Below are 54,776 nucleotides of genomic sequence, written 5' to 3' on the forward strand. Positions count from 1 at the left end.
CACCCGCATCGCGTTCGGCTTCCACTCACCCCAACCCCTCATCGCGCTCGCGATGCTCAGCCGCGGCCCCTACAGACCAGCCCTCCCAAGCCGAGCATGACCCACACATCAGTCAGGAGAGCCGGTTGACCGGTGATCGCGACGACAACGTGAGGAGGGGCTCAGCCGGGTCCGGTCACCCCCGTGTGTCACCGGACCCGGCTCGAAGCCCCTCCCCGTGGGACCCTCGCGCTGCGCGGACCCACGCCGCGCAGCTCCCTCCGCGCGGTGGCGGGACCATCGTGCGCGCCCGTACGGGGCGGCGCATCCGCCCTCGGGCCCTGGAAGCACCGACCAAAGTAGGAGATCCGGCTCGCTACGCTGAGCGCCGTGGAGCCGCGCCCCGTCGTCCCCGACACCCGCCCCGAGCTGACCTGGGCGTCCCACGCGTGGCGCTACGCACTGTGCCTGCTGTTCTCCGCGGCGGTCTGGCAGACAGTGGCCGCCATCGAGTGGCGCGAGGAACGGCCCCTCTTCGCCGCCGAGGTCACGCTGGGGGTCGCGGCCTTCGTGCTGGTCCACTTCCGCCGTCGCGCCCCCGTACGCGTCGCGCTGGTGATCGCCGCGATGAGCGCCTTCTCGGGCCTCGCCGCCGGACCCGCCACCCTCGCCGCCGTCTCCGTCGCGACCCGGCGCCGGTCGGGTGAGGTCGTCCTGGTCGGCACCACGAACTTCGTCGCCGCCCAGACCTGGACGACGATCGCGCCGATCCCGGGCAACGACCCGTTGGTGACGACGCTGGTCAACCTCACCGTCAACGCCGGGATGATGGGGTGGGGCCTCTACATCGGCTCCCGCCGCGAGCTGCTGTGGAGCCTTCGCTCCCGCGCCGAGCGCGCCGAGCTCGAGCAGGAGCTGCGGCTCGCGCAGGCACGCTCCACCGAGCGCACCCGCATCGCCCGCGAGATGCACGACGTGCTCGCGCACCGGATCACCCAGGTGTCCATGCACGCCGGCGCGCTCGCGTTCCGCGACGACCTCGCCGGGGATCGGCTGCGTGAGGGCCTGGGCCAGATCCAGCGGCAGGCCAACGACGCGCTCCACGAGCTGCGCGACGTGCTGGGCGTCCTGCGGGAGGACGACCCGGGGACGTCCACCGCGCGCCCGCAGCCGACGTACGACGACATCGGGGCACTCGTCGCGGAGGAGGTGTCCCTGGGGATGCACATCGACTGGTCCGACGACGTGGACGCCCCCACGCCCGTGCCGCCGGCCACCGGCCGGGCGCTCTACCGCATCGTCCAGGAGGGCATCACCAACGTCCGCAAGCACGCCCCCGGCTCCGGGGTCGAGATCCGGTCCTCCGGCGACCCCGGTCGCGGGATCACCCTGGTCGTGTCGAACCCAGTCGCCCGGGCCACGGGCGAGACACCGGGCGCCGGCCTCGGACTGGTGGGGCTGCGCGAGCGCGCCGAGCTCCGCGGCGGGCGGCTGCGCCAGCGCAGGGAGGGCTCGCGGTTCGTGCTGGAGGCTTGGCTACCGTGGTCGGCGTGATCCGCGTGCTGCTCGTCGACGACGACCCGCTGGTCCGCTCGGCGCTGTCGCTGATGCTCGGCGGACAGTCCGACATCGAGGTGGTGGGCGAGGCGCCCGACGGCGAGGCCGGCCTGGCCCTGGTCGCCGAGACCGCTCCCGACGTCGTCCTGATGGACATCCGGATGCCGGTGATGGACGGCCTCGAGGCCACCCGCCTGCTCCACGCTCGCCCGTCCCCGCCGGCCGTCGTCGTGCTCACCACGTTCGACGCCGACGACCACGTGCTGCGCGCGGTCGCCTCGGGTGCCGACGGCTTCCTGCTCAAGGACACCCCGCCCGCCGACATCGTCGGCGCCATCCGCACCGTGGCCGCCGGCGACGCGATGCTGTCGCCCTCGGCGACCCGCAGCCTGGTCTCCCGCCTGCGCGGCACGCCCGCGGACGACCGCGCGGCCTCCGCGGCGGACCGGCTGGCCGTGCTCACCGAGCGTGAGCGCGAGGTCGCGGTGTGCGTCGGGCGCGGGCTCAGCAACTCCGAGATCGCCGCGGAGCTCTACCTCTCGGTGCCGACGGTGAAGTCGCACGTGTCACGGCTGCTGACCAAGCTCCGCAGCACCAATCGCGTGCAGGTCGCGATGGTCGTCCACGACGCCGGCCTCGTCTGACCGGACACTCGTCTCAGACCGTGTGGCTCGCCCCGGCGCGCGCGAGCTCGACCGGGCCGGACCACTCGGCGCGCGCCTCGGCCTCGGCGTCCGCGGGGTCGTGCCACGGCGGGACGTGGGTGAGCACGAGCCGCTCCACGCCCGCCGCCGACGCCGTACGCCCGCAGTCGGCGCCGGTCATGTGCAGGTCGGGCGGGTTGTCGTCGCCGCTGCGGAAGGACGCCTCCGCCAGCAGCAGGTGGGCGCCCGCGGCGAGCTCGTCGAGCGCGGCGCACGGCCCGGTGTCACCGGAGTAGACGAGGGTGCGACCCCCGGCGGTGACCTTCAGGGCGTACGCCGCGACCGGGTGCACCACCTCGCGCGCCTCGACGCGGAACGGGCCCAGCTCCACCGACGACCCGGCAGGGGCGAGCTCGAGGAACCGGAACTCCTCACTCATCCCCGGCTCGAGCGGGAGGTCGTAGGCACGGGCCATCCGCGCGGCCGTGCCCGACGGACCCCAGACCGGGATCTGGGGCTGGGCGCCGCTGGGGTGGTACTTGCGCATCACGTAGTAGCCGCAGAGGTCGAGGCAGTGGTCGGCGTGGAGGTGGCTGAGGAAGACCGCGTCGATCGTCAGCGGGTCGACGTAGCGGTGCAGCTGGCCGAGCGCACCGTTGCCCAGGTCGAGCAGGATCCGCCACGTGCGGCCGTCCTGCTCCTCCTCCAGGAGGTAGCAGCTGGCGGGCGAGTCGGGCCCCGGGTAGGAGCCCGAGCACCCGACGACCGTGAGCCTCACCTGACGCCCCCTGCGAACTGGGAGGCGCTCAGCAGCTCGGCGCCGAGGAAGCGGCGGCCGACGGTCGCGAAGTCCTCCGGGCTTCCGGTGGTGGAGAACGTGTACTCGGCCTGCCCGTCCGCGCGCATCAGCCCGGTGCGGGCGAGCATCTTGTAGACGTCCTTGGCGCACTCCTCCGCCGAGCTCACCAGCGTGACCTCGTCGCCCATGACGTAGGAGATGACACCGGTCAGCAGCGGGTAGTGGGTGCAGCCGAGGATCAGCGTGTCGACCCCCGCCGCCACCAGGGGGTCGAGGTACTCGTGGGCGGCGGCGAGCAGCTCGTCGCCCCCGGTCACGCCCTGCTCGACGAAGTCGACGAAGCGCGGGCAGGCCTGGATGTGCAGGTCGAGGTGCGGGGCCGCGGCGAAGGCGTCGTCGTAGGCCATCGAGCTCGCGGTGGCGCGGGTGCAGATCACGCCGACCTTGCTGTTGCGGGTCGCGGCGGCGGCCCTGCGAGCGGCCGGGAGGATCACCTCGACGACGGGAACGTCGTAGCGCTCGCGCGCGTCGCGGAGCATCGCGGCGCTGGCGGAGTTGCAGGCGATGACCAGCGCCTTCACGCCCTGGGCGTAGAGGTGGTCGAGGCACTCCAGGGCGTACTCGCGGACCTCCCCGATCGGCTTCTGGCCGTACGGCTGGCGCGCCGTGTCGCCGAGGTAGACGACCGACTCGTGGGGCAGCTGGTCGATCACCGAGCGCGCGACCGTCAGGCCACCGAAACCGGAGTCGAAGATGCCGATGGGCGCATCGGCGGTGATCCGCGAGGTCGGGGTCGGCACAGGCAGCAGGCTAGGCGCTCGGCTCACCGCCGGTCACGCCATCGCGGGCGTCGTCCCGGTCACACGTCGTGCGCCGGGTTAAGGTCGTGCGGTGACCCTCCGCTCCGTGCTCGCCTCCGTCCTCGCGTGCGCCGCCGTGGGCCTGTGCCTGACCTCGGCGCCCGCCCAGCTCGTCGCCAGCAGCACCACCCCCGACACCCGGCGCGTGTCCGCGGACGACTCGATCGAGTCGGTGCTCGCGATCACCATCGACGGCCTCAACCCCGAGGCCCTGCGCATCCTCGGGCCGAAGGGCACCCCGCACCTGCACGCGTTCATGGCGTCGGGCGCCTCCACCCTCAACGCCCGCACCGAGAACGAGCTCACCATCACCCTGCCCAACCACACCGGCATGGTGACGGGCCGCCGGGTGACCGCGGCCGAGGGTGGCCACGGTGTGACCTGGAACGACGACCGGCGCCGCCCGAGGACCGTCCAGGCAGCGGCGGGCGAGCGGGTCGAGTCCGTGTTCACCGCCGTCAGCGCCGCCGGAGGCTCCACGGCCCTCTTCGCGAGCAAGACCAAGTTCTCCCTCTGGAAGCGCAGCTGGCCGCTGGCGATCGACAAGACGCGCATCCAGCTCGACAACGCCGTCATGGCGCGGTCCGTGCGTCGCGACCTCCGCGACCACGACCGCGCGTTCCGGTTCGCGCACTTCTCCCTGCCCGACAACGTGGGCCACGCCAAGGGCTTCATGTCCAAGCCCTACCTGCGGTCGGTCAAGCAGGTCGACGCGCTGCTCGGCGGCATCGTCGCCGCCGTCGACGCCGACCCCGTGCTCGACGCGAGCACGGCCATCATCGTCACCAGCGACCACGGCGGGCTCGGGACGAGCCACTCCGACGCGCGACGGTTCGCCAACTACCGCATCGCCTTCATGGTGGCGGGACCGGGCGTGGCCGTCGGGGCTGACCTCTACGCCCTCAACGCCGACAACCGTCGTGACCCCGGCACCCGACGCACCTCGTACGCCGACTCGTACCAGCCGATCCGCAACGGGGAGGTCGCGAACCTGGCGCTCGACCTGCTCGACCTCGGCGCCGTACCCGGAAGTGAGCACAACCTTTCGCTCGGTCTCGACGTCTCACCCGCGCAGTGATGTGATCAGCTGAACCCGAGCCGCCCGGTCCTCGGGCCGAGGAGGCACCCATGCCCGTCCTGAGACACCTCTCCGTGGTGACCGCGCTCGCCGTGGCCGCCTCGACCCTCCTGCTCGCGCCCGCGTCCGGTCGAGAGACCACCGCGCCGCAGGCTCCCGACCGGAGCCCGGCGTCCGTGGGCTGGCCGCCAGCGGCGCCCACCCAGCTCGTCATCGACACGCAGGGCGTGGATGTGGGCCGCGAGGACTACGTCCCCGGCACCGTGACCCTCGACGGGGTCACCCGCGTGACCGAGGTCCGCGGCCGGGGCAACTCCACGTGGGGTTGGCCCAAGAAGCCCTACAAGCTCAAGCTGGAGGAGGACGCCGCGCTCGTCGGCACCCGCCCCTTCGACGAGTGGGTGCTGCTCGCCGGCTACGGCGACCGCAGCGGCCTGCGTACGGCGGCAGCCTTCGCCGTGGCCGCGCAGACCCGGCTCTCGTGGACACCCCGCTTCCGCTTCGTCGAGGTCGTGCTCAACGGCCAGCCGCAGGGCCTGTACATGCTCACCGAGCAGGTCGAGGAGGGCGAGGGCCGCGTGAACCTGCCCGACGACGGCTACCTCCTCGAGATGAACAAGCGCTACCTGCGCGACGGCGAGCCGGGGTTCCGCACGAGCCGCGGCACGGCCGTGGCCTTCAAGGACCCCGACGAGATCACCAAGCGCCAGCGTCGCCAGGTCCGGGGGGCCGTCAGGCGCTTCGAGAAGGTCCTCTACGGGCCGTCGTTCGCGCACCCGACCCGCGGCTACGCCAAGTACATCAACGTCCGCAAGGTCATCGACTGGTACCTCGTGGAGGAGCTCTTCTCCAACCAGGACTCCAACTTCCAGTCGAGCGTGAACTTCAGCTGGGTGCCGGGCAAGAAGTTCGTCTTCGGTCCCGTCTGGGACTTCGACCTGAGCGCCGGCACCCGCTGGCGCGCGTACGGTCCCTCCGACGTGTGGTACACCCGGCTCGGCGGGCACTGGGTCTCCCGGATGCTCGAGGACCCCGCCTTCTCGGCACGGGTGAAGAGCCGGTGGGCCAAGCTCCGCCCCGGTGTCCGTGAGGTCGTCTCCCAGCTCCCCGCAGCCGCCGCCACGCTTGCTCCGGCCGCGCAGGCCGACTGGAACCAGTGGCACGCCGCGGGCGACCTCGAGTGGACCCGTCACGCCGACACCCTCGACGGCGAGGTCGACTTCCTCAGCGGCTGGCTCACGGCGCGGATCGCGTGGCTCAGCAAGAACGAGGTCCGCCTCGGCGGCACCCGCCAGTCCACGCGTGAGCGCGAGCGCACGGTCTGGGTGCCGGTGCAGCTGCAGTCGCCGGCCACGTCCTCGGTCGACGTCAGGTGGGGCCTGGTGGCCGGCAGCGCGACTCCCGGCGAGGACTACGTCGCCGAGCAGGGCACGGTGACCTTCGCCCCCGGGCAGAAGGAGCGCTACATCCCGGTGCGGATCCTCGATGACACCCGCACGGAGCGCCGAGAGACGCTGCGCGTGGCGCTGACCGGCGCCTCCGGGGAGCTCGTCGTCGGCTCGCCGGCCCTGGCCACGGTGGCGATCCGCGGCAACCGCAGATGAGCGCAGCGGTCTGAGGCTCACCGCCGCCTGACGGCCGCGGCCTCGCCGGGCAGGGGCCAGGGGTTGAACCGGCAGCCGCCGGTGCCCTTGGACTGCTGCATCATCACCGGCGCCCTGCCGCCCCCTCGGCGGCACGACGCGTGCCCGAGGCCGAGCCAGTGGCCGGTCTCGTGGTTGACCACCAGGTGGCGGTAGTCGCGCCGCGATCGTCCAGCCGCGTTCCACGCCGGCGACGCACGCGTCCAGCGCAGCTGGTTGATCACCACGTAGCGGCCCACCCGGCACGACCACTGCACCGAGCAGCTGGACGAGAAGGACGGGAGTGTCCCGGCAGCCGCCAGCACCAGCGTGAAGTTCCCGCCCCGGCGTACGCGACGGAACCGCACTCCCCCGGCGCGCCAGCCGCGGGGGTCGTCGAAGGTCTCCTGCGCGTGCCGCCGGAACACCTCCATCGAGGCTGTGATGCGGCCCCGGGTGGTGACCGAGTAGGTGACGCGGCGGCGCGCGGGGACGGCGTACGCCTCGGCCCGCTGCCCGTTCGCGTGCCACCGGTCCTGGCGTCCCTCGGCCTCGAAGGCCGACGCGGGCGAGCCGGGCACGGCGATCACGGCCAAGACGAGCGCGACCGCCACGAGGGCGCGAGCTGGCCGGATCATGTCGCGAGCCTACGCTGCACCGTCCGCCGCAGCGTCGCGTTGCTGCGTGCCTGTGGCCCCGCCATCGTGGGGACTGGCGGGGTGCGGGGCGGGGTCATCGTCGGCGGGGTCGCGGGATGCCGGCTGGAGGATCGCTGGTCGAGGAGGGCGCTCTGGAGCCCGTCACGAGACCCAGGTCGTCGAGGTCGTCCGGGTCGAGCTCGGTGGTGCCGGTGTGGTCGCGTCGGAAGCGGTGGCCGTGCGGACTTCGCCACTCGAAGACCCCGGGCACGACCATGGCGTAGCGCCAGGGCGAGTGGGTCTTGAGCCGGTGGTGGAACCGGCACAGGACCGCGAGGTTGCTCGTGGTCGTGGGGCCGGGCTGGGGCCTGCCCTCCGCCTCGGCGTGCTCGTCCCACGGCACGACATGATCGATGTCGCAGCCGCGGGCGGGGCGGCCGCAGCGCGGGAACACGCACGTGCGATCCCGCAAGATGACCTGCTCGCGGATCCGGTCCGGGACCTTCCGGGTCTGGCCGGTCAACGGGGTGTTGAGGTCGATGACCGGCTTGACAGTCACCTGGGTGCGGGTGTCGCCGCACCAGGACCGGATCTGCTCGAGGAGCACGAGCCGCTGGCCGTTCTCCATCCGCCCGGTGGGTCCGAAGACGGTGATGTCGCCGGACAGGCTGGCGTCGAAGTGGGCGTGGATGACCACCTGCCGTGCGGGCGGGAGGTCCGCATCGGTGGTTGAGGTGCGAGCGGAGCGAGCCTCGAAACCATCACCACTTGTCAGGAGGTCCAGCGCGGTCTGGGTGCGGGCAAGGTCGCCGAGGGCCTTCGCCCGTCGCGCGTCGAGCGACTCGGTCGACCCGAGCGCGGCCTGCGCGGCGGCGCCGTGGGCCACCGCGCGGTCGAAGTCGAGAGCGTCCGCCACATCTACCTCGGCCTCGATGCGCATGGTGCCGGCGAAGTGGACGTCGTCGTCGTGCACGGTCACGTGGCGTGGGTTCACGTGGAGGTAGCCGTCCTCGGGATCCTTGGTCGGGTCGGCAACGGCGAGGTCGTAGCGCTTGATGGTCTCGGCGACGAGCCGGTCGAGCTGCGCGGGCCCGATCCTGCCGGCGACGGCGGCGACCTGGGCGTCGACGAACCCCGCCGCCTCACGGGTCAGGGCAGGGCTGGTGTGGATGGTGGTCTCGGCGACCGACCGGGCACGCCACGCGGGGACGGCACCTGCGTGGACCTGGTTCCACAACCGCGGGAGGCGGTGGCGCAGCTCGAGGGCGTGCCCGATCAGCTTCTTCGCCGCCGTCGAGCTGATCCCGAGGACGGTGCCGAGCTCGGCGACGCAGAACTCCGCCACCAACGGGGCACCTTCACCAGCGATGGGTTCCTCGTGCTCACACCCCGGGACGGTGAATGCCGCCGCGGAGTGGATGGACTCGGGCGGGTGCAGGTCGGCCCACCGGGCAGCGAGGACCAGCTGCTCGGCGGCTGCCTGGTTCTCGACCTCGCGAGCCGAGCGGATCGAGGTGAGCAGGTCGGCGGCGGTGAGGTCGTCTGCCTCACCGATTCCAGGTCCTGCCGCTGCTTCGAGCATGCGTTCGACCCTACGCGAGACCACCGACACTGACCATGGGTGTGGACGGTAGGTGGCCCACGACTTTCGAAGGGGTCGCGTGACGTCACTCCGTCCCTCCTCGACCAGCGGGGAGTGCCTCCTCGACCAGCGGGTCGGCGGCCGCTACGCCCAGAGCTGCCCGTCGAGCGCGTCCTCGGCCTCGTCGACGGTGCCCTCGTACGCCCCGGTGGAGAGGTACTTCCACCCGCCGTCGCACACGATGAACGCGATGTCGGCCGACTCCCCCGCCTTGACGGCCTTGGCCGCCTGGCCGAGGGCTGCGTGCAGGATCGCGCCGGTGGAGATGCCGGCGAAGATGCCCTCGAGCTCGAGCAGCTCGCGCACCCGGCGTACGGCGTCGCGCGGGCCGACGCTGAAGCGCGAGTCGATGAGCGAGGCGTCGTAGAGCTCGGGGACGAAGCCCTCGTCGAGGTTGCGCAGGCCGTACACGAGCTCGCCGTAGCGCGGCTCGGCGGCGACGATGCGTACGTCGGGCTTGGCCTCGCGGAAGAAGCGGGACACACCCATCAACGTGCCGGTGGTGCCGAGCCCGGCGACGAAGTGGGTGATCGAGGGGAGGTCGGCGAGGAGCTCGGGGCCGGTGCCCTCCTGGTGCGCGAGCGCGTTGGCCTCGTTGCCGTACTGGTAGAGCATCACCCAGTCGGGGTGCTCGGCCGCGATCTTCTTCGCCACGCGAACGGCCTCGTTCGAGCCACCGGCCGCGGGCGAGGAGACGATCTCGGCCCCCCACATCCGGAGCAGCTGGCGGCGCTCCTCGGAGGTGTTCTCGGGCATGACGCAGACGATGCGGTAGCCCTTGAGCTTGGCCGCCATCGCCAGGGAGATGCCGGTGTTGCCGCTGGTCGGCTCGAGGATCGTGCAGCCGGGACGGAGCGTCCCGTCGGCCTCGGCCTGCTCGATCATCCGCAGCGCCGGCCGGTCCTTGATGGACCCGGTGGGGTTGCGGTCCTCGAGCTTGGCCCAGAGCCGTACGTCCGCGCCGTTGGGCTGGAGGCCCGGCGAGAGCCGCGGCAGCCCGACGAGTGGGGTGCCGCCGACCGAGGCGAGCAGGCTGTCGAAACGGGTCATCCGGTCAGCGGGCCCCGCCGGCGACGGCGGGCAGGACGACGACCTGGTCGCCGTCGGACAGCTCGGCGTCGAGGCCGCCCATGAAGCGCACGTCCTCGTCGTTGATGTAGACGTTGACGAAGCGGCGCAGGTCCACCGAGCCGGCCTTCTCCTCGACGAGGCGCTCCTTGATGCCGGGGTGGCTGCCCTCGAGGTCGTCGATGAGCGCGGACAGCGTGCCGCCCGAGCCCTCGACGGACTTCGCGCCGTCGGTGTAGGTGCGCAGGATGGTGGGGATCCGGACCTCGATGGCCATCAGGGGGTGCTCCGTTTCTGGGACTGCACTGTCTCGGTCTGCTGGGGCGTGATCGTGACCTCTTCCTCGGTCACGACTCCGTCGATGATTCTGTAGGACCTGAACTCCACCGGGCCCTCACTATTCCCGTGCTCGCGTGTGCTGACGAGCACGTAGTGCGCGTTGGGCTCGCTCGCGAGCCCGATGTCGGTGCGGCTGGGGTAGGCCTCGGTGGCCGTGTGGGAGTGGTAGACGACCACCGGCTCCTCGTCGCGGGCGTCCATGTCCTTGTAGAGCGCGAGCAGCTCGGTGGAGTCGAACTCGTAGAACGTCGGGCTGCCCGCGGCGTTGACCATCGGGATGAACCGCTCCGGTCGGTCGCTGCCCTCGGGGCCCGCGACCACGCCGCACGCCTCGTCGGGGTGGTCGCGCCGGGCGTGCGCCACGATGGCGTCGTAGATCTCCTGGTCGATGGTCAGCACGCGGTCAAGGGTAGGCGCCCGGCGATGCGGGCCGCGCACGTCTCACCACATAGTCTTGACGTCGAGAGACTTGACGGGGGAAGAGATGTCGTTGCCACGCGCGTACGCGCCACTCACGCGCCGGGGCATCCCGCTCGAGCGCGACCTGCGGGTCCTGGCGCTGGGTTCCTTCGCCAACCGGTTCGGGGCGGGCGCGGTCATGACGACCAGCGCGCTCTACTTCACCCGGCAGGTCGGCTTCTCGGCGGCCGAGGTCGCGCTCGCGCTGTCGGTGGCCGCCGTGGTCGGGATCCTGGTCCAGGTGCCGGCCGGGCAGCTCGGCGACAGCCACGGTCCGCGTCGCGTGCTGACCCTCTTCATGGTCGGGGCCGCGATGACCAGCGCGTTGCCCGCCCTCGCCCGTACGCCCTGGCAGCTCGCGGCCCTCCTCGCGCTGCTCACCCTCTTCGAGCGCTCGGCCGGCTCCGTGCAGCAGGGCGTCATCGCCCAGCTCGCGACCGGTGGGCGCGGCGTGCAGTTCAAGGCCTACCTCCGCGCGGTGACCAACACCGCGATCGGCCTGGGCTCGGTCTTCGGCGGCGCCGCGCTCGTCGTGGACGAGACGTGGGCCTACGTCTCCGTCTTCGTCCTCAACGCCGTCTTCACCGGCTTCGCCGCCTGGAACTCCACCCGCCTGCCCGACCTGCCCGCCTACGTACGCCTCGAGGGCGAGCCGCGGCTCGCGGTGCTGCGCGACTGGCCCTACGTCGCGGTCGTGGCCCTCACCGGCATGTTCTCCCTGCACTTCTTCGTGATGGAGCTGGGCCTGGCCCTCTACATCTCCGAGCGCACCGAGGCCCCGCCCGTGATGGTCGCGATCCTCCTGATCGTCAACACCGCCGCAGTGGCGCTCTTCCAGGTGCGGCTCTCGCGCCGCGCCGACTCGGTCGAGGCGGGCGCCCGCGCCCTGGTCCGCGGCGCGGTGTGGATCGCCGCCGGCTTCGCGATCGTGGCGTTCGCGGAGCGCGGGGACGCGACCTTCGCGATCGTCGTGCTCGTCGTCGGCTCGCTCGTCCACGTCGTGGGCGAGATGATCGGCTCCGGCGGCCAGTGGGGCCTGCAGATGGGGCTCGCGCCGCACGAGCGGCAGGGCCAGTACCAGGGCTTCGCCGGCCTCGGCTTCAGCGTCATCGCCGTCATCGGCCCGCCCATCGTGACGCTGCTGTGCGTGGAGATGGGCGAGACCGGGTGGCTGGTGCTCGCCGCGCTCATGCTGGCCGTCGCGCTGGCGTCGGTGCCGGTCTCGCGGTGGGCGCTCGCCTCGCGCGAGCGCTATGGAGTGCTCACGCACTCGGGTTGACCGCGCGCGTCACGCCCAGATCGCGGCCGGGATCCCGTCGGAGAACACCTCGGGCTCGACCGGCAGCGACTCCGACACTCCCAGCGCATGGCGTACGGCAGTCCAGGCCACCGCGCAGGCGTCGAGCAGGTCGTCCTCGCCGAACCCTGCCCCGCGGAACCACGGCGGCGCGATGACGCCGTGCGCGGCGAGCGCCTCGCGCCGCGCCCGTACGCCGTCGGGGTCCTTCTTGCGGGCGAGCACCGGGGCCCCAGCCATCCGGGCGAAGCTCACCTCGGGGTGCGCCTCGATCACGTGGGCGCCGGGACCCGAGCGGACCCACGCGTCGACCTGCAGCACCTTCTCGCGCAGGGCGTAGGCCTGCGCGCTGACGCTCGTGCGGCCGTCGGTGGCGGCCAGGTTTGCCTCGCGGGCCTCGGCGTAGGTCGCGGCCTCGAGCGCCGCGCGTACGGGGGTCGAGAAGACCGACGACGACTTGCCGACCAGCTCGCGGCGGGCCTCGGCGTCCGCCCGCCGGCCACCGCTGTCGGGGAGCCCGATCGGGATGTCGACGGCCACCACGGGCACGTCGTGCTGCTCGCGCACCAGGTCGAGCAGCGCGGCGATGTCGGCGGCGACGAAGACCGTGGCACGCAGGGTGGTGTCGAGGACGACGCCGACCCAGCCGGCCGGGCAGGCGTCCACTCCGAGCACCGGCGCCGGCGGACGGAGGACCGCGGGCGGCTCGGTCCCGTCCTGTCCGGCCGGCGCGGCGAACCGGGCCTCGCGCTCGTCGCTCAGCGCCGCGTCGATGCGCGCCACCATCACCTCCGACATCGGGGGCAGGCCGGTCACCGGCCACCAGCGGACCTCGCTGGACTCGTCGTCGGCGACGTGCGCCTCCCCCTCCAGCCACGTGCAGGCGAAGGTGAGGTCGAGGTAGGCCGCGCGGTCGCCGTTGGCGTGCACGAGCTCGGGGTGGGCGCCGGTCGAGGCGAGACGGTCGACCCGGACGCGTACGCCCGTCTCCTCGGTCACCTCGCGGGCCGCGGCCAGCGCGGGCTCCTCGCCGGGGTCGACGATGCCGGTGACCGGGGTCCAGCGGCCGTTGTCCGAGCGGCGCACCAGCAGCACCTCCTCGCCCCGGCGTACGACCGCGGTGACGGCGGGCAGCCAGAGCGGGTGGTCGCTGCCGATCTTCTCCCGGATCGCGACGACGAAGTCAGGGACCGGGCTCATCCGGCCGTCAGCGCCTCGACCACGGTCTCCTGGAGGTAGCCGACCCACTCGTAGATGTCGTGGGCCTGCGCCCGCGGGTCGTCGTCGGGCAGCGAGTGCCAGTAGTGCTCGTCGCCGGCCTCGACGCCGAGGCGCGTGGCCAGCGCGAGACGGATGTCGGTGAAGGCGCGCATCCACGTCTCGGCCTCGTCGTGGGTGAGCTCCACGTCGATCATCAGCCCGTCCTCGGTCAGCTCGGGCGGCAGCCCGGCGTCCTCGAGGGCGTCGATGATCGAGCCGGCGGCGGCGGCCTTGCCGTCGCGCAGCCCGCCCTCGGTGAACCGACGGAAGTCCGAGGCGGCCTCCTCGTCGTCGGGGTAGGCCGTGGGGAACAGCCGCGCGAGCACCGGGTCCTCGGGGATCGTGGTGGCGCCGGAGAACTCGGCCATCATCGCCTCGAAGGGGTCGGCGGCCGGCGCCGCGGGCTCCGCACGCTCGTTGCGCAGCAGCTCGACCATCTGCGAGGCCAGCGAGCGCAGCAGGTCGGCCTCGAAGCCGGTGAAGGTGGCGATCACGCGGCCGGTCCTGCGGTGTCGTTCGAACCCGGTCACCTCAGGACGCCTTCTCCATCGTCGCCCACAGGCCGTACTCGTGCATCGCCTGGACGTCGCGCTCCATCTCCTCGCGCGTGCCGGTCGAGACGACGGACCTGCCCTCGGTGTGCACCTCGAGCATGAGCTTCTCCGCCTTCGCCTTGTCGTAGCCGAAGTACTTCTGGAACACGTAGGAGACGTAGGACATGAGGTTCACCGGGTCGTCCCACACGAGGGTCACCCACGGCTTGGCCAGGAAGGTGATCTCGTCGGGAGTCTGGGTCGGCTCGACCTCTACGGGACTGGCGGCTGACACGTCTCCCATCGTGGCACAGTGTGGGGCGTGACCACCCCACCGCGTGCGTCGACGGCCCTGCTGACCGACCACTACGAACTGACCATGGTGCAGGCCGCGCGGCAGTCGGGCACCGCCGACCGCAGGGCGGTCTTCGAGCTCTTCCCGCGGCGGCTCCCGGCAGGGCGCCGCTACGGCGTCGTGGCGGGTGTCGACCGGGCGCTCGACGCGATCGAGGAGTTCCGCTTCGACGCGGGGACGCTCACCGCCCTCGAGGGCGTCGTCGACCCCGACATGCTCGACTGGCTCGCCTCCTACCGCTTCTCCGGCGACGTCTGGGGGTACGCCGAGGGCGAGGCCTACTTCCCCCACTCGCCGCTGCTCGTGGTGGAGGGCACCTTCGCCGAGGCGGTGCTGCTGGAGACGGTGCTGCTCTCGATCTACAACCACGACTCCGCCATCGCGTCGGCCGCCTCGCGGATGACGCTCGCCGCCGACGGGCGGCCGTGCATCGAGATGGGCGCACGGCGCACCCACGAGGAGGCGGCGGTCGCTGCCGCCCGGGCGGCGTACGTCGCGGGCTTCGAGGCCACGAGCAACCTCGCGGCGCGGGCGCGCCACGGCGTGCCGTCCACCGGCACCTCCGCCCACTCGTTCACGCTGCTGCACGACACCGAGGCGGATGCCTTCCGTGCGCAGGTCCAGGCCCTCGGCGTCGGCACGACGCTCCTGGTCGACACCTACGACGTCAACGAGGCCGTCGCGCTCGCGGTCGAGGTCGCCGGGACCGGCCTCGGCGCGGTCCGCCTCGACTCCGGCGACCTCGGCCTCGTGGCGCGCGAGGTGCGCGCGCAGCTCGACGCCCTCGGCGCGACGGGCACCCGGATCGTGGTGACGAGCGACCTCGACGAGCACGCGATCGCCGCCCTGGCGGTCGCGCCCGTGGACGCCTACGGCGTCGGCACGCAGCTCGTCACCGGCTCGGGCCACCCCACCTGCGGCTTCGTCTACAAGCTGGTCGCGCGCGAGGGCGACGACGGCGAGATGGTCTCGGTGGCCAAGAAGTCGACCGACAAGCACTCCATCGGCGGACGCAAGTACGCCCTGCGCCGCCGCGGGCCCTCCGGGGTCGCGCGGGCCGAGGTGGTCGGGATCGGCGAGGCGCCGGCGGACGACGGCGACGACCGCCCCCTCCTCGTCAGGCTGGTCGAGGGCGGCGAGGTCGTCGGGCGCGCGACGCTGGACGAGGCACGCGCCCGCCACCGCGCCTCGGTCGCCGAGCTCCCCCGCGCCGTCACGATGATGTCCGCGGGCGAGGCGGTGATCCCGACGATCTTCGAGGACTAGTCTCGGCACATGTCCCGCGCCCTGATCGTCGTCGACGTCCAGAACGACTTCTGTGAGGGCGGTTCGCTGCCCGTCGCGGGCGGCGCCCGCGTGGCCGCCGACATCAACGACCTGCTGCACCGCTGGCACGCGCGTGCGGACGACGCGCCGGCGTACGACGTCGTGGTCGCGACCAAGGACCACCACGTCGACCCGGGGCACCACTGGTCGGCCAAGCCGGACTTCGCCGAGTCGTGGCCGGTGCACTGCAAGGTCGGCACCGAGGGCGCCGCCTTCCACCCCAACCTGGACCCGCAGCCCTTCGACGAGGTGTTCTACAAGGGCGAGCACGCGGCCGCCTTCTCCGGCTTCGAGGGACGCACGTCGGCCGGCGAGCCGCTCGCCGACTGGCTGCGCGCCAAGGGCGTCGACGAGGTCGACGTGTGCGGCATCGCCACCGACCACTGCGTGCGCGCGACGGCTCTGGACAGCGCCGCGGAGGGGTTCAGCACCCGCGTGCTCACCGCCATGTGCGCGGGCGTCGCCGACGACACCACGGCGACCGCGATCACGGAGATGGCCGGCGCCGGCGTCGAGATCGCGTGAGACCTGCAGGACCCGGGCTCAGCACCACTTCTCGGTGACGGTGCGCAGCACCTTGATGGTGCGCGCGGTGCCCTGGCCCAGCGCCGTGACCTCCTTGGACGAGAGCAGCCGCGACGTGTGGATGTCGCCGTCGAGCAGCACGTAGGCCGCGCGGCCCTCGACCACCACGGTCTCCCCGGGGTGCTCCAGCGCCTGCGCGGCCTCCACCGCGGCCGAGGCCGGCGCCGAGGAGTAGAGGGTGACGTAGTGCTGGCCGGACGGGTCGTGCTCGGCGTGGAGCTCCTCGCCGCGCGCGGTCAGCGCGGCGAGGTCGGCCGCGGTGAAGACCACGGTCGGCACGTCGAAGCCGGCAGCCGCGGCGTACGCCTCCTCCAGCGCGGCCTGCACCCGGGGAACCGACCGGGCGGGGTGCGTCAGCCGGACGTTCCCGGTGTTGATGTAGGTCTCGACGCCGGTGCCGCCCGCGGCCTCGGTGGCCGTCCGGATCGCGTCCTTGGGGAACTTGCGCCGGGCGCCGAGGTTGATGGCGCGCAGGAAGGCGACGTAGGTGGGCACGGGTCGATCATGCCCTGCACGGTGCGGCCGGGCGGGTCAGACCCGCTTGCACTGGCTGGGCGGCGTCACGGCGGGGTCGAAGACGTACTTCGGCGGCACGATGCTGGCGCCGTCCTGCGACTCCTTCATCGTCATCGCCCACCACCCGGCCTTGCGGGTCTCGATGGCGGCGAGCTCCTCGGCGGGCAGCTCGTTCCACATGTTGACGACGTCGACACCGACCTCGATGAGGTGTCCGTGGGGCTCGACCACAGCCTTGGCCTCGACGCCGTCGAGGGCCGCGGGGACCGCGGGGAAGAGCCCGCGCGGCATGCCCGTGATGACGGCCTTGGCCGGGACGCCGACGGCGACACCGTCCCCGGAGAGCCGGATGGCGCGTGCCGCTGCCACCGGCCAGGTCGGGTCGAGGTCCGTGGGCAACGCCCAGCTGCGGGCCGGGTCGTCGGTGATGTCAGCCCAGCAGTCAGCTGCGTTGGGGCCCCAGACGTCACTGTTGAAGTAGGTGCGGCCTGCCACCACGAGGTAGTCGACCTGCTGCTTGTCGCCGTCGATCGCGGAGTCCATGGACAGCTCGCTGTAGCCCGTCGACGGGCTGTAGCGGCCGTCGAGGTCGAAGATGCGCTTGCCGCCGTTGTCGGGGTTCTTGGTGAGCAGCTGGCCGTGCCACTCGACGATGCCCATCTTGTCGACCTGGGCGACCATGGCGTCGAGCTGCTCGCCCTCGAGGAGGACGTCGGAGGCCTCGGAGGTGGACGCGGCCTCGCCGGACCCGCCGCACGCCGCGAGCGTCAGTGCCAGGGCTGCGCCGAGCACCGCGGCCCACGATGGATTGCGACGTGCCACTGGGTCTCCCCCGGTCCGGTCCCGCACGGGCTGGGTGCCCGATCACGTCCGCGAGCCTAGGACCGGGTGCTGGGCCTGTCAGGAGAACGGGAGATCTCGCACGCTCGCCGCTCAGCCCGCCATCCAGGCGCGCGCCGCCCCGACGACGGCGTCGGTGAGGTCGTCGACGAGCGAGGAGCCGAGGCGCCAGTGCTGCCAGAAGAGGGGCACCTCGGGGCGGCGGCCGGGCACCAGCTCGACCAGGTCGCCGCGCTCGAGCTCGTCGAGCACGTCCGACTCCGGCAGCAGGCCCCACCCCATGCCCACCCGCACCGCCCGGTCGAACTCCCGCACCGACGGCACGTACGTCACGGGCGGGGCGAGGTGGCGTCGCGTGACGCGACGGACGAAGTCGTGCTGGAGCGAGTCGCTGCGGTCGAAGGCGACGATCGGCGCCTCGGCGAAGGCGGCCGACCCGACCCCGTCGGCGAAGTGGGCCGCATGGAAGGCGCGGGTCGCGACCGCGGCGTACTTGAGCCGGCCCAGGCGCACGACGCGGCAGCCGGGCACCGGCTTCGGCTCGCCGGTGATCGCGGCCACGACCTCGCCGCGACGCAGCCGCTCGGCGGTGCGCGTGTGGTCCTCGCGCACCACCTCGAAGACCACCCGGTGCCGGGACTGCACCTCGGCCAGGGCGTCGACGAACCAGCCGTAGAGCGCGTCCGCGTTGACCGCGATCGGGAGCGAGGCGTACGACGTCCCGCCCCCCTCGTCCTCCTCGACCAGCTCCGCGACCGCCTCGCGCTCCAGCAGCTCGGTCTGGGTGGCCAGCCGTACGAGGACCAGGCCTGCCTCCGTGGGCTCCAGCGGCTTCACCCGGTGAAGCAGGACGCGACCGATCCGGGTCTCCAGCGCCTTGACCCGCTGGCTCACCGCCGACGGGGTCACGTGGAGCTCGCGTGCCGCCGCCTCGAAGGTGCCGAGCCGTACGGCGACGGCCAGTGTGCGCAGCGCCACAGGGTCCAGCTGGGTGATGTCTTTCATACTTAGACATCCTAATGATTCCTAAAAATAGTTCGCTGGCTTGAAGACTGCCCGACGCCTAGCGTTGTCAGCATGTTCCAGGTCGTCCTCACCGGTCTGCTCACCGGTCTTGCCCTCATCGTCGCCGTCGGCGCCCAGAACGCCTTCCTCCTCCGGCAGGCGATCCGCGGCGAGCACGTCCTGCCGATCGTGCTGACGTGCCTGCTGTCCGACGTCGTCGCCATCACCGCCGGCGTGGCCGGGCTCGGCGTCGTGCTGGAGCGGTGGCCCGCGGTCCTGCCGGTGGCGCAGGTGCTCGGCGGCGTCTACCTCATCGGATTCGGCGTGCACGCCGCGATGCGCGCGTGGCGACCGTCGGCGCTCGAGGCCGGCGAGGGCACCTCGCTCACGGTCGGGCGCGCGGTTCTGCTGACGCTCGCGCTCACCTGGCTCAACCCGCACTTCTACCTCGACGCGGTCCTCATGCTCGGCACCGTGGCCAACAGCTTCGGCCAGGACCGCTGGTGGTTCCTCGTGGGCACCCTGCTGGCGAGCGTGCTGTGGTTCTTCGGCCTCGGCTACGGCGCCCGCCTGCTGCGCGGCCTCTTCGCCCGACCCAACGCCTGGCGGGTCCTCGACTCGACGATCGCCGTGCTGATGGGCGGTCTCGGCGTGGGGCTCATCGCCCACTGAGCGACCGGCGACCGCCGTCCCGCGCGCCATCGACCACGGCACCGCGCCGGCGTACTAGCGTCGGGGTCGTGCCGTGCGACTACTGCGGGGAAGAGTTCGACCCCATCTCGACCAGGTGGCTGTGCCCCCACTGCCACATGAAGGCCAACTGCTGCGACGGTGCGCCGCTCTAGCCCTGCCCGGCCAGTGCGCCGCCCTGCTCGGCCAGCGCCTCGCGCAGCCGGGCGATGGCGATCGGACCGACGCCGTGCATCGCGGCCAGGTCGGCTTCGGTGCGCGTGGCGACCTGCTCGAGGGTCGTGAGACCTGCCTCGCGCAGGGCACGCGTCGCGGGTGCCCCGATCCCCCGCGGCAGCGGCCTCCCCTCCTGCCGAGGTGCGCGAACCCGCGGCTCCGGCAGCCCGGCGTCGACGACCGCCTCGCCGCGCGGTGACAGCAGGTAGCCGATCGCCAGCGACTCGGTCAGCCCGAGCTCCTTGAGCTTGCGCACGTCCTTCTTGAAGTCGGCCGTCTCCCGCCCCACCCGGGCGGCGAGGTCGGGGGCTCGTACGGTGGGGTGGAGGTCGATCAGGTCGAGGGTCTCGCGGGTCCAGGGTCCGTGCGCCGAGGCGGCGTCGAGCCTGTCCAGCCGCGCCTGGATGGCGACGAGCTCGTCGGCGTCCGGGACGGCTGCCCGCAGCGCCTCACGGGGGTCCGGCCCGGCGTACGCCAGCCCGATCCGCCACGCCGGGTCGTCCGGGCGCGCGGCGAGCGCCTCCTTGAGCGCGGTCAGCGACGGCGCCCCGGCCCGGCGCGCGTCCTCGGCCCGCAGCCCGCTCACGCTGACCTGCTCGACCGAGGTCACCTCGACGAGCCCGACCGCCGTGCGCATCCGCGTGCCGACGACGACGCGCGGGCGCGCCCAGCGGCGGAACGCGAGGTCGACCGTCCCGGCCTTGATCGCCGCGAGCTCGGCAGGGCGGATCATCATGCGCCTCAGCCTAGGGCCGCTCGTGAGCGGTGCAGGAGACAGCTTTCCGGGCGTCAGAACCTGCGCCACTCACCGCTCGAACCCCGGCCATGGATCGAGCGGTGAGCAGGACATGTTCCCGGGCTCGAAAACCTGCCTCACTCACCGCTCGAAGCGGGCGCAGGAGACCTCAGAGGTTGCCGCGCGCGTCCTGCTCGCGCTCGATGGCCTCGAAGAGCGCCTTGAAGTTGCCCTTGCCGAAGCCGAGGGAGCCGTGGCGCTCGATGAGCTCGAAGAAGACCGTCGGGCGGTCGCCGAGCGGCTTGGTGAAGATCTGGAGCAGGTAGCCGTCCTCGTCGCGGTCGACGAGGATGCCGCGCTTCTGCAGCTCCTCGATCGGCACGCGGACCTCGCCGATGCGGGCGCGGAGCTCGGGGTCCTCGTAGTAGGAGTCCGGGGTGTTGAGGAACTCCACGCCGTTGGCGCGCAGCGCGTCGACGGTGGCGAGGATGTCGCCGGTCGCCAGGGCCAGGTGCTGGGCGCCCGGACCGTTGTAGAACTCGAGGTACTCGTCGATCTGCGACTTCTTCTTGGCGATCGCGGGCTCGTTGAGCGGGAACTTCACGCGGTGGTTGCCGTTGGCGACGACCTTCGACATGAGCGCGGAGTAGTCGGTGGCGATGTCGTCACCGATGAACTCGGCCATGTTCACGAAGCCCATGACCCGGTTGTAGAAGCCGACCCACTCGTCCATCCTGCCGAGCTCGACGTTGCCGACGATGTGGTCGAGCGCCTGGAACAGGCGCTTGGGCTGGTCGGCCTTCTTCTCCCAGCGCGGCTCGGCGGCCACGTAGCCGGGCAGGTACGGGCCGGCGTACGTCACGCCGTCGACGGTGCGCTGCACCAGCGTGTGGCGGGTCTCGCCGTACGTCGCGATGGCCGCGATGCGGACCGCGCCGTGCCCGTCGGTCAGCGTCTCCGGCTCGCGGACGACGGTCGCGCCGGCCTTGCGCGCCTGCGCGATGCACTGGTCGACGTCGGGGACCTCGAGGGCGATGTCGACGACGCCGTCGCCGTGGCGGGCGTGGTGGGCGATCAGGTCGCTCTCGGGCGAGACGGCGCCGCTGAGCACGAACTTGATCGAGCCGGACTTGAGCACGAAGGACTTGTGGTCGCGGTTGCCGTTCTCCGGGCCGGAGTAGGCGACGAGCTCCATGCCCCAGGCGGAGGCGTAGTAGTGCGCGGCCTGGGTGGCGTTGCCAACCACGAAGCAGATCGCGTCCCAGCCGGTCACGGGGAACGGGTCGGACTCGGCGTCGTACTCGACGAGGCCGACGAGCTGGCGCAGCTGCTCCAGCGAGAGGTCGGCCTTCATCTCGTCCACGGTCAGGGCGCCACCGGTCGAGGCGATGTCAGTCGTCATGGGTCGAACCCTGCCGACTCCCGGCAACGTGTGCAACAGTACGGTGAAACGTTGGACAACCTGCACAGCGAAGAGACGCCGATGGACGAGATCGACAGCAAGGTGATCGACATCTTCGCCAGCGAGCCCAAGCTGGGCGTGCTCGAGGCGAGCCGCCGCCTCGGCATCGCGCGCGGCACGGTGCAGGCACGGCTCGACAAGCTCGCCGCGGCCGGCGTCATCACCGGGTGGGGGCCCGACCTCTCGCCGGAGGCGATCGGCTATCCCGTGACGGCGTTCCTGACCCTCGAGATCCGCCAGGGGGCCGGCCACGACGCGGTCGCCGCGCACCTGTCGGGGATCCCGGAGGTGCTCGAGGCCTACACGATCACCGGCGCCGGCGACATGTGGGCGCGGGTCGTGGCCCGCTCCAACGCCGACCTGCAGCGGGTGATCGACCAGGTGCTCACCGAGCCCGGGATCGACCGCTCCACCACGGTGATCGCCCTCGCGACCCAGATCCCCTACCGCGTGGTGCCGCTGGCCCGTGCGTCCGTGGATCCGACGCCGAGGTGAGCCTCAGGAGCCGTACGCCCCGGCCGGGTCCTCGAGGAAGGCGAGGTCGTCGGGCTGGTCGATGCGATAGCTGCCGCTCGCGTTGCAGTTGTAGTTGAGGCCGAACGACGTCACCGCGACGATGACGTTCTTCTCAGCGATCCGGGACGTGGTGATGTCGAACGTCGGGCCGCCCGAATCTCCGAAGCAGGTGCCTCCGGTCGTCCCGCTGCCGCGGTGGGAGAACATCACCGCGATGTCGCGGTAGCCGTAGGCACCCTTGAAGCTCACCAGCCGCCGGTCGGCCTTGCGCCGGGTGTCGCCGCCGAGGCCGAACTTGGGCCCGCTGTCCTCCAGGCCGTAGCCGACCGACTCGAACAGGCCCCGCTGGCGCTCCTTCCCGGCGTACCGGTCGAGGTAGTCCTCCTCGGGCAGGCTGCCGTACTCGGGCAGCACCACCGGCTCGCTGAGCTCGAGGACGCCGAGGTCGTGCAGGAGGAAGGCCGCGTCGACGTACTCGGGGTGGGTGAAGGTCGAGGCGGTCTCGTGCCAGGTCGGGCTCGCGTCGAGGGCGGCCGACCAGTCGTCGTAGCGCTCCTCGTTGCGGTCCGGGACGTAGGTCGAGCTCGGGTCGAGGATCGAGAAGTCGGGCTCCTCCTCGACGGAGAACCACACGTCGGTGCCGCCGAGCAGGGGATCGGCGGGCGCGACACCCTCCACGCCCACGGCGTACGTGCAGTGGCCGGCCGTGACGACCGTGTCGGCGTCGATCAGGGTGCCGGTGCAGGTGAACCAGGCACCCGGGTCGTCGAAGCGCGAGTCGGCGGCGGCCGGGACGTGGAACAGCAGCTGGCCGACGAAGGGGTGCTCACCGTCGTCCGGTGCGCCGCCGATGATCGCCTGGGCGGGCAGCGCGGGCGCGAGCAGCGCGACCGTCGCGAGGGAGGTGACCGCGACGCGGCCGAGGGAGATCGACATGGGGGCTCCTTCGGGGAGGAATGGGTGCCCCCAGTGAGCGCGCCCGCTCGGGCGGGTGTCATCCCCCAGATCGGCGACGTCCCCGGCTCAGCCCCCGGCCGGGAAGATCATGCACGTCGAGGTCGCGTGCGCGACCAGCCTGCCCTCGCCGTCGCTGAGCTGTGCCTGTGCCAAGGCCGTACGCCGACCGCGCTGGATCACGGTGCCCTCGCAGGCGAGGAGGCCGGAGTCGACGGTGACGGGACGGAGGAACTTCACCGTCAGGTCGACCGAGGTGTACATCTCCCCGGCCGCGAGGGTCGTGTGCACGGCGCACGCGGCGGCGGTGTCGAGCAGCGTGGAGATGACGCCGCCGTGCACGCTGCCGAGCGGGTTGTAGTGGAACTCTGCGGCCGGCATCTCGACGACCACCCGACCGGGCTCGGGACGCAGGTCGGTGAAGCCGAGGGTCTGCTTGATCGGTGGCGGCGGGAGCTCCCCGGTCCGCATCGCCAGCAGCGCTCGCGTGGTCCACCGACAACTGCACCGTGGGTCGCGCCATGGCGGTCCTCGGGAGCGATGGACCTTCGTGGTGCTGCGCGAGGTGTTCAACGGCGTCCGCCGCTTCGAGGACATGCGCCGCCACTCGGGCATCCCGCGACAGGTGCTCACCGACCGGCTCGCCCTGCTCGTCGACGCCGGCATCCTGCGCCGCGAGCCCTACCGCGAGCCCGGCCAGCGCGAGCGGCACGAGTACCGGCCGACCGACAAGGGGTTCGACCTCTATCCGGTGCTCGTCGCGGTCCGGACGTGGGGCGACCGCTATCTTGCGGACCCCGAGGGCTCGCCGGTCGAGTTCGAGCACGTGGGCTGCGGCGCGGAGGTCGGGGTGGTGCTGCGCTGCGCGAACGGGCACGACGTGACCGGACGACGCGACGTCTCGACGCGCCCCGGCCCCGGGGTCAAGCCGTTCGCCTAGGTCACCTTCACCCATGGTGCCGCGCACCACAGGGCGCCCCCGGCCACCAGCTCGGGGACGCCGGGACGGTGGTCGGGGCCGCGCCTCTGACCGGGAGCCACCGCCAGCTCCAGCTCGCGGTCGTCGCCGGAGATCAGCAGCCGGAAGGGCGGGATCCCCGCCTCCCGGTAGCCGTCGTCCCACAGGTGCAGCTCGTCGCCGTGCACCTCGAAGTCGCCGCTGTGCCAGGACTCGCCGGTGGGACCGGTCACGTTGAACATCCCCTCGAGGAACTGCACCGAGAAGTCGGTCCCCACGTGGTCCTCCGCTGCCGCGGCGACGGCGTCCGCCCGACGTACGCCGCGGTCGGTCAGGTAGCGCAGGAAGTCCTGCCGGCTGACCTGCGCCTCCCACGTCCCGTCGAGGAAGGTCGTGGCAGCGGCAGCCGTCTCCTCGCCCACGGTCGCCACGCTGGACGACGGATCACCTGAGGGCGGTTCGTCGCCGTCCCCGGCGCACCCGGTGCTGGCGAGCACCACGACGACCGTCACGGCCAGCATCCAGGTCCTCATCAGGTCTCCTCTCACGGGAAGTCGACGTCCTCGTCGACACAGGTCGGCAGCAGCGGCGCCCGGTCGAGGGGGCCCGCCAGCCAGTCGTTGCGCACGGATCGCGCGCACTGGTCCCCGAGGACGTTGTGGCCGCGCCCGCGGGCCACCACGAGGTGGGCGCCGCTGACCCATCGCCGCACCTGCGCCGACGCCTCGGCCGCCGTGGCGTACGGGTCGAGCTCACCGTGCAGCACCAGGGTCGGGACGCCGACGACCGCGTCGTCGTCCGCGGCCTGCTCGCCGATCCCCCACCGTGCGCACACCGCGACGTACGGCTCCCGTCCCGCCGCCGTGGGGCACACGCCCGACAGCACGGCGCCGAGGACGACCTGCTCCCGGGTCACGCACTTGGGCAGCACCCCGACGCACAGCGGAGGCGCCAGCCGCAGCGCGGTCGCGAACCGGTCGAGGACGGGACCGCGACGGCCTGCGGCCGCTTCGCCCAGGAGGTCCGGGAGCTGGGCCGGGCCGGACGAGACCGGCGCGACCAGCCAGCGCACCGCACGGTCGAGGAGCTCGCGGTCCAGCGGCACCCCCTCGAGGTCCACCGGGCGGGTCGCGGCGCGGCGCCGCGCCTCACGCCACCGCGCGAGCACGTCGCCGTGGCGGCGCGCGCACCGGACGTCGGCCGCGCACGCCGACGCCACCCGGCGCAGCAGCGCCGAGCGACGGGCGCGCCAGCCGTCGTGGACGTGGACGGCGGAGTCGAGGACCAGGGCCTCCACCCGGTCGGGGTGCTCGCGCGCCACCTCGACCGCCGTGGCGCCGGTGGTGCCGTGGCCCATCAGCACCCAGCGCTCGCTGCCGACGGCGTCCATGACGGCCAGCAGGACCGCGGCCGAGTGCTGCGGCGTCATCAGGCCGGGGTCCACCCCCTCGGCGGCCAGCCGGTCACGACAGGTCCCGATCGCCTCGACGAGTGCCGAGGAGCCGGCGGCCGCGTCACCCAGCGACTCGGCGTCGGAGCAGTCCAGCGACGGCACCGAGTGGCCGGTGCCGGGCAGGTCGACGATGACCGTGCGTCGGCCGGTGCGCTGCGCGATCGGGGCGAGGCCCGCGTAGTCGGGAGCCATGCCGAGGTCCGTCCCGGTCTCGAGGATCGGTGACCGGTCGGAGGGTGCGGGCGGCTCGACGACGACGACGAAGACCTGCTGGGTGCTGTCGCCGAGAGGCGCCGAGACCCATCCGCAGGTGTGCTCCGGCACGACCTCGACCTCCACGTCGGCCGGACAGGTCTGCGGCGTCCACGTGGAGCCTGACCGGTCCGCGCGGTCGTCGGAGCGCTGACCGACGAGACGGACGGCGGCCAGTGCACCGAGACCGGCCAGGGCGACGACGAGCACGACGGCGACGGCGCACGGCCTCACGGGCTCTGCTCCGTCCACGTGCCGGCGAGGAGCTCCACGCGCGGGGCGCAGGCGTCGTCCACCGCCGTCAGTCGCAGGCCGTCCGCGGACCGGGACCACGCGTAGGTGCCCGGCGGCAGCTCGTTGCAGGCGCCGTTGACGAAGGCGTCCACCCGGACCTGGGCGCCGGAGGTGGCGTACGCCGCCCCGTCGGTCCCGGCCACCAGCGCCCGCGGCGGCGAGAGGGTCAGCACCCCACCGTCCGCGAACCCGATCGTCCACGGGCCGTCCCACGCCGGGTCCCCGGCGCCGTCGAGGGTACGGGTCCAGGTCCCGCGCAGCTCGCCGCCCGGGCTGGGCGCGGGTTCGGGCTCCTCGTCGGTGAGCAGCGCGCGGAGCAGCTGGGGGCCGAGCACGAGCAGGGCCACGACGACTGCGGCGGCGAGCGCGAGGTGCCACGGCCGACGCGGAGCGGGCCGACGCGGTGCGGGCCGCCCCCTGGTGACCTCCTCCAGCGCGGCGGCGGTGAGCTGCTCGTCGGGCATCGGCAGGGCTTGAAGGCCACGGCGCACGCGGGCGTCGAGCAGGGCGTCCTCGTTCATCGCGCCACCTCCTCCTCGTTCAGCAGCCCGGCCAGCCGGCGGCGGGCCCGGTGCAGCGCGACCTTGGCGGCGTGGGGCGAGATCCCCAGCACGCTCGCGACCTCGTCGAGCGGCCGGTCCTCCAGGTGGTAGAGGCCCACCAGCGCCCGGTCGCGGGCGGGGAGGCGGCGTACGGCGCGCAGCACGGCGTCCGCCTCCTCCGCTCCCGCGGCACCGGTCTCGGCTGCGGTTCCCCAGGCAGGTGCCCGGCTCTCCCGCTCCCGCCGCCGCTGCTCGCGGCGCCGCCACGAGAAGGCCTGGTTGAGCGCGACCCGCCGCACCCACGCCTCGGGTGACTCGTAGTGGACGACCCGGTCCCAGTGCCGGTGGAGCCGCACGAAGGCCTCTTGGGCCACGTCCTCCGCGGAGGCGGGGTCCCCGAGCACGACCCGGAGCAGGCGCACGACCTGGGGGTACTCGGCCGTGAAGAACCAGGCGAAGGACTCCGCACCGTCGTCCTCCGCGTCGGGTCTCCTCCGCAGCACGTCCATCGTGGCTCCGACGCTCCAGCAGGCACTCAGCGTACGCCCGGCTCAGGGCTGCCAGGTGCCGTGCGTGTAGATCCGCTCGGTGTGCGCGAGGACCACCCGGTCCCCGCCGTCGGCCGGCACCGCCCACAGGCTGCGCTGGCGTGGCCACCCCTGGAACGGCTGCAGGGCCGTCAGCACGATCCACTCCCCGTCCGGGGTGTAGCGCGGCTGGGTGGCACTCGTCCCGTCGAAGGACGCGACCGTGCGCAGGTCGGAGCCGTCCGGACGCATCCGCACCAGGTCGGCCTTGCCGCCGCTGCCGTAGCCGGTGGAGAACACGATCCACTCCCCGTCGGGCGACCAGTCGGGAGTCCCGGCCGACAGGCTCCAGTCGGTCAGCCGCCGCTCCCCCGTCCCGTCGCGCCGGATCGTGAAGACCGCGGCCTCGAAGCCGTCCGCCGTGGGCCGCTCACGGTGGTAGGTCAGCCGCTCTCCGTCCGGGGACCACCGCGGGAAGTAGGGGCGGTCGCAGTCGGCGTCCGCCGTGAGCCGGGTCAGCGCGTCGGTCGCGAGGTCCCCGATCCACAGCGCGCAGTCGACCGGCACCCAGTCCTCGGTGAACGGTGCCCGGTAGCGGACGAAGGCCATGCTGCGCCCGTCCGGCGAGTACGCCGGCTCGTCGTCGCCGAGGCACGGGAACGTGCAGTCGAAGACCTGCGTCGCGACCCCGGTGGCGAGGTCGTACTCGTAGAGCGGCTCGCCGTCCGCCCCGCCGCGCGTGGTCACCGCCAGCCGGCGGCCGTCGGGCGACCAGTCCGGCAGGATCGCGACAGCCCCGAGGCCGGTGAGGATCTCGTGGTCACCCGTGCCGTCGGGATGCACCAGCCAGGTCCCCTCCCGTCCGTCGCGGAAGGTCTGGTAGGCCACCCAGTCGGTCTCCCCGCGGAACGGGTGCAGCCGCCGCTGGTCGTGCGCGGTCGCCGGGGCCGCCGTGGCCACCAGGGCGAGCGCCGCCGCGCCTGCCGCGAGCGACCTGCGTCGTGCTCTCGTGCGTGATCCGGTCGTCATGGGTCCTCCTCCGTCTCGGCATCGACGTGACAGAACACCCACGTCGCGGCCGGACGGTTACACCGGACTCAGCGCAGCCGCTCCCCCACCTCGCGGGCGGCGGCGATCACCTGCGGCGCGACGACCGCCTCGTCGATCACACCGTCGAGGGTCACGATGCCCACGCTCGCGCGCAGCCCCTCGACCCCGCGCACGGGGGCAGCCAGGCCGCGGGCGCCGGTCTGTAGCTCGCCGCTCGTGACCGCGTACGCCTGCTCGTCGGCCTCGAGCAGCCCGATGGCCTTGCCCGCTGCCCCCTGGGTGAGCGGGTGGCGGGCGCCCACGCGGTAGGACACGTGGAAGTCGGTCCACGTCGGCTCGACCACCGCCAGCGCGAGGGCCTCGTCGCCGTCGGCGACGGTCAGGTGGGCGGTCGAGCCGAGCGACTCGGCGAGCCGGCGCAGCACCGGTGTGGCGAGGTCGCGCAGGAGCGGCTGCACCCCGCTGGCGAGGTGGAGCACGCCGAGCCCGACGAAGAGCCGCGAGCGTGCGTCCCGCCGGACGAGTCCGTGCTGCTCGAGGGTGCTGACGAGCCGGTGGACGACCGTGCGGTTGACGTCGAGCCGGTGGGAGAGCTCGGTGACGGTGAGGCCCTCCGGGCTCTCGGCCAGCACCCGCAGGACACGCAGGCCGCGGTCCAGGGTCTGCGAGGTCTCGGCGGGCACGACCTCAATATGACAGGAAGCTCACGAGGTCTGCCGCACCGCCCACTCACGGATCCGGTTGATCCGCTCGTGGAGCTGCTCGGCGTTGGCCACCGCGGCCGGCGGGCCGCCGCACTCCTTGCGCAGCGCGTTGTGGGTGATGCCGTGCGCCTGGCCCGTGCGGTGGTGCCACGCGGCGACGAGGCCGTTGAGCTCGCGCCGGAGCACGCCGAGCTGCTGGTGGGTGCTGAGCTCCTGCACCGAGTCGACGACCCGGTCCTCCACGCCCGCGGCCTTCTGCTTGCGGGCGCGCTCGCTCTGCCGCGAGTGCAGCAGCTCACGCACCTGGTCGGGCTCGAGGAGGCCGGGGATGCCGAGGAAGTCCATCTCCTCCTCCGAGCCCGACACCACCTCGCCGGAGTGGCCGAACTGGGCGCCCTCGTAGAGCACGTGGTCGAAGGACGCGGTGGAGCCCAGCGCCTCCCACGACATCTCGAGCTCGTCGGAGGCGCCCTCGGCGCTGTTGGCCTCGGCGAGCAGGCCCTCCTCGGCGGCGAAGATGTCGTCCTCGTCCTGCACGCGCCGCCCGAGCACGTGGTCGCGCTGGGCCTCCATGTCGGAGGCGAACTCCAGCAGGTGCGGCACCGACGGCAGGAACACCGACGCGGTCTCTCCGCGTGACCGAGCACGGACGAAGCGCCCCACCGCCTGGGCGAAGAACAGCGGCGTCGAGACCGTCGTCGCCCACACCCCCACTGCCAGCCGCGGCACGTCGACGCCCTCGGAGACCATCCGCACGGCGACCATCCAGCGGTCCTCGGAGGCGGTGAACTTCTCGATCTTCTTCGAGGAGCCCTTCTCGTCCGACAGCACCACGGTGGGCGACTCGCCGGTGATCTTCTTCAGCAGGGCGGCGTAGGCACGCGCGCTGTCCTGGTCGCCGGCGATCACCAGGCCGCCGGCGTCGGGGACGTGACGGCGTACCTCTGACAGGCGCTTGTCCGCCGCCTCCAGCACCGCCGGGATCCACGACCCGCGCGGGTCCAGGGCCGTACGCAGCGCCTGGGCGTGCATGTCCTTGGTGAGCGGCTCTCCCAGCCGGGCGACGACCTCGTCACCGGCGCGGGTGCGCCACTGCATCTCCCCGGAGTAGGCCATGAACAGCACCGGGCGCACGACGTGGTCGGCGAGGGCGTGGGCGTAGCCGTAGGTGTAGTCGGCGGCCGAGACCGGGATGCCGTCCTCGCCGGGCGCATAGCTGACGAAGGGGATCGGGTTGATGTCGGAGCGGAAGGGCGTGCCGGTGAGCGCGAGCCGGCGAGTGGCGGGGTCGAAGGCCTCCCGCACACCCTCGCCCCACGACAGCGCGTCGCCCGCGTGGTGGATCTCGTCGAGGATCACGAGGGTCTTGGTCCGCTCGGTGCGGATGCGCATCGCGAGCGGGTTCACCGCGACGCCGGCGTAGGTCACCGCGATGCCGACGTAGTCGTCGGAGGTCCGGCCCTTGCCGGCGGAGTAGGTCGGGTCGATCGGGATGCCGGCGCGCGCGGCGGCCTCGGCCCACTGGGTCTTGAGGTGCTCGGTGGGGGCGACGACGGTGATCCGGTCGACGACGCGGCGGCTCAGCAGGTCGGCCGCGACGGTCAGGGCGAAGGTCGTCTTGCCGGCACCCGGCGTCGCGACCGCGAGGAAGTCCTGCGGCTGGGCGGCGCGGTACTTGTCGACCGCGGCCTGCTGCCAGGCACGGAGGGAGGGCGCAGTGCCCCACGCGGCCCGGTCGGGCCATGCGGGAGGCAGCGGCGCGTCGGGGCGCCCCGTCACGCCTCGGGACCCGAGCCGTCCGAACCGGACCCGCCGCCGGGCTTGTCGCCGGGCTTCATCGAGTCCCAGATCTCCTTGCACTCCGGGCACACGGGGAACTTCTCCGGAGCACGCGAGGGCACCCACACCTTGCCGCACAGCGCGATCACGGGAGTGCCCATGACCATCGCCTCGGTCAGCTTGTCCTTGGGGACGTAGTGGGAGAACCGCTCGTGGTCACCCTCGTCGGTCGGGACGGTCTGACGCTCTTCGATCGTCTGGCTGCCCGGCGAGAATCCGATGGTGCTCATGATGGACAAGCCTAACGCGGGAGTCAGTTGAGGTCGGGATCGACGGGCCGGTTCACGTGCCAGGCGAGCATCCCGGGCTGGCGTCGCATCACGTCGCGCCGCAGGCAGCCGGGGTCGTCCCGGAACGCGTCGCCCACCTCGCCGGTGACGACGTACCAGCTGCCCTCCTCGACCTCGCCGTCGAGCTGGCCGACACCCCAGCCGGCGTAGCCGGCGAAGACCCGCATCGCGGCGAGGGTGCCGTCGACGAGCTCGGTCGGGGTGTCGAGGTCGACCATGCCGAGCAGGCCCGCGACCGGGCGCCACCCGACCGGCGGGTCCTGCGGGTCGCGCAGGGACGCGAGCGCGAGCGCACCGTCGGTGCCGACCGGTCCCCCGCGGAACAGGACCTCCGGCTCGGCCACCACGTCGCGCCACGGCTCGAGCACGTCGGCGACCAGCACCTGGGAGGGCCGGTTGAGCACCACGCCGAGGGCTCCCTCGTCGCTGACGTCGAGCAGCAGCACCACCGTGTCGACGAAGTTGGGGTCCTGCAGGGCCGGCGTCGCCACCAGCAGCATCCCCGATGCCAGCTGCATGCTCACCACTATGACAGGCCGGCCCCGCTCGCGGGTCAGGCCGCGAGGACCGCCTTCAGCCGCTGCACCAGCGACGGCGCCTCGACCTGGCGCGGCGCGACCCCGGGGACGTACGACGCACGCGCAGCACGGGCGATCTCGCGCCCCACCCGCTGGGCGGCCTCGCCGGGCGCGCTGGCACGACCGGCCATGAGCGCGAGCAGCTCGTGCTCCTTGGCGGTGGCGATGGCAGTGGCCCGCGCCATCTCGGCACTGGCGGGGTGGTCGACGTGGTGGTCGATGATCGCGCGGATGCCGGGCATGTCCTCGGCGGCGCGGAGCCAGGCGATGGTCACGGCGTTGCCGAGGTCGAGGGGCTCGCCGGCGAGCTCGCGCTCGATGTGGCCGGCCAGGCGGGTGTGCCAGCGCAGCTGCAACGACCCGAGGAGGGTCAGCTCGTCACCGAAGGTCTCGGCGACGCCGTCCACGTCCATGGGCAGCTGGCCGTCGAGTCGGGAGTCGGCGGTGCGGGTCACCTCGCGCAGCACGTCTGCGCGTCGGGGGTGGGACGTCCGGTTCATGGGGGTCTCCTTGGTTACATACCGACGGTACGTACCGCCAGTATGCCCAGGCTCGCTCGGCGCGTTCAAACGCCGCGGCCGTGAGTCGGCTCACCTAGGCTGCGTGCCATGAGGTCACGCCGGCAGCGCTTCTCCGACTCGACCAAGCAGGCGCTCGTCGACGAGGCTGAACGGCTCTTCACCGAGCACGGCTACTCCGGCACGTCCCTCGACGCGATCGTCGCCGGCGCCGACGTCACCAAGGGTGCGCTCTACCACCACTTCAGCGGCAAGCAGGCGATCTTCGAGGCGGCCTTCGAGCGGGTCGAGTCCCGGGCCACGGCCGGCATCGCCCGGGCCACCGAGGGCGACGGGGACCCGTGGCTGAAGGCCCAGGCGGGGCTGCGCGCCTTCCTCGAGGCGGTCCAGGAGCCGGGCTACCGCCAGATCGTGATCTCGGACGGGCCGTCGGTGCTGGGCCACGAGCGCTACCGCGAGCAGGAGGAGCGCTCGACGTACGGCATCGTCGACGCGATCGTCCGGTCGGTGCTCACGGACACCGACTGGGACCTCGACGACGCCATGCTCGACACCTTCGCCCGGATCTTCTTCGGCGCCATGTCGGCGGCCGGCGGGTCGGTCGCGGCGAGCGACGACGCCGCGACCGCGGCCCTGCGGGTCGAGGCGGCCATCGGGTTCATCCTGGCCGGCCTCCAGCGGCTGCTGGAGGACGGCGCCGAGCCGCCGGCGCCCTCGACGGGCGCTACTTCGCGAACGTGACGTTGCCGGTGGCGGCCGGCACGAGCTCGACCCACACGCGCCCGGCCGGGACCGTGAGCTCGCCCTGCTTGGTCGAGAGCTCGATCGGGCCCTTCAGCCCGTCCTTGCTCCACGTCCCGCGGACCACGCGTCCGCCGTGGAAGAGCAGTGCCGCGCCCTTGCCCTCGAGCTTGGTCTCGGGCACCGGGTAGCCGGCCGGGTCGCGGTAGCCCGCGTCACCGACCCTGACCCGCAGCACGAGGACCGAGTCGGCGGGGAACTGGTCGCCCTGGGCGGCGTACGAGTCGGTGTTGACGTAGCCGCCCTTCTGGAACTGCCAGCTCGTGGAGTGGGCGCCGAAGTCGGCGGTGAGAGTGCGCGCCTTGCCACCCCTGGGCAGGTCGGAGGGGGTGCCCCACGGCAGGTAGGGCGGCGGCTCCTCCTCGGCCTTGAGCCGCTTGGCGATGTCGCCGAGCCGGGCGAAGAGGTTGTAGGGCGCGGAGCGGGAGGTCTCGCGGTAGACACCCGCGTCGCCCTCGGTGAGCCACGGGATCCCCGCGCCGTTGATCCGCTTGACCGTGATCGGGGCGGCACCGCTGGTCACCACGGTCGCGCCGTCGGGGACGATGCCGATGTCGCTGGCGCGCATCGAGCGCACCGGGCCGATGCTGGCCGGGACCTTGGAGTAGTAGAACGCCGCGAGGCGGGTGTAGCCGCCCTCCACGAGCTCCTCGACGACCAGGTCGGCGGACCCGAGGCCGACCTGCGGGGCGCTCGAGGAGGTGTTGTCGACCTTGGTCACGATGACCGGGTGCTTCGGCGCCTTGCCGGTGCGCTCGAGGCCGGTCAGGGGCCAGTAGGTCGGCTCGGGCGGCTCGGTGGTCTCCGAGGCAGTGGGCTCGGAGGGCGCGGCGGTCTCGCTCGACGCCGGCTCCTCGTCCCCGCCGCTGCAGCCGGCGAGCAGCAGCGACCCCGCGACGAGCACGGCGGCGAGCGCCTGGGACGGCGAGCGGTGGGGGCGGTGACGCACGGGGGTACTCCGATCGAGCGGGGGATCTCTGCTCAGCAGTGTGGGGGCGCGCCTCCCCCGATCGGAGAAGGCGCGCCACAGGGTAGATCAGCGGGGACGGCCCACCAATCCGAACCGTCCCCGGGGGTGGTCAGGCGCGACGCAGGGTGCCGCCGAACCACTGCGAGGTCCACGGGACGGCCACGCGGACCCGGTCGCCGGAGCCCGGCGCGTGCAGCATGACGGCGTGCCCGCGCGACCAGCGCAGGAAGATCGCGGCGTGGTAGACGCCGCCGCCGTTGGCGAAGAACATCAGGTCGCCGGCGCGCATGTCCTTCTTGGCGATCCGGCGCGCGTGCCCGGCCTGGGCGCGCGACGTACGGGGCACGTCGAAGCCGGCGCGGGCATAGCTGTAGCGGATCAGCCCGGAGCAGTCGAAGCGGTGCGGCCCGACGGCGCCGTAGCCGTAGGCGTCGCCGCGCTGGTTCATCGCGATGTCGCGGGCGCTCAGGACGCGGTTGGCGACGCGGCGCTTCGCGCTGAGCCGCTTCTTCTCGGTCGTGGTGGTGCTGGTGACCTGGTCGGTGTCACCGGCCGCGGTGGCGGGCACGGCCGTCAACGTCGAGGCGGTGACGCCGAAGGCGGCCAGGGCGAGCGCGCAGGCTCGCGCCGTACGAGTGGTCGCAGGCATGGTGTGGTCCTTTCCCACGCCTGTGGGGTGAGCTGTCGGGTTGGGGCTGGAAGGTGCCCCGCCGTGCACCCCGAGTTGTGCACGGCTTCACCCCGAGCCGACGTGAGTCGGCGTGGAACCTGTGGGTCCCCCACTCCTGCCCTCGCTTGATCGGGGGTACGTCCCGGCCGGGCAGGACTCGGCGTAGCCCGGGACGGAGGTCTCTCGACCGCCGTCCAACGTGGCAGACGCCCCCGAGTAGGGCAAACCCGGCCGCGGCCCCGAGCGTGGGACCGTGGCCGGGATCACGCTCAGCCGAGCTTGCGGCCGCCGTCGACGTAGAGCGTCTGGCCGGTGATGAACGACGCCTCGTCGCTGCACAGGAAGGCGGCGGCAGCGGCGATGTCCTCGGGCTGCCCGACCCGGCGCACGGGGGTGGCCTCGGCGTTGAGGCGCTGCAGCTCCTCGGGCTCCATCTTGAGCCGGCGGGCCGTGGCGTCGGTCATCTCCGTGACGATGAAGCCCGGGGCGATGGCGTTGGCGGTGATGCCGAAGGGGCCGAGCTCGATGCCGAGGGTGCGGGTGAGGCCCTGGATGCCCATCTTGGCGGCGGAGTAGTTGGCCTGGCCGCGGTTGCCGAGGGCGGAGACGCTGGAGAGGTTGAGGATCTTGCCGTACTTCTGCTCCACGAAGCGCGACTGCGCGGCCTTGGTCATGTTGAAGACGCCCTTGAGGTGGACGTTCATCACCACGTCCCAGTCCTCCTCGGTCATCTTGAACAGCAGGTTGTCGCGGGTGACGCCGGCGTTGTTGACCAGGACGTGGATGCCGCCGAGCTCGTCGACCACGCGCTGCACGGCCGCCTCGGCGGCCGCGGCGTCGACGACGTCGCAGCCGACGCCGATCGCCCGCGCCCCGTCGGTGAGCTCGAGGCGCGCGGCGGCCTCCTGGGCGGCGGTCTCGTCGAGGTCGAGGATCGCGATGGACGCACCCTCGCTCGCGAGGCGCTGGGCGATGCCGAAGCCGATGCCTCGTGCTGCTCCGGTGATGACGGCGACGCGACGGTCGTAGCGACCCATGTGAACGGCTCCTCGGGCTCGGTGACGGGGTTGTCCCCGGGAGGGTCTCACGAGAGTTGTGGAGATCCGGCGCAGGGTCGCAGCCTGCCCGCGGACCGCGGTTAGCGTGGCGGGATGGTCCACGAGGACTTCCGAGGCGCAGCGGCGGTGGCGGCGGCGATGGCCGTGGCCACGGTCGTGGTCGCGACGGCGTACGACCTGCCGGTCCGCGACCCGGACGGGGTCTCGGTCCCGACGTGGGTGCGGCTGCCGCTGATCGTGCTGGCGGCCGTGCTGGTGGACCTGCTCGCCCGCTGGGCGCTGACGCTCCGGCGCCGCGAGCGTCCCGGAGTGACGGCCGCGCTGCGTACGGTCGTGGCCGAGCGCTGGGACCGCGCCCAGGTCGGCTTCACCCTGAGCGGGTTGGTCGCCTGGTACGTGTCCTACGTCGCGTTCCGCAACCTCAAGGGCTACCTGCCCTTCGTCAACGACCGGCTGTGGGACACCGAGCTGGCGCGGCTGGACCGGGCCCTGTGGCTGGGGCACGACCCCGCGGCCGTGCTCCACGACCTGCTCGGCACCGGCTGGGCGGCCTGGCTGATGTCGGGGGTGTACGTGCTGTGGATCGGCCTCGTGCCGGCCGCCCTGGCCGTGGCCCTCGTCTGGACGCGGCGCTCGCTCGCCGGCGCGTTCTACGTCACGGCCGTCTCGTTCAACTGGCTGCTCGGGGTGACGGTCTACTACCTGGTGCCGTCGCTGGGACCGGCCTACTCCCGGCCCGGGGAGTTCGCCGACCTCCCGCCCACCTTCAACACCCGCGTGCAGGAGTGGCTGCTGGCCGACCGCGTCGACGTCATGGCCGGCCCCTGGGCCACCTCGGCCGTCCAGACCGTCGCCGCCTTCGCGTCGCTGCACGTCGCCGTCACGGTGACCACGTGCCTGGCCGCGGAGGTGCTGCGGCTGCCGGCCTGGGTGCGGACGGCGGGCTGGGCCTTCGCCGTGCTGACGTCGGTGTCGACGGTCTACCTCGGCTGGCACTTCTTCGTCGACGTGCTCGGAGGTGCGTTCATCGGCGCGGCCGCGCTCGTGCTCGCCGCCCTCGTGACGGGGCAGCCGCTGCGGCGCGAGCGCCCGGGCCCGCGTCGCGCCGTCAGCGCAGGCACGCGCCCGCAGGCCCTGCCGGGGTAGTCGGTCCGCGAGCTCAGATCTCCAGGGCGGCGCGCAGGCGCTCGGCGTACGCCTCGGGCTCCCCCGCGACGTACTTCGTGCGGGGCCAGAAGAAGCCGCGCAGGCCGTCGCCCTTCGTGCGCGGCACGACGTGGAGGTGCAGGTGCGGCACCGACTGGCTGACCGTGTTGTTGACCGCCACGAACGAGCCCTGCGCACCGAGCCCGTCCTTGACCGCGGTCGCGATCCGCTGGGCGGCGGCGAGGAACGGGTCGCGGAGCGCGGCCGGCAGGTCGGGCAGGGTCTCGACGTGCGCGCGGGGCACGAGCAGCACGTGGCCCTTGAAGACGGGGCGGGTGTCGAGGAAGGCGACCAGGTCGTCGGTCTCCAGGACGATGTGGCCTGGCACCTCGCCGGCGATGATCTGGCAGAACACGCATCCGTCCACGGGACGGATGGTGCCACGGGCACCTCCCATCAGGGTGGGGCGGGCACCGGCGGGCGGTGCCTAGCCTCGAGCAGGTGCAGACGTTCCTTCCCTACCCGGACTTCGCCGCCTCCGTCCGATCGCTGGACCAGAAGCGGCTGGGCAAGCAGCGGGTGGAGGTCATCCAGGTCGTGCGCGCGCTGACCGTGCCGGACTACGCCTGGCGCAACCATCCCGCGGCGCTGATGTGGCGCGGGCACGAGGAGGCGCTCGGGCGCTACGGCTTCGAGTCCTGCGAGGCGTGGCTGGAGCTCGGGTTCGGCGACACGTGCGCCGCGACCATCGCCGCAGACCTCGCTGCCGCAGGCATCGCGTCGGTGCGCTCGCAGGACGAGCTGGCCACGGTGCGCGCGCTGCCGCCGTGGCTGGGCGACCCCGATCTCCACCGCAGCCACCAGTCGGCGCTGGTGCGCAAGGACCCCGACTTCTACCGCCCGCAGTTCCCCGACGTGCCCGACGACCTGCCGTACGTCTGGCCGGTCCGGTCGCCCGCGGTGGTCGAGGCCGAGCGCAAGCGCGTGGAGAGCGCCGCCCGGCGCGAGGAGCGCGCCGCACAACGACTGCTCGAGGAGGCCGAGCGAGCCCGGCGCCGGCGCAGCAGGGCGGCGCGCAAGGGATGGCGCACACGGCGGGCGAAGAGCGACTGACGACGGGGCCATTGTCGGTGGTGGCGACTACAATCGAACACATGACCGACAACCTCTCCGAGCTCGACGCGACCGGCCTGCTGGCCGCCGCGAGCGGCGCGGTGCGGGCACGTCGGCTGGCCGAGGTCCGCGACCTCGAGGTCCTCGCGCAGTGGGCGGCAGTGCACTCCGCCGATCCCACCGAGGGTCCCGACGGCCGGCAGGCACGACGCCTCGGAGATGTGCTGGTCCAGCTCGGCGGCGAGGGCACGCCGGGCGTGCAGGACTTCTGCCTCGGCGAGATCGCCATCGCTCGGGGCACCGGCGTCACCGCCACGACCAACGCCCTCGCTGACGTGCTCGACCTCCAGCACCGGCTCCCGCTGACCTGGGCGGTCGTCCGATCGGGCGAGGCCGAGGTCTTCATCGCGCGGCGCGTCGCACGTCTCTCACGCCACCTCCCGGCCGACCGCGTCGGCGTCGTCGACAGTGCGATCGCAAGGATCATCGCGCACGAGGCGGGCGGGCGGGTGCTCGCCGTGGCCGAGGGCAAGGTCATCGAGGCCGACCCCGCCCTGCACGACCAGCGCGTCGCGACAGAGAGAGCCCGACGCTACGTCGGCTCCGGTCGCACCGACGAGTACGGGTTGCGCACCGTCATCGCCCGCATCGAGGCCGGCGACGCCGTGTGGGTCGAGGCGACCGTGCAGCGGGTGGCCGACATCCTCGCCCCCACCCATCCGGACCTCGGCGCCGACGAGCTGCGCGCCCTCGCGTTCGGCCACCTCGCGCGCCCGGCCGAGCTCCTCCAGCTGCTCCTCGAGCACACCGACGACACACTTCCCGGCACCGAGACCGACGAGCCACCGAGCCGTGCGACCGCCTTCCCCGCCGACCTTCTCGACGCCCTGCGTTCTGCCGACCTCACTCCTCTGACGCCGAAGGCCGTGTTGCACGTCCACCTCCACGAGGCCGCACTCGCCGGCGCCGATGCCGTCGCGCGGGTCGAGGGCCTGGGACCGACCTCCGTGTCCGCGCTGTGCGCGCTGCTGGGACGCACCCGGCTCACCGTGCGTCCGGTGCGGGACCTGTCCTCCCGGGTGCGCACCACCGCCTACGAGCACCCCGAGTCCCTCAAGGAGCAGGTCCACCTCACGACGGGCGGTGACTATTGGCCGTTCGCCACTTCCACCAGCCGCCACGTCGACTACGACCACCCCACCCCCTACGACGACACCGGGCCACCCGACCCGAAGCACCCGCAGACCGGGTCCCACAACTCCGGCCCCCTCGGCCGGCGACATCACCGCTGGAAGACGCACGCCGGCTATCGATCACGCCAGTGCGGCCAGGGCCGCTACGTCTGGCTGAGTCCGCACGGGCTGGCGTTCATCGTCGACCATCGCGGCACGCGCCGCATCGATCCCGACCAGGCGCGGGAGATCCTCGACGCGCCACCCGGCGTCGACCTCTACTTCACCTGATCTGACGACGTCCTCGCAGGCCCCCGCGGGCGTTGGGAAAGCCGCGTCCATTGGCACGGGCCGAACAACTTCCCTAGGGTCCGGCGCACAACCAGCGGAAGGCGGACGCTCGATCGTGGCCACCCTTGTGAGGACCAACCAACTCCCAGCCTCCGTGTTCTGGCGCTATTGGACCGCCAAGACCACCAGCCAGGCCGGCAGTGCCCTGACGTCAGTCGCATTGCCGTTGACCGCCCTCGTCCTCCTCGACGCCAGCGCGCTCGAGGTGGGGATCCTGGTCGCCGCCGGGGACCTCGGCTGGCTGCTGCTCACCCTGCCCGCCGGCGCCCTGGCCACCCACCTGCCACTGCGTGGGCTGCAGGCAAGCGTCGACTTCGTCCGCGCGGGCGCCCTGCTCACTCCTGCGATCCTGTGGCCACTCGGCTGGCTAACCATGCCGACGCTCTTCGCCGTCGCTCTCACAGTCAGCTTCGCCAACGTCTTCGCCTTCGTCGCCAACACCACCTACATCCCCCACGTGGTGCCTCGCGAGCAGCTCAACTCACGCAACTCCCTGATGAGCGGCACCCACGCCCTCACCCAGCTCGGCGGGCCGCCCGTCGCGGGCGTGGTGGTGCAGTGGCTCGGCGCTCCGATCGCGTTGCTCATCGATGCCGTGAGCTACGTCGTCTCGGGCGCGCTGATGTGGACCCTCCCCCGGGCCGAGCGTCCGCAGGTGGCTCGCTCTCCGATGCTGACTCAGATCCGCGAGGGTTGGCGCTACGTCGTCGCGCACCCGGTGATGCGGCCGATGATGATCGACGCGGCGGCCACCAACTTCGCGTGCGGCATGTTGTTGACGCTGACCCCGCTCTATCTCATCCGCGATCTCGGCGCCTCCCCGACGGCGTACGGGGTGGTGCTGGCCAGTGAAGGACTCGGCGCACTGGTCGGAGCAACCTTCGGACCTCGGCTGGGGCGCAGGTTCGGGACAGGGCGGATGCTGCTCGCCGCCGCGGTGCTGTCGGTTCCCTCGGTACTGCTCATGCCTCTGGGTCACGATCTCCTCGGCATGGCGGCGTTCGCGCTGGGCAACGCACTGTTCGCCTTCTTCACGGTGATCCTGTCGGTGGTGACGCGCACCTACCGCCAGCAGGAGAGCCCACCCCACCTGCTCGCTCGGGTGATGGCCACGGTGCGCTTCGTCTCGTGGGGTGTCATCCCACTCGGAGGCCTCCTTGCGGGATGGGTGGCGCAGGGCACCAGCGCGCGCGATGCCTTGTGGTTGTTGGCAGTCGTGGTCGCCGTGTCGCCAGTCGTGCTCTTCGCCAGCCCCCTGCGAGACCGCCGCGAGATCCTGGACTGAGCGGGCCTTCTGCCGCCCACCTGACGCGTTCCGCCCACGCACGCGCCGGCCAGGTGTGACCCTTGCGGCATGCACACGCTCGTCCGCCTGCTCGCGCTCGCCGTCGTCGGACTCGGCCTCACGTCCATGACGCAGGCATCCGCGTCGGCTTTCTACGACCGCGACTGCGGCGACTTCGCGAGCCAGGCCGCCGCGCAGAACTTCTTCCTGCAGGCCGGCGCGGGCGACCCGCACAGGCTGGACGACGACGGGGACGGCGTGGCGTGCGAGTCCAACCCGTGCCCGTGCATCGGTCGCGGCAGCACCGCGCCGCAGCAGTTCGCCACCACCCAGACCCAGCAGGTCTTCCGCGAGACCGGCAACGTCGTGCGCGTCACCGACGGCGACACGCTCCGGGTGCGGCTGCGCAGTGGCGCCCACGTCTCCGTACGCATGCTGGGGATCGACACGCCCGAGCGCGGACGCTGCGGCGCCGACGCCGCGACCGCCAACCTCCGCAGGCTCGCGCCCGTCGGATCGACCGTGCACCTCGTCTCGGACCGGACCCAGGCCGCGAAGGACCGGTACGGCCGGCTCCTGCGCTACGTCAAGCGCGAGGGCGGCTTCGCGGACCTGTCCTACCGGCAGGCGTGGAGCGGATTCACCAAGCCCTACGTCTACGGCGGCACACCGGTCGCCCGGCACGGCACGTACGTCCGCGCGATCCGTGCGGCTCGCGCCCAGCAGCGCGGTGCATGGAACTCCTGCTGGTGAGGCAACCTTCCGCGCGCGCCGGGAGTCAGGAGGAGTGACACGGCACCACGGGGGTGCAGAGTGAGGGGGTGGGCATGTTCTCGACGACCGGCACGCAGGTGCCATCGTTCGAGGAGTACGCCGCCGTCTCCTGGCCGACGCTCTACCGCAGCGCCTACCTGCTGGCCGGCAACCACGCCGACGCCGAGGACCTCGCGCAGCAGACGCTGATCAAGGCCCACCGCGCGTGGTCCAGGGTGAGCGCCTCGGACTCGGTGAACGCCTACGTGCGCCGGATCCTCACCAACACGTTCCTCGACTCCAGGCGCCCCAGGGCGCGCCGGCTGGAGCTGCTGACGGACGAGCTCCCGGAGCGAGGCGGACCGACCGGCGCGACCGGGAGCACGGCCGGCACACCGGGGACCTCCGACGATCGGATGGCGCTGTGGCCGCACGTCAGGGAGCTCCCGCCGCAGCAGCGCGCGGTCATCGTGCTGCGCTACTTCGAGGACCTGAGCGAGGCCGAGATCGCCGACACGCTCGGCTGCTCGCGCGGCACCGTGAAGTCCACGGCCCACCGCGCCCTCAAGAGGCTCAGGGCCGCGCTCGACGACCAGGACAGACCGGCGACCGAGAGGAAGGAGGCCTGACGTGCACGAGGACATCGAGAGGATCCTGACCAGTGAGCTGCGTCAGGTCGCCGACGGCGTGGAGGTCCCTCCCCTGCCGGAGCTGCCGTCCGGGCGGCCGTCGCGGTTCGTCTGGCCGCCGCTGCTGGCCGTCGCCGCCGCCGTGGTGCTGATCGCGCTGGTCGTCCTGGTGGGCGGCCCGTCCGACCGGGGCACCCTGCCCCAGCCGGCCCCCCAGCCGGCCCCGCAGCCGACCGAGGTGGAGCAGGTGCCCACGGGACAGCCCCGGGTGCCGTACGTGCTCGACCGGGTGGCGTACGTGGGCGACGACTCGTTCCCCGGTTTCGACGCGATCGACGGGACCAGCGAGGGCTGGCTGGCGGTGGCGCCGCCGTTCACGTGGTCGTGGGGCAACGGCGGGCAGCCCGACGCGCTGGACGTCGCCACCGAGCAGCCGCCCGTCGTGTCCCCCAACGGCGAGTACGTCGCCTACATCTCCACCGAGGGCGAGATGAATGGCTTCCAGACCGCGCCGGACGGCGAAGGGATGGGCCTGCCCGTGCCGGTCCCCGTCCGCGACGACGACGGGGTGGGCACCCGCATCGGGGCCGTCACCGACGACGGCTGGGTGATCGCCAGCGGTCGGGGCGTCGGCGTCCTGTGGCGCCCCTTCGACGGCGCCGAGCCGCTCGACCTGACGCGGACCGCACCCGATCAGGTCGTGTGGCGGGCGACGAGCGCCGGGCTGGTCGTCGTCGACGGGTCCGACGGCGCCCGAGACCCCGGGGACGGCCGGGTCTACCTCGCGGACGTGACGGCAGACGGGGAGCTGGTCCCGATCGCGGACCTGCCGAGCTTCGGGATCGTGGACGTCTCCGAGGAGTGGGTGGCGTGGGTGCCCCTCGAGCAGGTCGGGGGTGAGGTGGCCACCCTCGCCGAGATCCTGGTGCGCGACCTCTCCGGTGGGCGCGAGGGCGTGCTGGCGCCTCCGCAGGGATGGCGCTTCGTCAACACCGACTTCACCTTCGAGGACGACCAGCTCCTCGTCGCCAGGGTCACCGACGGGCAGCAGGAACGGATGGTGCGATGCAGCCCCGCCCTGCAGGAGTGCGTCCCGCTCGACGCTCCCTGAGCCGTCAGGCCAGCCGTCGACGCACCACGCGGCGCCGCAGGGTGGGCGAGGCCGCCACCTCGTAGCCCGCCTCGAGGAAGACCTGCACCAGCCCCACCGACGCCTCGTCCCAGATGACCGTCTTCCCGGGCGGCGGCTCGATCGGGTAGCCCTCCAGCACCCGGGCGCCGACCTGCTCGCCGTACGCCACGGTGGCGTGCGCCAGCTCGTAGGTCAGACCGGCCTTGCGCCAGCCCGGGCGCACCACGAAGCACGTCACGGACCAGACGCCCTCGAGCTCGGGGTCCATCCGCATCCACGGCTGCTTGCGGCTCCAGATGCGGGGGTAGTTCTCCCGGGGCTCGACCGCCACCCAGCCGGCCGCCTCGCCGTCGACGTAGCCGATCAGGCCGGACGTCGGCCCGTCGGTGCCGCAGGCGGTCTGCTCCAGCAGCGCGACGTCGCGCTGCTCCTGGGTGGTGTCGCGCCAGATCCAGCCGGGGACCTTGAGTCCCTGGCACCGGCACTTGCGGGCGCCACCCGTGGCGAACACGGCCTCGACGCCCTCGACCGACGCCTGGTTGGCCGGGAGCCACGTGAAGTCGGGCATGCCACGACACTAGTTCTAGGCTCGCCGGATGCGCATCGTCTCGCTCATCCCGTCCGCCACCGAGATCCTGTTCGCCGTCGGTGCGGGCGACGACGTGGTGGGCGTGACGTTCGAGTGCGACCACCCCGCCGAGGCCCGTGAGCGCCGCGTCGTGTCGACGTCGGCCATGCCGGAGGGGCTGACCCCGCGCGAGATCGACGACTTCGTGGCTGCGGCGATGGCCGCCGGCGAGGACCTCTACCGCCTCGACGCGGGCGCGCTCACCGATCTGGACGCGGACCTCGTCGTCACCCAGGACCTCTGCGCGGTCTGCGCGATCGACGTCGGCACCGTCGACGACGCGCTGCGCCACCTCGGCTGCCGCGCCGAGGTGGCGACCGTCGACCCGCACACGCTCGACGACGTGCTCGCGTCGGTCACCGACATCGGCCGGCTCACCGGACGGGCCGAGCAGGCCGCCGCCCTCGTGGCGTCGCTCGAGGAGCGGCTCGCGACCGTGGCCGAGCTGGTGGCCGGTCGCGCGCGGCCGCGGGTGCTGGTGCTGGAGTGGACCGACCCGCCGTTCGCCCCCGGGCACTGGATCCCCGAGATGGTGACCCGTGCCGGCGGCGAACCGACGCTCGGCACCGCGGGCGCGAAGTCCGTGCGGGTCACGTGGGAGGACGCCGTCGGCTCCGCCCCGGACGTCGTCGTCTGCGCCCCGTGCGGCTTCGACCTCGAGGGTGCGGCCGCGCTCGCGCAGGACGTACGGCACCGCTTCCCCGGCGTGCCGGTGTGGGCCGTCGACGCCGACGGGCACTTCGCCCGCCCGGGGCCGCGGCTCGTCGACGGGGTCGAGGTGCTCGCCGGGATCCTGCACCCCGACGCGGTCGAGGCCTCGCCGCACTGCCGGCGCGTCTGACGAGACGGACCGCGACGAGGGCCGTCAGCGGCTCTCGTCGCGGACCAGGACATCGAACGGCCGGCCGTCGCGGCTGGCCTCGAACGACCCGACCACCTCGAAGCCGAGCGACTCGACCGTGCGCCGCGCGCGCACGTTGAAGGACGCCACGGTCACCCGGAAGGCGGTCGGCGCGAAACGTCCACGGCCGTACGCGAGCCCGGCGGCGATGGCCGCCCGGCCCAGGCCCTGCCCGGTCAGCGACGGACGCAGCCCTCCTCCGGTGTCGAGCGCCGAGTCGTCGTACGCCCAGCCCGGCACCCGACCGTCCGGACCGAACGAGCGGAAGCCGATCAGGTCGTCCCCCGCCAGGACCGCGTGGAAGCCGAGCTCCGGGTCGAGCAGCTCGTCCGGGTCGGCGCCCGCCATGTCGTAGACGTCGTAGGGCGTGTCGTAGCGCCACGTCGCGACGTCCTCGGCGTGCGCCCTGGTCAGCGCGGCGATCCGGATGGAGCCGGGGTCGACGGGGCTGGTCACCGACGCAGGCTCTCACACCCCGGGCCGGGGCAATCCGATCCGGTGTCGGCTCCGAACCCGCGACATGACCCAGTCCCTCCGACGCGCGCTCGACGAGGTCCGGCAGGCTCCGCTCGTGGTGGACGTGCTGCGCAGCGGGGACCGCCTCGCGGCCGCCGCCGCGCGCGAGAGCGGCCCGGAACCGGTGCGGCTGCTCACCGCCGCCATCCACGACCGCGACGAGCTGACGGCGGTGGCGGCCGTGCACGCCCTGGCCCAGGTGTTCGACGACGGGGCCGACGCCGCCCTGTCCGAGCTGCTGTCGCACCCCCGGCAGTTCGTGCGCGAGCACGCGAGCTGGGCACTCGGCACCAGGCTGCCCCGTCTCGGGGCGATCGGCCGGCTCGTCGAGGTGGTGGTGGACGGAGGGTTCTCCGGCGTCCTCGCCCAGCGCACGCTCGCCCGGTGGGCTACCTCTGCGCCCGACCAGGTCGCGTCCGCGATCGAGGTTGCGCTCACCGATGCGGTCGCTGGCACGACCCGCAGCAGGCTGGTCGAGACCCTCGGCCTGGTGCCGGGCCCGGTCGCCGGCCGCGCGCTGCTCGGGCTCGCCGCCGAGGACGACGAGCACCCGGCCGTACGGCTGGCCGCGGTCGCCGCACTGGGTGACCGCCCGGACGACGACGACACGGTGGCACTGGTCCGTCGCCTCGCCACGGCCGACGGCGAGCTAGGAGCCGTCTCCCGCCTCGCCGCAATCGACCTGGGCATCGACGACGCAGGAAGCGGCGAGGACCGGGCCGGCCTGACGGTCGCCCAGCTCTTCCTGCACGCCGACATCGACCGTGACCTCAGCCGCGCCGGCGCCGGCGACAACGGCGGCGTGGCCACGCTCCTGGTCCGGCTGGGTGACGCACTGGCGGCCGGGCCCGACGTCGCCCGCGTGCTGACGCTCTCCCGCGGCACCCCGCAGGCCGCACTGGACGCGTTGCAGGCCCCGTCCAGGGCCGAGGAACACCTCCTCACCCCGGTGCCCCTGCTCCCCGAGGCCGTCTCGGCCGCGCAGGCCTGGCCGTCGCGGGTCGCGGCGCAGCGCGGGATCCGTCGCGTGCTGAGGACGCACCGACCCGACGTGCTGCACCTGCGGATGGCCGAGGTGGGCAGCCTGGCCGCGGCCGAGGTGGCCCGCGAGCTGGGGATCCCGGTCGTGTTCACCCTCGCCCCCGACCCGCACGCCGTCATCCATGCTCTGGACATGACCGGCGGACTGCACCGGGGCAACTTCGGCGCCGCGGACGAGCGCGAGCACTACTGGTTCCGGGCCCGTCTGGTGCAGCGCCTGGCCGAGGACGCGGCCCACGTCGTCCTGTTCCCGCGCCCCGAGCTGCAGCACGACATGCGCGAGCTGCTCGGCCTCGACGTGGCCGGGCAGCCCGACCGCTACACCGTGGTGCCGGAGGGCGTGGACCTGGGGGTCAGCGCTGCTGCTGCCGCCGAGCTGGAACGGCCCGGCGCACCCGGGCCGGCCCTGGCCGAGCTCGACGCGCTCGTCGCCGCCCTGCCCGAGCGCCGCAGGAGCCTGCCGCTGGCCATCAGCGTGGGGCGGCTGCACCGGGTCAAGGGGATGGCGACCCTGGTCGAGGCGTGGGCCAGTGATCCCGCGCTCGTCGAGCGCTGCAACCTGGTGATCGTCGGCGGCGACCTGGCCGACCCCTCCCCGGACGAGCGCGAGCAGCTCGAGCGGGTCGACGAGGTTCTGGCGCGGTTCCCCGCAGCCGCCGATGGCCTGCTGATGCCCGGGCACCGTCCCAACGACGTGGTGGCGGTGTGGCTGGCGGCCGCGCGGGCGGGCAGGCCGGACGGCAACGGGCCGAACGGCGTGTACGTGTGCAGCAGCCTCAAGGAGGAGTTCGGCCTGGCGCTGCTCGAGGCCCTGGCCTCCGGGCTCGTGGTGGTGGGACCGGCGGCCGGCGGACCGGCGACCTACATCGAGGACGGGGTGACCGGCGTGCTCGTCGACACCCGCCGGCCGGACGAGGTGGCGCGTGCGGTGCGGGCTGCGTTCGACCTCGCGACCGCGCCGGGCCAGGCCGAGCGGGTCGATCGCGCGCTGGAGCGGGTCCGGGCCGACTTCACCGTGCAGGCCATGGCCGACCGGCTGAGCTCGATCTACGCCGGCGCCGTCCGTACGGCGGGCCGCTCGTGACACGGTTGCCCGCATGACGCTGCTGGTGATCAGTCCCGACTACGCCTCGCACCTGCTGCCGCTGGCGACCCTCGCGACGGCGTGGCAGGACGCCGGGGAGCGGGTCGTGGTGGCGACCGGACCGGCGACCGCGAGCATCGTCGCGGGCTTCGGGTTCGACCGTGCCGACCTGGTGCTGGGCCGCGGTTCGAACCCCGGTGTCATCCGGGCCGAGCACCAGCCGCCCGGCGAGGACGACGCGCTGCGGGGGTTCTTCGACGCCACCCGGCACGGCATGGTGGCGACCCTGCGCTACCAGGCCGAGGCCCGGCGCGCCGACCTGCTGTGGGAGCCGGTCGACCGGGCCCGAGCCGTCCTGGACGTCATCGACCGGGTGCAGCCCGACCAGGTGGTCGTCGACCACCTGGCGTTCAGCGCCCGCATCGCGCTGGCCGCCGCAGGGGTCCCCCACGCCGACGTGGTGCTCGGCCACCCGTCCGCGCTGCCGGTCGGCGACGAGGTGTACGGCTACCCGACCGCGTGGCCGGCCGCCTTCACCGCACCTGAGGCCGAGCTCGCCGCCCTGCACCGGCTGTGCCGCGACGTCCGTGACGCCTTCACCGACGAGTGGAACGCCGCCCTGCGCGCGCTCGCACCCGGTGCGGCGTCGTCGGCGGACGCGTTCGCCGAGCACGGTGACCTGCTGATGCTGAACTACCCGGCCGCCCTGCACGACCCCGCCCGTACGGAGCTGCTGCCGCCGCACGCGTTCCTGGGCTCCGCCGTGCGGGGCGAACCGGCGACCGACGACGTCCAGGACTGGCTCGCGGCCGACGACAGGCCGATCGCCTACGTCAGCTTCGGCAGCTTCCTCTCGGCGCGCGGGGACGTGCTGGCGACGGTGCTGGAGGCGCTGCGCCCGCTCGGGCTCCGGGTCGCGGTGGCGACCGGATCCGCCACCGGCCTGCCGGACGTACCGCCGGACTGGCTGGTGCGGTCCTACCTGCCGCAGGTCGCCCTGCTCGACCGCGCGGCGGTCGCGGTCACGCACGGCGGCAACAACAGCGTGACCGAGGCGCTCACCGCCGGGGTGCCGATGGTGGTGCTGCCGTTCTCCACCGACCAGTTCGCCGGAGCGGCGGCGATCGAAGCGGCCGGGCTGGGGGCAGCGCTCGACCCCAACGCGGCCACGCCCGCGGAGCTGACGGACGCCGTGCGCCGCGTCCTGGACGGCACTGCCCCGCAGCTGGCGCGGGCGATCGGCGCGAAGCTGCACCGGGTGCCGGGTCGCGACGTGGCGCGCGCAGCGATGCTCGGGTGAGGGGGGCGTCGTCAGGCGGTGAGCAGTCCGACGACCTTCTGTGCGGCCTCAGTGCTGGACGCCGGGTTCTGGCCGGTCACCAGCTTGTCGTCGACGACCACGAAGGGTGCCCACGCCTCCCCCGAGGAGAACGTCGCGCCGGCCTCGCGCAGGCGGGACTCCAGCAGCCAGGGCGCCTTGTCGGCGAGACCGGCCTGCTCCTCCTCCGCGTCGGTGAAGGCCGTCAGGTTGCGCCCGGCGAACAGCCAGGAGCCGTCGTCGCGCCGCGCCGGCAGGAGGGCTGCGGGGCCGTGGCAGACCGAGGAGACGACCTTGCCGCCGTCGATCATGCTCACGAGGACGCGGCCGAGGTCCTCGCTGACGGCGAGGTCCTCCATCGGACCGTGGCCACCGGGTACGAAGACGGCGTCGTAGGAGTCGAGGTCGACGTCGGCCAGGACCAGCGTCGAGGCGAGCCGGTCCGCGAGGGCGTCGAGGGCCCTGCGCTGCTTGGCCGACTCCTCCTCACCGATGGTGCCCGGGTCCAGGCTGCCCTCGTCCACGACGGGCGTCGTGCCACCGGGGCTGGCGAGGTCGACGTCGATCCCCGCGTCGGAGAACACCTCCATGGGGGCCAGCAGCTCCTCGGCCCAGAAGCCGGTCGGGTGCTTGGTCCCGTCGTTGAGGGTCCAGTGGTCGGAACCGGTCAGGACGATCAAGATCTTCGGCACGTGAGTACTCCTCGAGCTCGGGGTGTGAGCGCCGTACGACGCTCGCCACGACGCTACCCACGGACACCATGAGGGCCATGACGATGCCGCACATGACCACTCCGGCTCGTGACCGGCTCGTGTCCGGCGCCCTGCTGGTCCTCGCTCTCCCGCTCGTCGCGGCCGCGACGTTCATGGGGCTGGTCTGGCTCGGTCCGCTCGGCGTCGTCATCACGCCGGCGGCCGTCGTCGCGGCGGTCATGCTCTACTGGCTCACGGTCCGCTCGACGCACTCCTCGACGACGCGCGCCGTCGTACGCGAGGTCGGGGCCGCGGCGCTCGCGGTCGCCTCCGGCTTCGCTGCCCGGGTGGCGTGCTACGTCCTCGGCGTGCTGGCCGGCGTGATGCCGTTCATCACCTATCGCGAGGAGGGATACCCGTTGATGGAGGAGTGGAAGGCGGGCAGCCTCCTGGTCGCGATCGCGACGGTGCCGCTGATGTTCCTGCTGCTGCGTCGCTGGGCCGACGACCGGTCGGCAGGATGAGCGCCGCAGGGGAGGTGGGTCGTGCCCTAGGCGCGGCCATCGGGGCCGTCGTCGTGGGGACCACGGTCTGGCTCGTCGCAGTGCTCATCGGGGTCTCCGCCGACGTCATCGGCGTCGTCTTCCACCGTCCCGAGGACTACCCGTTCTCGGGGGCCTGGATGATCGGCAGCGCGTTGCTGGGCGCCGTGGCCGCCGGTGCCGTGCTGTGGCGGGCCGGCCTGATGCGACAGGCGGACCCGGCCGAGTCCTGAGTAGAAGCGGTGCGCCTCGGGAAGCTGCTGGTCGCTCGTGAGCTGCAACAGCGCACAGCCACGGCGCTCGGCCTCTCCCCTCGCCCACGTGAAGAGGGCCCGACCCAGACTGCTGTTGCGCAGGTCGGCGTGGACCCGCACTGCTTCGACTGTGCTCGCAGGCGCCGCGCCGTGCGCGTGCATCGCGCACGCTGGGCACTCACGATCTCGACACCGATCCTGACCGCCGCAGCTCGCAGGACCTGAGCCGCTCGCCGCGCAGGCACACGTCGTCCCCAGATCCACCCTCGAGCCGGTCACGACCTGGACCACCGTCAAGGTGGTCGCTACCCGACCCGCCGCGCAGCCAGTCGTTCCCGCCACGACCGAACGCACGCACCCGACCTTCGATCCAGCCCAGGTCGAGGTCGTCACTACCGGACGTGCCGTACCACGTGATGTCGAGAGTGACGGCGATGCCGGCAGGGGCGAACTCTTCGAGGGAGACGAAGTGCACCAGCGCCGGACTCCCCGGGACCCGAACCGTTCCGGTGGGACTACCGACGACGAGATGACTCTCGTGCGGGGCGACTTCGAGGGAGAGCTCGATGGCCAACGTGTCGCGGCCCGCACCGCCCGCGGCCCGCACCCGGTCGGCGCGCGATCCGATCCTGGGGGAGAGCTTGTCAGCGCCCCGGCCGCCCTCGATGAGTGCGCGTCCGCCGGCTCGGATGAAGTCGACGCCGGCACCGCCGGACACCCTCGAGCCGGCTGCCTCGTCCAGGGACACCTGATCACGCCCTAGCCCGGCGAAGACGCGGTCACTGCCGTGACCGGCGACGATCTCGTCGCCGCCAGGTCCTCCCACCACCACGTCGTCCCCCGGAGCGGTCACGTCACCCGACGTCCCGTCGAGGTCGGTCTTGACCGCGTCGTTGCCCCCTCGAGCATCGACGAGGTCGTCACCACCGCCGGCAGCGATCCAGTCGTGCTTGTCACTGCCCAGTAGGACGTCATCGTGGGCCGAACCCACGATCCCCGCACCGTAGGCGATCGTGTCGGTGCCCTCACCCTTCGCCGTGCCGGCCTCCAGGTCGACTGTGACCGCGCCCACGGAGTTGAGGTAGGACACCCGGTCCCACCTCTGCCATGGGCCGTCCGCCGGATCGAGGTCGTCGCTCTGCATGTCGTAGCCGAGGTCGACGTAGTCGTTGCCCGGGCCGGGCTCGATCAGGTCGCCTTCGTAGCCCTCGTCGGGCTCGTACTGCTCGTCGAGACCACCGAAGAGGCGGTCGCGTCCGCTACCGCCCAGCAGGTGGTCGTCACCCTTCAAGCCACAGATCGTGTCGTCGCCGCCAGCTCCATCGATGGTGTCCGGCCACGCGGTGCCGACGATGACGTCGTCTCCGGGCGTCCCGGTCACCGGCTCCGTACGGAATCTGCCCGGCGCAGGCGGTGGAACGACGATCGTCGCGACCTTCCCGTCGCAGGTCTCCGCAACGTCGGTGGCTGCCACCGCCGCCGGGGGTGTGAGAGCGGCGGCGAGCAACAGGGCCGTGGCGGCCCTGGATGCGTGGGAGACGTCCATCAGCGCTCCGTCGAAGATCGATTGCGACACCTCGACGCTAGGGCTGACCCGGCGGCGCGGGTAGGGCCGCAAGACCCCTTGGCCGACTGGCCCTGACGCACGAGAGCCGCCCCGACGTCGTCGGGGCGGCTCTCGCCAAGAGGGCTGTGCGCAGTGGAGCTGCGGGGAATCGAACCCCGGTCCTCGAGCGCCGATCCAGGTCTTCTCCGGGTGCAGTCAGTGCTGTCGCTTTTCTCGGCCCCGGTGCTCCCACAGACAGGTCACCGACAGGCTCAGTCAGGATTGAGTCCCGGCCGCCCCTCCTGACAGAGAGCGACCAGCAAGTCTCCTAGATGAGGCCTGGATCCGGGACGGAGACGGGTGCCCGGTCAGACCCTTCGATCACTGCTCAGGCAGCGAGAGCGAAGTCGTTGCGATTGGTGTTGGCAACTATGGATTTCCAGCGGTCGTTTACGAGATGACGCTGGCTTCTCGACCCGCTTCCCCTGGAACTAACGTCCCAAGTCGAAACCGATCAGCCCCTCTTGTGTTGTCAAGCAGGCCCCACCGTCGAGCAAGCCCTGCGGTTGCAGCCTACTGGTCCCAACCGACGACCGGCCAACGCTATTCCGGGCGGTCGTCGTCCGACAGGCTCGGACGCAGCGGGTCGGCGTGCCACTCGCCGTCGTCGAGGCGCCAGACCTGGCTGTCCGACCCGGCCTCGAGCCCGGACGGGGGCGGGCTCCGGTCGTAGTCCAGACCGGCCGCGGTGACGGCCTTGGAGTGGCGCGTCCACGCCGAGCGGTACGCCTGCTCGACCTCCGCCTTCTCCTCCGGGGTCGCGCCGGGCGGGTTGACCATGTGCTCGTCGGGTGCGGCCGGCTCGGCGTGCTCGACCTGGCCGGCCGGGGTGATCGCGATCATCCGCTCGTTGGTCATCCGGTGACCGGCCCGTACGAGCAGCGACCCGTCCTCGCGCCACCGGAACCGCACCGACCACCCGTGTCCCGACAGGTGGCCGTCGCGGTGCCCGGCGGCGGCCTGGTCAGGGAGGAACAGGCCCCACGTGGAGAAGTAGTCGGCGAAGGCGACCTGCTGCGGCGTCTGGCCGGCCGCCTCACCGTCGCCGGAGTCGGCGTCCTCGGCTGCGGGGACCGCCTCGTGGAGGCGTACGCGCATGATGCGGTGGCCGTCGAGCTCGACCACCTCGAGCGGGCGGCCCCCGACGATGATGCGGTCACCGAGCTCGGCCATCCGGGCGAGCCGGTGCAGGACGTAGCCCGCGACGGTCTCGTAGGGCCCGTCCTCGAGCTCGACGCCGGTGCGCTCGCGGAAGTCCTCGATCGTCAGGCCGGCGTCGACGGTCGTCGGGTCGGCGGCGGCCGCGATCTCGGCGTCGGTGTCGTACTCGTCGTGGATCTCGCCGACCAGCTCCTCCATCAGGTCCTCGAGCGTGACGATGCCGTCAGTGCCGCCGTACTCGTCGACGACGAGCGCGATGTGCGCGCCGAGGCTGCGCAGCTGGTCGATCGAGGGCAGCACCCGGTTGGTGCGCGGGAGGACCGGCAGGTCGCGGGTGATGTCGGCGACGGTGGTCGAGCGGTCGTCGGCGCGCCCCAGCACGTCGCGCAGGTGCAGGTAGCCGAGGACCTCGTCGAAGGACTCCCCGGTGACCGGGTAGCGGGTGTAGGGCTGGTCGACGATGACGGCGACCGCCTCGGCGAGGGTCAGGTCGCCGCGCAGGAAGACGACGTCGCCGCGGGGCTTCATCACCTCGCTGAGCGACCGGTCGCCGGCCTCGAAGACCTCGTCGACCAGCCGGCGCTCGCCCTCGGGGATGTCCTCGTGGCCCGAGATCATCATCCGCAGCTCCTCCTCGTCGACCTCGTCGCCGGCGGCGTCGGGGTTGCCGCCGAGGAGGCGGACGAGCAGGTTGGTGGAGAGCGAGAGCAGCCAGATGACCGGCGTCATGACCCGTGCGAAGTGGCCCAGCGGCGGCGCGAAGAGCTTGGCGACGCCCACCGAGCGCTGGAGCGCCAGGCGCTTGGGCACCAGCTCGCCGAGGACCAGGGACAGGTACGACACGACGAGGGTCGTCACGACCAGGGAGATCGTCTCCGGGCCCGGCAGGCCGAGGCCCTCGAAGATCGGCGCGAAGGACGGCGCGAGCGTCGAGGCACCGAACGCGGCGGAGAAGAAGCCCGCGACCGTGACGCCGATCTGCACCGCGGAGAGGAAGCGGTTGGGGTCCCGGGCGAGCGAGGCGACGGCGTGCCCTCGGCCTCCCTCGGTGTCGAGCCGCTCGACCTGGCCCGAGCGCAGTGACACCAGCGCGATCTCGGTCGCGGCGAACACACCGCCCACCAGGATGAACGCGAGGACGAGCAGGACGTCGATGACGGTGCCGGCTTCCACGCCCGACAACCTACCGACCGGCCCCTCGGCCGGTCATGTCGAGGACGGCGCCCCCAGCAGGTCCGCCGGGTTGGTCCAGCACACCGCGCGCAGCCACTCCTCGCCCAGATCGAGACGCTCCAGCGCCTCCAGCTGCACGCCGTAGGCGTACGGGATGTTGGGGAAGTCACTGCCCAGGTGCACGTGGCCGGCCAGACCCAGGTCGCGCAGCCGCGGCAGGAGGTCGCGGGGGTAGGCGCCGCCCATCTCCTCGAAGAACGGCGTGAACGCCATCGTCGTGTCGAGCCCGACCCGCTCGTACGCCTCGGCCAGCGCGAGGAACTCGGCGTACTCCGGCGCACCGGCGTGCGCGATCACCAGCCGCAGCCGCGGGTGCCTCGCGAGCAGCTCGGCGACCGGCCCGGGCCCCGTGTGGTCGGTCGCGACGGGTCCGCTGCCGGCGTGCAGAACGACGGGTGTCCCGGCCTCGGCGACCACGCCCCACGCGCCGTCGAGCAGCGGGTCGGTGACGTCGAACGCGCCGACCTGCACGTGCACCTTCCACACCTGCACCGAGGCGGTGCGCGAGGTGACGTACGCCTCGACGCCGGGCTCGGGGAAGAAGGTGCCGCACACCGCGGCCTCGGGCACCCGCGCGGCGAACTCGGCGGCCCAGTCGTTGAGGAACTCGGCCATGTCGGGCCGGTGGGCGTAGGGCAGCGCGGTGAAGCGCCGCACGCCGAAGGAGCGCAGCGTCTCCACGAGCACCTCGTCGGTGTCGCGGTAGTGCAGCGGCCAGGGCCGTCCGATGAGCGGGCCC

Annotated in this window: 60 protein-coding genes, 1 other RNA gene, 1 pseudogene and 1 riboswitch (1 of these 63 running past the window's edge); of the genes and pseudogenes, 23 read left to right on the forward strand and 39 right to left on the reverse strand. The window is 72.8% G+C overall.

Annotation, left to right across the window (positions count from 1 at the left end; all coding sequences use genetic code 11):
* Nucleotides 1-369: 369 nt before the first annotated feature.
* Nucleotides 370-1,533: a sensor histidine kinase gene (locus IE200_RS11815; RefSeq protein WP_191279689.1), complete on the forward strand. Its 1,164-nt coding sequence runs from the start codon at nt 370-372 to the stop codon at nt 1,531-1,533.
* On the forward strand, nt 1,530-2,180 hold the full coding sequence (locus tag IE200_RS11820; RefSeq protein ID WP_191279690.1) for a response regulator: 651 nt from the start codon (nt 1,530-1,532) through the stop codon (nt 2,178-2,180). Before IE200_RS11815 ends, IE200_RS11820 begins: the two co-directional genes overlap by 4 nt.
* 13 nt (nt 2,181-2,193) lie before the next feature.
* Here the strand turns inward: IE200_RS11820 and IE200_RS11825 are convergent, their stop codons facing one another.
* Together IE200_RS11825 and murI are read right to left on the reverse strand one after the other, a co-directional pair.
* A complete protein-coding gene (locus IE200_RS11825) occupies nt 2,194-2,958 on the reverse strand; it encodes an MBL fold metallo-hydrolase (protein ID WP_191279691.1) in 765 nt (254 codons plus the stop codon).
* On the reverse strand, nt 2,955-3,785 hold the full coding sequence (gene murI / locus IE200_RS11830) for a glutamate racemase (protein ID WP_407941000.1): 831 nt from the start codon (nt 3,783-3,785) through the stop codon (nt 2,955-2,957). The genes IE200_RS11825 and murI overlap by 4 nt, the downstream gene beginning before the upstream one ends.
* An 85-nt stretch (nt 3,786-3,870) precedes the next feature.
* Between murI and IE200_RS11835 the strand changes: the two genes are divergently transcribed.
* Both IE200_RS11835 and IE200_RS11840 read left to right on the forward strand, forming a co-directional pair.
* Nucleotides 3,871-4,917 carry an alkaline phosphatase family protein gene (locus IE200_RS11835; RefSeq protein WP_191279693.1) on the forward strand — a complete coding sequence of 349 codons (1,047 nt, stop codon included), beginning with the start codon at nt 3,871-3,873 and terminating at the stop codon, nt 4,915-4,917.
* 50 nt (nt 4,918-4,967) lie between these two features.
* Nucleotides 4,968-6,521, forward strand: a complete 1,554-nt coding sequence (locus IE200_RS11840; protein ID WP_191279694.1) for a CotH kinase family protein — start codon at nt 4,968-4,970, stop codon at nt 6,519-6,521.
* 17 nt (nt 6,522-6,538) lie between these two features.
* On the opposite strand, the gene IE200_RS11845 is transcribed toward IE200_RS11840, so the two are convergent.
* The 5 genes from IE200_RS11845 to IE200_RS11865 form a co-directional block, all read right to left on the reverse strand.
* A complete protein-coding gene (locus tag IE200_RS11845; protein ID WP_191279695.1) occupies nt 6,539-7,177 on the reverse strand; it encodes a DUF3152 domain-containing protein in 639 nt (212 codons plus the stop codon).
* A 94-nt stretch (nt 7,178-7,271) separates the two neighbouring features.
* Nucleotides 7,272-8,759, reverse strand: coding sequence for an HNH endonuclease signature motif containing protein (locus tag IE200_RS11850; RefSeq protein WP_191279696.1), 1,488 nt, complete (start codon nt 8,757-8,759; stop codon nt 7,272-7,274).
* Nucleotides 8,760-8,903: 144 nt separating this feature from the next.
* The gene (locus IE200_RS11855; protein WP_191279697.1) at nt 8,904-9,869 is read right to left on the reverse strand and encodes a PLP-dependent cysteine synthase family protein; all 966 of its coding nucleotides are present in this window, start codon (nt 9,867-9,869) and stop codon (nt 8,904-8,906) included.
* Between the two features lie 4 nt (nt 9,870-9,873).
* Nucleotides 9,874-10,164, reverse strand: a complete 291-nt coding sequence (locus IE200_RS11860; RefSeq protein ID WP_191279698.1) for a MoaD/ThiS family protein — start codon at nt 10,162-10,164, stop codon at nt 9,874-9,876.
* Nucleotides 10,164-10,625: a Mov34/MPN/PAD-1 family protein gene (locus IE200_RS11865; RefSeq protein ID WP_191279699.1), complete on the reverse strand. Its 462-nt coding sequence runs from the start codon at nt 10,623-10,625 to the stop codon at nt 10,164-10,166. The genes IE200_RS11860 and IE200_RS11865 overlap by 1 nt, the downstream gene beginning before the upstream one ends.
* 85 nt (nt 10,626-10,710) lie before the next feature.
* Between IE200_RS11865 and IE200_RS11870 the strand changes: the two genes are divergently transcribed.
* A complete protein-coding gene (locus IE200_RS11870) occupies nt 10,711-11,964 on the forward strand; it encodes an MFS transporter (protein WP_191279700.1) in 1,254 nt (417 codons plus the stop codon).
* Between the two features lie 9 nt (nt 11,965-11,973).
* On the opposite strand, the gene IE200_RS11875 is transcribed toward IE200_RS11870, so the two are convergent.
* The 3 genes from IE200_RS11875 to clpS are packed head-to-tail and all read right to left on the reverse strand — an operon-like array spanning nt 11,974 to nt 14,079.
* A complete protein-coding gene (locus tag IE200_RS11875; protein WP_191279701.1) occupies nt 11,974-13,182 on the reverse strand; it encodes a DUF429 domain-containing protein in 1,209 nt (402 codons plus the stop codon).
* On the reverse strand, nt 13,179-13,772 hold the full coding sequence (locus tag IE200_RS11880) for a DUF2017 domain-containing protein (RefSeq protein ID WP_191279702.1): 594 nt from the start codon (nt 13,770-13,772) through the stop codon (nt 13,179-13,181). Before IE200_RS11880 ends, IE200_RS11875 begins: the two co-directional genes overlap by 4 nt.
* Before the next feature lies 1 nt (nt 13,773).
* The gene (gene clpS, locus IE200_RS11885; RefSeq protein WP_191279703.1) at nt 13,774-14,079 is read right to left on the reverse strand and encodes an ATP-dependent Clp protease adapter ClpS; all 306 of its coding nucleotides are present in this window, start codon (nt 14,077-14,079) and stop codon (nt 13,774-13,776) included.
* 18 nt (nt 14,080-14,097) lie between these two features.
* Between clpS and IE200_RS11890 the strand changes: the two genes are divergently transcribed.
* Both IE200_RS11890 and IE200_RS11895 read left to right on the forward strand, forming a co-directional pair.
* Nucleotides 14,098-15,396, forward strand: coding sequence for a nicotinate phosphoribosyltransferase (locus IE200_RS11890; protein WP_191279704.1), 1,299 nt, complete (start codon nt 14,098-14,100; stop codon nt 15,394-15,396).
* Between the two features lie 9 nt (nt 15,397-15,405).
* Entirely contained in the window at nt 15,406-15,981 is a 576-nt protein-coding gene (locus IE200_RS11895) for an isochorismatase family protein (RefSeq protein ID WP_191279705.1), read from the forward strand.
* Between the two features lie 18 nt (nt 15,982-15,999).
* On the opposite strand, the gene IE200_RS11900 is transcribed toward IE200_RS11895, so the two are convergent.
* The 3 genes from IE200_RS11900 to IE200_RS11910 form a co-directional block, all read right to left on the reverse strand.
* Nucleotides 16,000-16,536: a DUF1697 domain-containing protein gene (locus IE200_RS11900; RefSeq protein WP_191279706.1), complete on the reverse strand. Its 537-nt coding sequence runs from the start codon at nt 16,534-16,536 to the stop codon at nt 16,000-16,002.
* Nucleotides 16,537-16,572: 36 nt separating this feature from the next.
* Complete coding sequence (locus tag IE200_RS11905) at nt 16,573-17,349, reverse strand: hypothetical protein (protein WP_191279707.1); 777 nt, start codon at nt 17,347-17,349, stop codon at nt 16,573-16,575.
* 141 nt (nt 17,350-17,490) lie between these two features.
* Nucleotides 17,491-18,402: a LysR family transcriptional regulator ArgP gene (locus IE200_RS11910; RefSeq protein WP_191279708.1), complete on the reverse strand. Its 912-nt coding sequence runs from the start codon at nt 18,400-18,402 to the stop codon at nt 17,491-17,493.
* Between the two features lie 72 nt (nt 18,403-18,474).
* Between IE200_RS11910 and IE200_RS11915 the strand changes: the two genes are divergently transcribed.
* Complete coding sequence (locus IE200_RS11915; RefSeq protein ID WP_191279709.1) at nt 18,475-19,074, forward strand: LysE/ArgO family amino acid transporter; 600 nt, start codon at nt 18,475-18,477, stop codon at nt 19,072-19,074.
* A gap of 169 nt (nt 19,075-19,243) precedes the next feature.
* Here IE200_RS11915 and IE200_RS11920 read toward each other — a convergent pair whose 3' ends face one another.
* Together IE200_RS11920 and hppD are read right to left on the reverse strand one after the other, a co-directional pair.
* On the reverse strand, nt 19,244-20,044 hold the full coding sequence (locus tag IE200_RS11920) for a helix-hairpin-helix domain-containing protein (RefSeq protein ID WP_191279710.1): 801 nt from the start codon (nt 20,042-20,044) through the stop codon (nt 19,244-19,246).
* Nucleotides 20,045-20,213: 169 nt separating this feature from the next.
* Entirely contained in the window at nt 20,214-21,446 is a 1,233-nt protein-coding gene (gene hppD / locus IE200_RS11925; RefSeq protein ID WP_191279711.1) for a 4-hydroxyphenylpyruvate dioxygenase, read from the reverse strand.
* A 51-nt stretch (nt 21,447-21,497) separates the two neighbouring features.
* On the opposite strand from hppD, the gene IE200_RS11930 reads away from it, so the two are divergent.
* Nucleotides 21,498-22,001, forward strand: a complete 504-nt coding sequence (locus IE200_RS11930) for an Lrp/AsnC family transcriptional regulator (protein WP_268245544.1) — start codon at nt 21,498-21,500, stop codon at nt 21,999-22,001.
* Between the two features lie 3 nt (nt 22,002-22,004).
* Here the strand turns inward: IE200_RS11930 and IE200_RS11935 are convergent, their stop codons facing one another.
* Nucleotides 22,005-22,958 (reverse strand): S1 family peptidase, encoded by a 954-nt coding sequence (locus IE200_RS11935; RefSeq protein WP_191279712.1) that lies wholly within the window; start codon nt 22,956-22,958, stop codon nt 22,005-22,007.
* Nucleotides 22,959-23,045: 87 nt separating this feature from the next.
* Nucleotides 23,046-23,447 carry a PaaI family thioesterase gene (locus tag IE200_RS11940; protein WP_229856439.1) on the reverse strand — a complete coding sequence of 134 codons (402 nt, stop codon included), beginning with the start codon at nt 23,445-23,447 and terminating at the stop codon, nt 23,046-23,048.
* A gap of 79 nt (nt 23,448-23,526) precedes the next feature.
* Between IE200_RS11940 and IE200_RS11945 the strand changes: the two genes are divergently transcribed.
* Entirely contained in the window at nt 23,527-23,916 is a 390-nt protein-coding gene (locus IE200_RS11945) for a winged helix-turn-helix transcriptional regulator (RefSeq protein WP_229856441.1), read from the forward strand.
* Here the strand turns inward: IE200_RS11945 and IE200_RS11950 are convergent.
* The 10 genes from IE200_RS11950 to IE200_RS11995 form a co-directional block, all read right to left on the reverse strand.
* On the reverse strand, nt 23,913-24,467 hold the full coding sequence (locus IE200_RS11950; RefSeq protein ID WP_191279715.1) for a hypothetical protein: 555 nt from the start codon (nt 24,465-24,467) through the stop codon (nt 23,913-23,915). The genes IE200_RS11945 and IE200_RS11950 overlap by 4 nt on opposite strands.
* Before the next feature lie 11 nt (nt 24,468-24,478).
* Entirely contained in the window at nt 24,479-25,873 is a 1,395-nt protein-coding gene (locus IE200_RS21035; RefSeq protein ID WP_191279716.1) for an alpha/beta hydrolase, read from the reverse strand.
* Entirely contained in the window at nt 25,870-26,454 is a 585-nt protein-coding gene (locus IE200_RS11960) for a hypothetical protein (protein WP_191279717.1), read from the reverse strand. The genes IE200_RS21035 and IE200_RS11960 overlap by 4 nt, the downstream gene beginning before the upstream one ends.
* Nucleotides 26,451-26,984, reverse strand: coding sequence for an RNA polymerase sigma factor (locus IE200_RS11965; RefSeq protein ID WP_191279718.1), 534 nt, complete (start codon nt 26,982-26,984; stop codon nt 26,451-26,453). The genes IE200_RS11960 and IE200_RS11965 overlap by 4 nt, the downstream gene beginning before the upstream one ends.
* A 42-nt stretch (nt 26,985-27,026) precedes the next feature.
* Nucleotides 27,027-28,031: a TolB family protein gene (locus IE200_RS11970; RefSeq protein ID WP_191279719.1), complete on the reverse strand. Its 1,005-nt coding sequence runs from the start codon at nt 28,029-28,031 to the stop codon at nt 27,027-27,029.
* 68 nt (nt 28,032-28,099) lie between these two features.
* Complete coding sequence (locus IE200_RS11975; RefSeq protein WP_191279720.1) at nt 28,100-28,735, reverse strand: IclR family transcriptional regulator; 636 nt, start codon at nt 28,733-28,735, stop codon at nt 28,100-28,102.
* 21 nt (nt 28,736-28,756) lie between these two features.
* The gene (locus tag IE200_RS11980) at nt 28,757-30,535 is read right to left on the reverse strand and encodes a DEAD/DEAH box helicase (RefSeq protein WP_191279721.1); all 1,779 of its coding nucleotides are present in this window, start codon (nt 30,533-30,535) and stop codon (nt 28,757-28,759) included.
* Nucleotides 30,532-30,825 carry a DUF3039 domain-containing protein gene (locus tag IE200_RS11985; protein ID WP_191279722.1) on the reverse strand — a complete coding sequence of 98 codons (294 nt, stop codon included), beginning with the start codon at nt 30,823-30,825 and terminating at the stop codon, nt 30,532-30,534. The genes IE200_RS11980 and IE200_RS11985 overlap by 4 nt, the downstream gene beginning before the upstream one ends.
* A 23-nt stretch (nt 30,826-30,848) precedes the next feature.
* Nucleotides 30,849-31,403, reverse strand: coding sequence for a YqgE/AlgH family protein (locus tag IE200_RS11990; RefSeq protein WP_191279723.1), 555 nt, complete (start codon nt 31,401-31,403; stop codon nt 30,849-30,851).
* 35 nt (nt 31,404-31,438) lie between these two features.
* A complete protein-coding gene (locus IE200_RS11995; protein ID WP_191279724.1) occupies nt 31,439-31,963 on the reverse strand; it encodes a hypothetical protein in 525 nt (174 codons plus the stop codon).
* A 108-nt stretch (nt 31,964-32,071) separates the two neighbouring features.
* Here IE200_RS11995 and IE200_RS12000 point away from each other — a divergent pair, with 108 nt between their 5' ends.
* The gene (locus IE200_RS12000) at nt 32,072-32,722 is read left to right on the forward strand and encodes a TetR/AcrR family transcriptional regulator (protein ID WP_191279725.1); all 651 of its coding nucleotides are present in this window, start codon (nt 32,072-32,074) and stop codon (nt 32,720-32,722) included.
* On the opposite strand, the gene IE200_RS12005 is transcribed toward IE200_RS12000, so the two are convergent.
* The 3 genes from IE200_RS12005 to fabG form a co-directional block, all read right to left on the reverse strand.
* Entirely contained in the window at nt 32,706-33,731 is a 1,026-nt protein-coding gene (locus tag IE200_RS12005; protein WP_191279726.1) for a DUF3048 domain-containing protein, read from the reverse strand. The two genes, IE200_RS12000 and IE200_RS12005, sit on opposite strands and share 17 nt — an antisense overlap.
* 130 nt (nt 33,732-33,861) lie before the next feature.
* Nucleotides 33,862-34,401 carry a C40 family peptidase gene (locus IE200_RS12010; protein WP_191279727.1) on the reverse strand — a complete coding sequence of 180 codons (540 nt, stop codon included), beginning with the start codon at nt 34,399-34,401 and terminating at the stop codon, nt 33,862-33,864.
* A 4-nt stretch (nt 34,402-34,405) separates the two neighbouring features.
* Nucleotides 34,406-34,568: riboswitch (cyclic di-AMP (ydaO/yuaA leader) on the reverse strand.
* Between the two features lie 123 nt (nt 34,569-34,691).
* Nucleotides 34,692-35,459: a 3-oxoacyl-ACP reductase FabG gene (fabG, locus tag IE200_RS12015; RefSeq protein ID WP_191279728.1), complete on the reverse strand. Its 768-nt coding sequence runs from the start codon at nt 35,457-35,459 to the stop codon at nt 34,692-34,694.
* A 114-nt stretch (nt 35,460-35,573) separates the two neighbouring features.
* On the opposite strand from fabG, the gene IE200_RS12020 reads away from it, so the two are divergent.
* Complete coding sequence (locus IE200_RS12020; protein WP_191279729.1) at nt 35,574-36,626, forward strand: phosphatase PAP2 family protein; 1,053 nt, start codon at nt 35,574-35,576, stop codon at nt 36,624-36,626.
* Nucleotides 36,627-36,639: 13 nt separating this feature from the next.
* Here IE200_RS12020 and IE200_RS12025 read toward each other — a convergent pair whose 3' ends face one another.
* On the reverse strand, nt 36,640-37,053 hold the full coding sequence (locus tag IE200_RS12025; RefSeq protein WP_229856443.1) for an HIT family protein: 414 nt from the start codon (nt 37,051-37,053) through the stop codon (nt 36,640-36,642).
* Between the two features lie 74 nt (nt 37,054-37,127).
* On the opposite strand from IE200_RS12025, the gene IE200_RS12030 reads away from it, so the two are divergent.
* The 6 genes from IE200_RS12030 to IE200_RS12055 all read left to right on the forward strand — a co-directional run bounded on the left by IE200_RS12030 (nt 37,128) and on the right by IE200_RS12055 (nt 43,040).
* On the forward strand, nt 37,128-37,739 hold the full coding sequence (locus IE200_RS12030) for an MSMEG_6728 family protein (protein WP_191279731.1): 612 nt from the start codon (nt 37,128-37,130) through the stop codon (nt 37,737-37,739).
* Between the two features lie 41 nt (nt 37,740-37,780).
* Nucleotides 37,781-39,202: a hypothetical protein gene (locus IE200_RS12035; RefSeq protein WP_191279732.1), complete on the forward strand. Its 1,422-nt coding sequence runs from the start codon at nt 37,781-37,783 to the stop codon at nt 39,200-39,202.
* 154 nt (nt 39,203-39,356) lie between these two features.
* Nucleotides 39,357-40,547 (forward strand): MFS transporter, encoded by a 1,191-nt coding sequence (locus IE200_RS12040; RefSeq protein WP_229856445.1) that lies wholly within the window; start codon nt 39,357-39,359, stop codon nt 40,545-40,547.
* A gap of 69 nt (nt 40,548-40,616) precedes the next feature.
* The gene (locus IE200_RS12045) at nt 40,617-41,300 is read left to right on the forward strand and encodes an excalibur calcium-binding domain-containing protein (protein WP_191279733.1); all 684 of its coding nucleotides are present in this window, start codon (nt 40,617-40,619) and stop codon (nt 41,298-41,300) included.
* Nucleotides 41,301-41,374: 74 nt separating this feature from the next.
* Nucleotides 41,375-41,929 (forward strand): SigE family RNA polymerase sigma factor, encoded by a 555-nt coding sequence (locus tag IE200_RS12050; protein ID WP_191279734.1) that lies wholly within the window; start codon nt 41,375-41,377, stop codon nt 41,927-41,929.
* 1 nt (nt 41,930) lies between these two features.
* Nucleotides 41,931-43,040 carry a hypothetical protein gene (locus IE200_RS12055; protein WP_191279735.1) on the forward strand — a complete coding sequence of 370 codons (1,110 nt, stop codon included), beginning with the start codon at nt 41,931-41,933 and terminating at the stop codon, nt 43,038-43,040.
* A gap of 4 nt (nt 43,041-43,044) precedes the next feature.
* On the opposite strand, the gene IE200_RS12060 is transcribed toward IE200_RS12055, so the two are convergent.
* The gene (locus IE200_RS12060; protein ID WP_191279736.1) at nt 43,045-43,629 is read right to left on the reverse strand and encodes a GNAT family N-acetyltransferase; all 585 of its coding nucleotides are present in this window, start codon (nt 43,627-43,629) and stop codon (nt 43,045-43,047) included.
* 28 nt (nt 43,630-43,657) lie between these two features.
* Here IE200_RS12060 and IE200_RS12065 point away from each other — a divergent pair, with 28 nt between their 5' ends.
* The gene (locus IE200_RS12065) at nt 43,658-44,530 is read left to right on the forward strand and encodes a cobalamin-binding protein (RefSeq protein ID WP_191279737.1); all 873 of its coding nucleotides are present in this window, start codon (nt 43,658-43,660) and stop codon (nt 44,528-44,530) included.
* Nucleotides 44,531-44,554: 24 nt separating this feature from the next.
* Here IE200_RS12065 and IE200_RS12070 read toward each other — a convergent pair whose 3' ends face one another.
* Nucleotides 44,555-45,046 (reverse strand): GNAT family N-acetyltransferase, encoded by a 492-nt coding sequence (locus tag IE200_RS12070; protein ID WP_191279738.1) that lies wholly within the window; start codon nt 45,044-45,046, stop codon nt 44,555-44,557.
* 64 nt (nt 45,047-45,110) lie between these two features.
* On the opposite strand from IE200_RS12070, the gene IE200_RS12075 reads away from it, so the two are divergent.
* Together IE200_RS12075 and IE200_RS12080 are read left to right on the forward strand one after the other, a co-directional pair.
* On the forward strand, nt 45,111-47,231 hold the full coding sequence (locus IE200_RS12075; protein WP_191279739.1) for a glycosyltransferase: 2,121 nt from the start codon (nt 45,111-45,113) through the stop codon (nt 47,229-47,231).
* Nucleotides 47,232-47,244: 13 nt separating this feature from the next.
* Nucleotides 47,245-48,531, forward strand: coding sequence for a nucleotide disphospho-sugar-binding domain-containing protein (locus IE200_RS12080; protein ID WP_191279740.1), 1,287 nt, complete (start codon nt 47,245-47,247; stop codon nt 48,529-48,531).
* A gap of 11 nt (nt 48,532-48,542) precedes the next feature.
* Here IE200_RS12080 and IE200_RS12085 read toward each other — a convergent pair whose 3' ends face one another.
* Nucleotides 48,543-49,241 carry a type 1 glutamine amidotransferase domain-containing protein gene (locus IE200_RS12085; protein WP_191279741.1) on the reverse strand — a complete coding sequence of 233 codons (699 nt, stop codon included), beginning with the start codon at nt 49,239-49,241 and terminating at the stop codon, nt 48,543-48,545.
* Nucleotides 49,242-49,318: 77 nt separating this feature from the next.
* Between IE200_RS12085 and IE200_RS12090 the strand changes: the two genes are divergently transcribed.
* Together IE200_RS12090 and IE200_RS12095 are read left to right on the forward strand one after the other, a co-directional pair.
* The gene (locus IE200_RS12090) at nt 49,319-49,765 is read left to right on the forward strand and encodes a hypothetical protein (RefSeq protein ID WP_191279742.1); all 447 of its coding nucleotides are present in this window, start codon (nt 49,319-49,321) and stop codon (nt 49,763-49,765) included.
* Entirely contained in the window at nt 49,762-50,016 is a 255-nt protein-coding gene (locus IE200_RS12095; protein ID WP_191279743.1) for a hypothetical protein, read from the forward strand. The genes IE200_RS12090 and IE200_RS12095 overlap by 4 nt, the downstream gene beginning before the upstream one ends.
* Nucleotides 50,017-50,064: 48 nt before the next feature.
* On the opposite strand, the pseudogene IE200_RS21205 reads toward IE200_RS12095, so the two are convergent.
* The 5 genes and pseudogenes from IE200_RS21205 to IE200_RS12115 form a co-directional block, all read right to left on the reverse strand.
* A pseudogene (locus tag IE200_RS21205) lies at nt 50,065-50,199 on the reverse strand (hypothetical protein); the annotation flags it as partial.
* 16 nt (nt 50,200-50,215) lie between these two features.
* On the reverse strand, nt 50,216-51,613 hold the full coding sequence (locus IE200_RS12100) for a calcium-binding protein (RefSeq protein WP_191279744.1): 1,398 nt from the start codon (nt 51,611-51,613) through the stop codon (nt 50,216-50,218).
* A gap of 121 nt (nt 51,614-51,734) precedes the next feature.
* Nucleotides 51,735-52,105: a transfer-messenger RNA gene (ssrA, locus tag IE200_RS12105) on the reverse strand.
* Between the two features lie 81 nt (nt 52,106-52,186).
* Entirely contained in the window at nt 52,187-53,977 is a 1,791-nt protein-coding gene (locus IE200_RS12110) for a hemolysin family protein (RefSeq protein ID WP_191279745.1), read from the reverse strand.
* Between the two features lie 33 nt (nt 53,978-54,010).
* Nucleotides 54,011-54,776, reverse strand: partial view of an amidohydrolase family protein gene (locus IE200_RS12115; protein WP_229856447.1) — the 3' portion only. Its footprint extends 116 nt past the window's final position; the window shows 766 of its 882 coding nt (coding positions 117-882); its start codon lies beyond the right edge, outside the window; its stop codon occupies nt 54,011-54,013.

Source organism: Nocardioides flavus (ex Wang et al. 2016) (assembly GCF_014653115.1).
GTDB lineage: Bacteria > Actinomycetota > Actinomycetes > Propionibacteriales > Nocardioidaceae > Nocardioides > Nocardioides flavus.

Bases quoted from the DNA above. Each gene is read 5' to 3' on its own strand.
- IE200_RS11840 (WP_191279694.1), top strand. From the start codon at position 4,968: ATGCCCGTCCTGAGACACCTCTCCGTGGTGACCGCGCTCGCCGTGGCC.
- IE200_RS11845 (WP_191279695.1), bottom strand. From the start codon at position 7,177: ATGATCCGGCCAGCTCGCGCCCTCGTGGCGGTCGCGCTCGTCTTGGCC.
- IE200_RS11850 (WP_191279696.1), bottom strand. From the start codon at position 8,759: ATGCTCGAAGCAGCGGCAGGACCTGGAATCGGTGAGGCAGACGACCTC.
- IE200_RS11855 (WP_191279697.1), bottom strand. From the start codon at position 9,869: ATGACCCGTTTCGACAGCCTGCTCGCCTCGGTCGGCGGCACCCCACTC.
- IE200_RS11860 (WP_191279698.1), bottom strand. From the start codon at position 10,164: ATGGCCATCGAGGTCCGGATCCCCACCATCCTGCGCACCTACACCGAC.
- IE200_RS11870 (WP_191279700.1), top strand. From the start codon at position 10,711: ATGTCGTTGCCACGCGCGTACGCGCCACTCACGCGCCGGGGCATCCCG.
- IE200_RS11875 (WP_191279701.1), bottom strand. From the start codon at position 13,182: ATGAGCCCGGTCCCTGACTTCGTCGTCGCGATCCGGGAGAAGATCGGC.
- clpS (WP_191279703.1), bottom strand. From the start codon at position 14,079: ATGGGAGACGTGTCAGCCGCCAGTCCCGTAGAGGTCGAGCCGACCCAG.
- IE200_RS11895 (WP_191279705.1), top strand. From the start codon at position 15,406: ATGTCCCGCGCCCTGATCGTCGTCGACGTCCAGAACGACTTCTGTGAG.
- IE200_RS11910 (WP_191279708.1), bottom strand. From the start codon at position 18,402: ATGAAAGACATCACCCAGCTGGACCCTGTGGCGCTGCGCACACTGGCC.
- IE200_RS11915 (WP_191279709.1), top strand. From the start codon at position 18,475: ATGTTCCAGGTCGTCCTCACCGGTCTGCTCACCGGTCTTGCCCTCATC.
- IE200_RS11920 (WP_191279710.1), bottom strand. From the start codon at position 20,044: ATGATGATCCGCCCTGCCGAGCTCGCGGCGATCAAGGCCGGGACGGTC.
- hppD (WP_191279711.1), bottom strand. From the start codon at position 21,446: ATGACGACTGACATCGCCTCGACCGGTGGCGCCCTGACCGTGGACGAG.
- IE200_RS11935 (WP_191279712.1), bottom strand. From the start codon at position 22,958: ATGTCGATCTCCCTCGGCCGCGTCGCGGTCACCTCCCTCGCGACGGTC.
- IE200_RS11940 (WP_229856439.1), bottom strand. From the start codon at position 23,447: ATGCGGACCGGGGAGCTCCCGCCGCCACCGATCAAGCAGACCCTCGGC.
- IE200_RS11950 (WP_191279715.1), bottom strand. From the start codon at position 24,467: ATGAGGACCTGGATGCTGGCCGTGACGGTCGTCGTGGTGCTCGCCAGC.
- IE200_RS11960 (WP_191279717.1), bottom strand. From the start codon at position 26,454: ATGAACGAGGACGCCCTGCTCGACGCCCGCGTGCGCCGTGGCCTTCAA.
- IE200_RS11965 (WP_191279718.1), bottom strand. From the start codon at position 26,984: ATGGACGTGCTGCGGAGGAGACCCGACGCGGAGGACGACGGTGCGGAG.
- IE200_RS11970 (WP_191279719.1), bottom strand. From the start codon at position 28,031: ATGACGACCGGATCACGCACGAGAGCACGACGCAGGTCGCTCGCGGCA.
- IE200_RS11985 (WP_191279722.1), bottom strand. From the start codon at position 30,825: ATGAGCACCATCGGATTCTCGCCGGGCAGCCAGACGATCGAAGAGCGT.
- IE200_RS11990 (WP_191279723.1), bottom strand. From the start codon at position 31,403: ATGCAGCTGGCATCGGGGATGCTGCTGGTGGCGACGCCGGCCCTGCAG.
- IE200_RS11995 (WP_191279724.1), bottom strand. From the start codon at position 31,963: ATGAACCGGACGTCCCACCCCCGACGCGCAGACGTGCTGCGCGAGGTG.
- IE200_RS12000 (WP_191279725.1), top strand. From the start codon at position 32,072: ATGAGGTCACGCCGGCAGCGCTTCTCCGACTCGACCAAGCAGGCGCTC.
- IE200_RS12010 (WP_191279727.1), bottom strand. From the start codon at position 34,401: ATGCCTGCGACCACTCGTACGGCGCGAGCCTGCGCGCTCGCCCTGGCC.
- fabG (WP_191279728.1), bottom strand. From the start codon at position 35,459: ATGGGTCGCTACGACCGTCGCGTCGCCGTCATCACCGGAGCAGCACGA.
- IE200_RS12020 (WP_191279729.1), top strand. From the start codon at position 35,574: ATGGTCCACGAGGACTTCCGAGGCGCAGCGGCGGTGGCGGCGGCGATG.
- IE200_RS12035 (WP_191279732.1), top strand. From the start codon at position 37,781: ATGACCGACAACCTCTCCGAGCTCGACGCGACCGGCCTGCTGGCCGCC.
- IE200_RS12045 (WP_191279733.1), top strand. From the start codon at position 40,617: ATGCACACGCTCGTCCGCCTGCTCGCGCTCGCCGTCGTCGGACTCGGC.
- IE200_RS12050 (WP_191279734.1), top strand. From the start codon at position 41,375: ATGTTCTCGACGACCGGCACGCAGGTGCCATCGTTCGAGGAGTACGCC.
- IE200_RS12060 (WP_191279736.1), bottom strand. From the start codon at position 43,629: ATGCCCGACTTCACGTGGCTCCCGGCCAACCAGGCGTCGGTCGAGGGC.
- IE200_RS12065 (WP_191279737.1), top strand. From the start codon at position 43,658: ATGCGCATCGTCTCGCTCATCCCGTCCGCCACCGAGATCCTGTTCGCC.
- IE200_RS12075 (WP_191279739.1), top strand. From the start codon at position 45,111: ATGACCCAGTCCCTCCGACGCGCGCTCGACGAGGTCCGGCAGGCTCCG.
- IE200_RS12080 (WP_191279740.1), top strand. From the start codon at position 47,245: ATGACGCTGCTGGTGATCAGTCCCGACTACGCCTCGCACCTGCTGCCG.
- IE200_RS12090 (WP_191279742.1), top strand. From the start codon at position 49,319: ATGACGATGCCGCACATGACCACTCCGGCTCGTGACCGGCTCGTGTCC.
- IE200_RS12095 (WP_191279743.1), top strand. From the start codon at position 49,762: ATGAGCGCCGCAGGGGAGGTGGGTCGTGCCCTAGGCGCGGCCATCGGG.